This window comes from Thermostichus sp. MS-CIW-26 (assembly GCF_054059115.1).
On the sequence record NZ_JBSSBV010000021.1, the window covers coordinates 1 to 53,823 of the forward strand.

The window sequence follows — 53,823 nt, forward strand, 5'->3', positions numbered from 1 at the left end:
GTTGACTACTTTTTCTGGTGTGTTTTGGTTGACCCAGTTCAATGCCTGTACAAAGGCATCCATCGTCGCGTCCAATTTGGCGGCTTGCGACGGGGGCACCTTGAGCTTGCAGGATATGGTCAGGACTTGGCTCATGAGTTCATTGTACTTCATCAAAGCGCATTCCTCCCGACACTGACCCTACGGGTACAGTGCGGGGCTCCTGCGATTTCTAGCTGATCCCACTCCAAAGGGATCCGCAACAACGGGCTTATTGAGAGTTATTCACAAGAGCCATTTTCTGCACTATGCTAGACTTGGAGGCAAATACCCAGGGATCCCAGGCCCGCTATGGCGGGCGCTCTAGGATTCACAGCTCCTTTTAACTTGTGCTGGAGAATTTTATGTCCGAAACTTCAACCCTGCGCCAGTCTTTCAACAGCGTGCGCGACAATCCTGTCTTGCTTGGCACTGAGATAACCCAGCCGGTTTGCGAGGGGATGAACGCCCTGCTGGCCAGCTTCCAGGGGCTGTACTTGCAGTACCAGAAGCATCACTTCGTGGTAGAGGGCACTGAGTTCTATCCGCTGCACCAACTCTTCAAAGATCACTACGAGCAGGTGAGGGAGCATGTCCACAACCTGGGAGAACGCCTAGAAGGGCTGGGAGGTGTGCCGGTAGCCAGCTTTACCACCTTGGCCCAGCTTTGCTGCTTTACCCCTGAGCCGGATGGAGCTTTTGAGGCACGGCAAATGTTGATGAACGACCTGGCGGCAGAGCAGGCCATCATCGATCTGCTGCGGCGGCAGGCAGCCCAGGCGGAGAGCCTTGGGGATCGGGCCACCCGCTACCTCTACGAGCAGATCCTGTTGAAAACAGAGGATCGCGCTTTCCATCTCCATCACTTCCTGGCCAACGACAGCCTGGTGTTCGGCTTGATGAACGGCAGAGCCTAGCCAGAAGGTCCACAGGTGGGCTTGAGCCTGCCTGGTTTCCGACCTCTGGCTTTTTTTTGAAAAGCTATTGAGAATCTGTTTCATTTCTCTACCATTCTTTACCTCTGAGGTGCTGATCCCGGCCATGAACCCCGCCTTTCTGGACTCTGAGCGCGGCTATCTCTTGAACATTCCTCTGGGCGAGCGCTGGCGCGTTGGTCGGCGGCTGATGGAATTGGGGATCCCGGCGATTTGTACAGGAGATGGTCGTCTGCGGGTGGAGGTGAGTACTCCATTGGCTGTTCTACAGGTGCGCAGTGTGATCCGTCAGCACACAGCGCGGCGACAGGAGTTATTGGATGGCCTAGAGGTTTGTTGGCAGCTCAACACAGAGGCTGGGGGTCAAGATGAGCAAGTTCCCTAAGCAAGGAATCCCGTTTGAGTCGGAGGGCCAGTTTTTGGGATTTCTTCCCGATAAAGACGGCAAGCTCAAGTACCTGCGTTGGCAAGCCGGAGCGGACGTTTTTTCCGGCAAGATCCCCAAGTCTCTGCGCTCTGCCCTCTACCGCACCCTCAAACCTGGAGACACCGTGCAGATCTGTGGGGAGCGGGAGGTGGATCCGCACAAAGGGCGAGAGAAGTGGGTGCTTTACCGGGTGGTTCCCCTCGGAGAGAGGGCGGGGGGTTTGTCTTCGGCTTCTGGGGCTGAGGCAGCTTCCGAACCGGTTGCTCCAAACATCACAGATATCAAAGGAGATATCAAAGGTACAGACATCAAAGGTAAGGTGCTGGTCTGCCAGAAATCCGACTGTTATCGGCGTGGGGCCGGAGCGGTGATGCAAGCCCTGAACGCCCACTTGGCCGCCTACTCTGGTTCGATTTGCGTGCAGGGGGTGGGCTGCATGAAAGATTGCAAACGGGGCCCCCATGTGGTGTTTATGCCCGACAAAGCCCGTTATAGCGGCGTTTCCCCCCAAGGGATCCCGGATCTGTTGGAGCGGCATTTTGCCATTGCGTCGCGGGTACAGCAGGTTGAGACAGCGGCTTCTTCCCAATGCCCACGCTGACCCTCCATCGGCGAACGGCTCTGTGGGGCGGGCACGAGTGATTTTCCTTCTGCAGAGGAGCCGCTTTGGGTTGGTTTGAGACAGATTCCTTTCTTTTTCCCGGTGGTGGGCTGCAATTGACTGCCCTTGCCCCCCGGGAGAGGAGAGCCAACACAATCACACAGGTTGCTGCAATCGGAAATGAATGGTGCAAAGGGTGCAGCAGTAGACCTGGGGAGAGCGAGATCCCAATTGCCAGCTGGTGGAAGGGATCCCTCCTGTGTGATGCTACAGACAGAGGCAGGCTAGGGGAGGGAACAAACCTTGCGGGTGGGGATCATCGGCACCGGCTACGCAGCTCGCTCACGGGCCGAGGCCTTGCGCAAAGATGGGCAAGTGCAGATTGTCGCTGTTGCCGGTCGAGCTCCCGACCGGAGCGATGCTTTTGCCGCCGAGTTGGGGGCCGTCGCCTATTCGGACTGGTCTTCTCTGTTGGGCGAGCAGCGGCTGGATCTGGTTTTTGTCAGCACCATCAATCGGGATCATGCCGCCATTGCCCGTGCTGCTCTGGAGGCAGGGATCCACACCGTCGTGGAATATCCCCTCGCCCTCAGCGCTGCCGAAGCGCGTTCCTTGGTGCAATTGGCAGCCGAGCGGCAAGTGCTGCTGCACGTCGAACACATCGAGCTAATTAGCGGCGTTCACCGGTTGCTGAAACAAGAGCTGGAAGGGTTGGGCAAGCTGTTTGCCGTTCGCTACATCACTCTCACCGCCACCCACCCCGCCCCCGATCGCTGGACCTATCGGCCTGAGTTGTTTGGCTTCCCCCTCATGGGGGCCGTTTCTCGCATCCACCGCTTGGTGGACTTGTTGGGCAGGGTAGAACGGGTGAGCTGCCAACTGCGCTACGACGGGCCGGATCTGCCCCACCGCTACAGCAGTTGCTACTGCACAGCCCAGCTGAGTTTTGCCAGTGGGTTGCTGGCGGTGTTGACCTATGGCAAGGGGGATTCCCTGTGGTGCTCGCAGCGGCTACTGGAGTTCCACGGTCAACGGGGGGGCCTATTGATCAACGGCGAAGAGGCAACGTTGCTGCGGCCCGGCAGCGCCCACCCTCTAGAGACGGGATCCCGCCACGGCCTGTTCGAGCAAGACACCCGCATGGTGCTGGATCACCTGCGCCACGGCAGACCCCTCTATATCCATACTGAAAACATGCTCCACGCCCTGGCGGTGGCCGAGGCAGCCGAGCGATCTGCCCAAACCCAGCAGGTGGTTTGCGTTCAGGATTGGCCCTAAGGGAAGTCCCTCTCCCCTTGAGAGAGGGGAGCTACGCAATGGGGAGTTTCACTGGGATGTTATGGTCATTTCAGGTTAAGGTGAGACGCCTGGGCTGCTGATCGCGCCAGCGGGACGGAGTCCTTGAAAAGCCCTATAGCCTGCTGCACTCAGAGTTTTAGGTGTGGGTGCAGTGCCCTAGTTTAATTGAAATGACCATACTGGCAATACAGGGATCCCTGAAAATAGACAGGATGGCGGGGAGGGCTAGTCATGATTGAGGCGGGGGCAAGCGTCTTGAGGCGGATGTTGGGCGTCTACGGCAGCTCTAAGATGGGCGTTCTGCTGCTGTTGGGGTTTTCTTCGGGTTTGCCGCTGCTGCTGATCAACACCACCTTGAATGCTTGGCTGACCCAAGCGGGCTTGACCACCATTGCCATCGGCTTGTTTAACCTGCTCAATTTGCCCTACTCCTTTAAGTTCTTGTGGTCGCCTGTTCTGGATCGATTTCTGTTGCCGGCACCGGGATCCCTGCGGGGCAGTCGGCGGCGGGGGTGGATGGCCCTGACCCAGGTGCTGTTGCTGCTCAGCATAGGGCTACTGGGTTTTCAGGATCCGGCCCAAACCTGGCTGGAAGCCTTGGGATGGGAAGAGCTGGCCCAGACTTGGCCGGGCATCACAGTTTTCACCCGCCCGATCTTTCTGGTGGGGTTGCTGGTGGCTTTTTTGAGCGCCTCTCAGGACATCGCGGTGGACGCTTACCGTACCGATATCTTGGCGGAGCGGGAGATGGGGGCAGGGGTAGCCATTTTCGTATTTGGCTACCGCATCGCGCTGTTGGTCAGCAGTGGCGTGAGCTTGATCTTGGCGGACTATTTGCCCTGGTGGCAGGTGTACGGGATCATGGCGCTGCTGATGTTGATCGGGTTGATTACCTCGTTTTTGGCCCCTGAGCCGGAAAACAGCGCCCTCAAGCCTGCCTCTTTGCGGTCGGCCATCATCGAGCCGTTTCAATCTTTTTGGCGGCACCGCTTGGCCTGGGCGATCCTGCTGTTTGTGGTCTGCTTCAAGTTGCCGGATAGCTTGGCAGGGCAAATGACCCCCACATTTTTGTTGCAGACGGGGTTTAGCACCAGCGATCTGGGCATTATCCGCAGTTGGATAGGCTTGTTGGCCACCTTGGCTGGGGCTTTTGTGGGGGGGGAGTGGGTCAGCCGCATCGGCACCTACCGCTGCCTGTTCATCTTCGCGGCATTGCAAGGGATCGGCAATTTGGGCCTGGGAGCGATTGGGTTGGTGGGGCAAAACTATCCGCTGCTGCTGGGGGCAACCGTTTTCGACAACATGGCCGGGGGCATGGGCACGGCTGCTTTTCTGGCTTTTTTGATGAGCCTTTGCGATCGGCAATTTAGTGCCACTCAGTATGCTTTGCTCACCAGTGTATTTGCCGTGGGGGGAACCTTGGCCGGGGCCGTGTCGGGCTATTTGGCGGCTGCAGTCAATTGGCCTTTGTTTTATTTGATTACAGCGATGACAGCTGCTCCGGCGATGGTGATCCTGCTGTGGCTCGGCCCCCCTTCATCGACTGCAACCCCGGCCACAACCGCATCTGAACCGTAACTGCCCCACCGCAAATCCGGTTCTAATAGCCTTGCCTTGAACGCAACAAGGATGGCCGCCTACAGCGCAGCCCCGATTTTGGCCGCCAGATCCACCAGCCGCGCCGCATAGCCGTACTCGTTGTCATACCAGGAGAGCACCTTCACCGTGCGATCCCCTAAGGTCATGGTGGATCCCAAATCCACAATGGAAGAGTGGGGATCCCCGACGATATCCGCCGAGACGATCTCCGGTGGAGCAATGGCCAGGATGCCGCGCAGCGGGCCTTCTGCAGCCTCGACAAAGGCTTGGTTGACGGCTTCTCTGGTGATGGGCTGCTCGGTACGCACCACAAAGTCCACAATAGAGCCGGTCAAGGTGGGCACCCGCAGCGCCAGGCCATCCATCTTCCCTCTCAGGGCGGGCAAAACCTCGGCCACTGCCGTGGCGGCCCCGGTGGTGGAAGGCACGATCGACACTGCTGCTGAGCGGCCCCGCCGATAATCTTTGGGATCCGGGCGATCCACAATTGCCTGAGTGGCGGTATAGGCATGGCAAGTGGTGAGAAAGCCGGTCTCGATGCCGAAGCGATCCAACAAGACCTTAGCCAGCGGCGCCAAGCAATTGGTGGTGCAGGAAGCATTGGAGACGATGTGATGCCGCTCCGGGTCGTATTGGTCGTCGTTGACCCCCATCACCACCGTCAAGTCGGGGCCTTTGGCGGGAGCAGAGATGATCACCTTTTTGGCCCCGGCTTCCAGGTGTTTGGCCGCCCCCTCTCGTTTGGTGAACAAGCCGGTCGATTCCACCACCAGGTCAACCCCCAGATCTTTCCAGGGCAGTTGTGCCGGATCCCGCTCTGCCAAAACTCGGACTTTAAGGTGGCTGCCGATTTGCAGATGTCCGTTCACCGCGCTCACGGTTTGGGGCAGGCGCCCATAGGCCGAGTCGAACTGGAGCAGGTAGGCCAAGTTGTCGGGTTCGGTCAGGTCATTGACTGCCACCACCTCCAGCTCCCGAGCTGGCTGAGACAGCAGCACCCGCAGGAAGGCCCGCCCAATGCGACCAAATCCGTTAATGGCTACCCGTGTGGTCATCGCAATCCTCCGGTATCAGTTTATACGATGGATCAGGGGACGCGGCATGGGAGACGCTGCCCCCCTAGGGATAGGGTAAAAGAAGAACGGGATCCCCATCGCTTTTGCACCCAAGATCTCCAGATTTGCCACTGGGACTCACCCAAGAAGTTGCCGGCAGAAGGGAAAAGTAGGAATGAAGGTATTGCTGACCAACGATGACGGCATCGAGGCTGCCGGGCTGGCCAACCTCAAGTTGGCCCTCAGCGCCCTCATCCCGGAAGAACACTGTTGGATTGTGGCCCCCCACCAACCGATTTCCGGCTGCAGCCACCAGGTGACAACGGGGCGACCTTTTCGAGCCTTGGCCCGCGGCGAGCGCACCTTTGCCGTCGAGGGATCCCCTGCCGACTGTGTGCGGGTGGCCCTATTCAAGCTGGCCCCATCGGTGGATTGGGTGCTTTCCGGTATCAACGAAGGGGGAAACCTCGGATCGGATGTGTACCTGTCGGGAACGGTGGCAGCGGTACGGGAAGCGGCGATGCGGGGGATCCCGGGAATTGCCATTTCCCAATACCGAGCAGGGGGCCAACCCATCGACTGGGAGCAAGCCCAGCGGTGGACGCGGGAAATCTTGGCGGAGCTGATGGAACAACCCCTGCCCAGGGGGGCGTTTTGGAATGTGAACCTGCCTCACTTGCCCGCCGGATCCCCTCTGCCGGAGCGGGTTTATTGTCCCCTCTGCACCCAACCCCTGCCGCTCGATTATGCGGTGGAAGCCGAGGGAAATGGGGCAGAGTCGCTGTGGTTTCGCTACCAGGGCCGCTATGCGGAGCGCGCTCGGGATCCCCAAACCGATACCGACATCTGCTTCTCCGGTCGGGTGGCCATCACCCAAGTGCAACTGGCCAAGGACTCCGTCCCGCTAACGCGACCAGGCGTTTCCGCTGGGGGGGGTAGAAGCCAGGTTGCGGGCAATGGTTCTCAGCCGTTGCAGCCGTAGCGCCGTCAGGATGTCGGTGGGATCCAGCTTCAGAACCTGTTCTATGGCATCTGCCAGGTGTTGAGCGGCCTCCTGTCGGGTGTAGCCGCGAAACTGAGCACGGCGCAGGGCAAATTCATCGGCGTCGAAATGGGCGCTCTCCCGGTTCAGGTTTTGCCAGATCTGCCGGACGGAGAGAGCCGTAATGCCACCTGCCAACAGAGCGGAAAAGGGGTGCTGCAAAGAGAGCTCCGCCACGGTGGTGATGCCCCCGAACAAGGCCAGCGATTGGTAAAACCCCGGCTGCAGCCAGTTGCGATTGTCCAGCCAGCCCACCTCCCGCAGAAACAACAGATCCCGCTGCGGCTGAGGGATCCCTTGCCAACGGCGAAAATCGATGGCGATGGTGCCCTGGGGCTGCCAAGGGGCTTTGCGGCGGGAGATGAGCAGGGCTTCGCCCCCGAAGTGGGGAACAATGGTGATCAAGGGTCGGAAAGAAGCGGGGAGCAGATCCCGCAACCGTTCGGTTTCTTCTTTTTCGAAGGGTTGGAAATCTGGGCGGCTGGTCATGGCCTCACCTGTTGGGGGGGTTGGGGTGGGGAGCCCGCCTAAAAACAGGCCCTGTTCCGGCCCCCGACACCCCAGCCTGTGTAGAACCAATGCGAGGTTAGTCTATCGCATCTCCAGGCTGGCCGTAGAACTCCATGGGTTTCTGTTCGCGGTAGCGGGACGGAGTCCTTAGATCCCAATCCTAGGTTGCGTAGACTGGGAAGGCGAGCCTATCTGTCTCAAATCTGAGGCCATGACTTTCCCAGCTCAGCCAGAACCCCAAGTGCTCCGTACTGCTGACGGGAATGAGCAGAGTATCAACAGCCCCCTTTACACGTACGCCTTCTTCCTGCAGCCAGCGCCAGAGCTTTTGCCCTTCATCCGGCAAACCGAGGGGATCCATCGGTCGGTGCAGGTGTTCTCCCCGGCAGGCAGCCGAATTGCCGCTGCTGTGGAGCCGATGCCGGATCCGGAGTCGCTGCAAGTCTCGGATGAGGTGTTGGTGCGTTCTGCCCTGCGCCACGATCAGGTGATCTGCCGGCTGTTCGCCCAGATGCCGGTGCTGCCCCTGCGCTTTGGCACCTGCTTTCTCTCAGCAGAAAGGCTGGGATCCCATCTGCTGTCCCGGCAGACGGAGTACGAACAAGCCCTCGCAGCCATTGGGGGGCGGGCCGAGTACTGTCTCAAAGGAAGGGTTCAACCTCAGCCCCAACCGGAGCCACAGCCCTCCCTAAGCGGGACGGCCTATCTGTTGGCCCGCAAGCAAGCCTATCTCCAGCAACGACAGGCCCAAGAGCAGCAAGAGCAGGAGCAGCAAGCCCTACAGCAGCTTTGGCCTTCCACCTGGCCTGTGCAAAGGGGGGATCCCCAGCCAGGAGAAGCCTTGCGGCTTTACTTTTTGCTCACCCCTGCCGAGTGGGAAGCCGCCGCTCAGCTCACCCAAACCTGGCTGGATCAGCACCCCCATTGGCAACTGGATTGGAGCGCCCCTTTGCCCCCTTATCACTTTGTCCGTGCCCTGCGGGATCCCCTGGCCGACAGGTGATAGATCCCAACTTTGGAGTGGCCGACACCGTTCAAAGTGCTCCGCACGAGGATCGCGGTCGCGTTAGCAGAGCGTGGATCCAAGCGTGATAATGGTGAGGGGATCCCGTCCGCTTTCTGTTTGCATTGGCGAGGCGGAGCCCTCACAGGGCAAAGGACTCCGTCCCGCTAACGGGAACAGCAGGCAAAAGGAAGAGTTGTGGTCTAAAGCGCTATGCGCCGCTACCGCGAACGAGTTGGGCTATTGGGGCTGGGCACGGTTGGCACGGGCGTTGTGCAAATTCTGCAGCAACCCCGGCATCCTCTCTTGCAGTCGGTTGAGATTGCGGCGGTGGGGGTGCGCTCTTTGGACAAGCCACGGCAAGTGCGGATCCCGCCTGAGCGCCTGACCACCAATCTGGAGCAAATCGTGTCGGATCCGGAAATCGACGTGGTCATCGAGCTGATGGGGGGCTTGGAGCCGGCCCGCACCTTGATCTTAAAAGCCCTTGACCACGGCAAACCGGTGATCACAGCCAACAAAGCGGTGATCGCCCGCCACGGGGAGGAGATCTTTCAGGCGGCAGCCCAAGCCAAAGTCTCGGTGCTCTTGGAAGCGGCAGTTGGGGGCGGGATCCCGATTCTGCAGCCCTTGCAACAGTCCCTGCAGGCCAGCCACATCCAGGCGGTCTGGGGCATTGTGAACGGCACCACCAACTTCATCCTCAGCCAGATGACCCAGGTGGCCAGCTCATTTGAGGAAGCCCTGGCCCTGGCCCAGGCCCACGGCTACGCCGAAGCGGATCCCAGCGCCGATGTGGAAGGGTGGGATGCCGCCGACAAGATCGCCATTTTGGCCAGCCTTGCTTTCGGGGTGTCTGTGAAGCGGGAAGCCATCCCCTGCGAAGGGATCCGCGGCATCAGCCCCACCGACATTCGCTATGCCCGCGAGTGGGGCTACACCTTCAAGCTCTTGGCCATCGCCCAAAGGGCCAACTCTGGCGGGGAGGCAGCGAAGATGGCTTTGGATATCCGGGTCCACCCCACCCTTCTGCCCTCTACCCACCCCTTGGCCAACATCAACGGTGTGGACAATGCCGTCCTGGTGCAGGGGGATCCTTTGGGGCAGGTGGTGCTGTCGGGGCCGGGGGCGGGGCGGGGGCCGACTGCCAGTGCCGTTGTTGGCGATCTGCTGACCCTGATTGCCCACCGGCAAACGGGGGCTGATGCCCCCAATCCGCTGTGGGGATTCTCCTGCTTCCCCGCTGCCGCCTCTTTGATCCCTCTCTCGGAATTGGAGTCGGAGTTTTACGTGCGGGTGTTGGCTCAGGATCAGCCGGGGGTAATGGGGGCGATTGGCACCTGCTTCGGTCGCCACCGGGTTAGCCTGGAGAGCATTACCCAAAAGGAATGTCACCAAGAGCAGGCGGAGATTGTGATTCTCACCCACACCGTCCGGGAGGCCGACTGCCGGCAGGCGCTGGCCGAGATCCAACAACTGCCCCAAGTAGCCGGGATCCCCAGCCTATTTCGGGTGCTGCGCTAGCTGCTATAGATCCAAAATGCTCCGCACCGCTGACGCGAACGCGCTGGTGGGACGGGGAGCGGCTCAGAGCATAATTGTTTGACTCTTGAGGATTGAAAACCCCGTTGGAACCCAAAAGATGAACTCTTCTGTTGAGCACTTTAGCGGGACGCAGCCCTCGCAGGCCGAGGTGGTGGTGGTCGGGGCGGGCATCAGCGGCCTAACGTTAGCCTTGCGATTACAACAGGGCTTATCCCCCAAGGATGAATCCACCCAGCCGCTGCTCCTGGCCGAGGCCAGCTCCCGCGTGGGGGGCTGTATCTCCACCCAATCCAAAGACAGCTATCGCTGGGAAGAGGGCCCCAACAGCTTTACCCCCGTCCCCGCCCTGCTTAACCTCATTGCCGAGGTGGGCTTGGCGGAGCACCTGGTGCTGGCCGATGCCAAGCTGCCCCGCTACGTTTACTGGGAGAAAGCGCTGCTGCCGGTGCCCCTGAGCCCTTCTGCGGCAATTGGCTCGCGGCTGTTGAGCGTGGGCGGCAAGTTGCGGGCCTTACGTGGGTTGTTGGGGTTTGTCGCGCCACCGCCGGGCAAAGAGGAAACGGTGCGGCAATTCTTCCGGCGGCAACTGGGATCCGAGGTGGTAGAGCGGCTGGTCGAACCTTTCACCTCAGGGGTGTATGCCGGGGATCCGGATCAGCTCAGCGCCTTGGCAGCCTTCCCCCGCATTGCCGGCTTGGAAGAACGCTACGGCAGCCTCTTTGCCGGTGCTGTGCAGGCTTTGCGCAGCCGTTATCGCTACGCGACGCTCCCGCGAACCCGTCACCAGGACAGCGGCAACTCCCCTATCCAACCTCCTCCCAAGCGGGGCCAACTGGGTAACCTGCGGCAGGGGTTGCAGCAGCTACCTGAGGCGATTGCCCAGAAACTGGGCAGTGCGCTGCGGCTGGGCTGGCGGGCTGTGCATCTCAAGCGGGATGAGACGGGCTACCGGGTGGGCTTCGTCATACACGACAGCGGTGCAGAGCACAACGCCCCAGAAGAAATCCACTGGGTGGTGGCTCAACAGGTGGTGCTCACCCTCCCTGCCTACGCCGCTGCCACCCTCCTGCAGGATCTCAACCCCCAGGCCAGCCGGCTGCTGAGGGAAATCCCCTACCCGCCTGTGGCGGTGGTGGCTTTGGCCTATCCAGAAGAAGCCCTCCCCCAACCGCTGCGAGGGTTTGGCCATCTGATCCCTCGCTCTCAGGGCCTGCGCACCCTGGGCACCATCTGGGCCTCCTCCCTCTTCCCAGAGCGGGCTCCTCAGGGCTATCACTGCCTGGTCAGCTTCATCGGGGGAGCTACCGATGCGGCTTTTGCCCGCCAGAAAGGGATCCCGCCCATTACGGCGCTCTCCCCTGACGAGCGGGCCCAAATTGTGCATGCAGAACTCAGCCAGATCCTGCTCACCCGCCCTGTCGAACCCATCCGCCTGGGAGAGCGCCTGTGGCCCCAGGCTATCCCGCAATATACGCTTGGCCACCGGCAGCGGATTGCCCAATTGCAGGCCAGCCTGGCCGACCAAACCCCAGGGGTGTGGGTGTGTGCCAACTACCTGGATGGCGTGGCCTTGGGAGATTGTGTGCGGCGGGCCGAGGCCCTAGCCCAGCAGATCCTGTCCGTCCGGCGTTAGCGGTGCGGTTCCCGTTCGCGTGTAGCAGCATAGAGTGCTGTAGACATAGCAGCATGAGCCATCCCTACACCAGCCTCCTGCTCATCCCCACCGGCATTGGTGCCCGCATCGGTGGTTTTGCCGGGGATGCCCTGCCTGTTGCCCGCACTCTGGCAGCAGCCGCAGAGCGGGTCATTACCCATCCCAACGTGTTAAACGGAGCCAGTTTGTTTTGGCCGATGGGGAACGTGTTGTACGTGGAAGGGTACGGCCTGGATCAGTTCTGTGCGGGGGTGTGGAATTTGCGGCCAGTGCGCCAAAACTGTGTTGGGGTGGTGCTGGATGCCGGGATCCCCCCCGATCTGCAACAACGCCACCTGCAGGTGATGCAGGCTGCTCAGGCCACCTTGGGGCTCAACATCGGCCCCTGGCGCTTGACCCGCCAACCCTTGGGCGTTTCCGTCAGCTTCTCCCCCTCAGGAGCCAGCCAGGGATCCCTGGCCCGGCCCGATGCTCTCTTGGAGACTGCCCAGGAGCTGGTTCGCCTGGGGGCAGAGGCCATTGCCGTGGTGGCCCGCTTTCCGGATGACTTGGACTTCAGCCAGTACGAGCAGGGAAGGGGGGTGGATCCCCTGGCCGGCGTCGAAGCCCTGATCAGCCACCTGGTGGTGCGGGAGTTGCGGATCCCTTGTGCCCATGCCCCCGCTTTCTACCCTGAGACTTTCCCCAAGCCGGTTCACCCCCGCGCTGCTGCTGAAGAGGTGGGGTTTACCTTCCTGCCTTCGGTTTTGGTGGGCCTCAGCTACGCTCCCCAGTTCGTCAAGAGCGGGGATCCCGCCCAACCGGGCGACCTGACAGCAGAGCAGGTGGACAGCGTCATTGCCCCGGCCACTGCCTTTGGGGGGCCTGGCTTGCTGCACCTGGCCAGCCGTTATTGCGGCGCAACGCTGTCGCAACCCCACCACAATGCTCCGCCGCTGACGCGAACGGACGGAGTTCTTACTCGTCCTCCGCTTTTCATTGCCGTCGAGGAAAACACCACCGTGATGCAGGTGCACCCCCGCCAGTTGGGGATCCCTCATGTATCGGTAACCTCCTATCTAGAGGCGATTGGAGTGGTGGTGGCCCACCGAGCAGGAGTGGCCTGGTCGTCGCTACGGCTCTCCCCCTCCCCCCCGGAAAAGCTGGGATCCCACACTTGCGCCGTTATTGCTACGCGACGCTGTTGCGTTCGTGACAGCGGTGCAGAGCACAATAGTGGGACAGAGTCCTTTCGCGATAGCGGGACGGAGTCCCAGTAGGCTACCGGTCGCGTTAGCGGGACGGAGTCCATGAGCAGATGGGAGCCGGCAGGGGATCCGCTGGGTTTAGGCCGGCAAACCACTCGGATAGGGCAGCCGGCAAGCAGAGGCCGGGGTTTCCCTCGATGTGCAGCCGCTCCAGTCGGGGCAGTTCTGCCAAAAAGGTCGGCAGTTCTCCCGTGAATTGGTTACGTGCCAGGCGCAGATCCCGTAACTGATTCAGCTGAGCCAGCTCGGGGGGCAGGGATCCGCTGAGGCGATTGTCCGACAGGTAGAGGTTTTCCAGGTGGCGCAGTTGCCCCAGTTGGGGGGGAATAGGCCCAGAGAGCTGATTGCGATCCAAAAACAGGCCCTTGAGGGAGCTCATCTGGCCCAGTTGGCCGGGAAGGGTGCCGCTGAGGCGGTTGTTTTGCAGGATGAGGTTTTCCAGGTGGCGCAGTTGCCCCAGCTGGGGGGGAATAGGCCCAGAGAGCTGGTTGTGATCCAAAAACAGGCCGCGCAGGTTGCGCAGCTGCCCCAGCTCGGATGGGATGGAGCCGGAGAATTCGTTGTAGTCGAGAAACAGGTTTTCCAACTGGCTGAGTTGCCCCAGCTCGGGCGGCAGGGGGCCGGAAAGTTGGTTGTGGCTGAGGGACAAGGCTCGCAACCGGCGAAATTGGCCTATTTCGGGCGGCAAGGAGCCGCTCAACCCCTGGCGATCCAACACCAGTTGGACAAGACACTGATCCGGATCAAAAAGGGCCACCTCCTCTACCTTCACCTCCGGACGGCCCAGAGCTGCCAAGATCTGCCGCAGCAAGAGGGGATCCCGACAAAGGGGAGCAGACCAGGCCCCCATCCCCCAGCTCAGCCAAACCCAGATCGCCAACAGGCCCACCGCCCACCTCTCGTGCCGAGCCATTCCCCTCTGCTGCTTCATCCCTGCTCTCCAAAGGATCTTTGCCAAGGTAGCATCCTACTCCATCCCGCCTCCGCCGGGGTTGTTGCTATGGGCAGGGGAACCGCGACGTAGAAGAGTTCTGGCCCGGAACCGGCTAAGGACTCCGTCCCGCTAGCGCGAACAGCTACACTGAAAAGCCGATGACCTCCTCTTCGGCAAACCTCCATGGCCAGGATCAACGACCACTTCCTCAAGCTCAAGACCGGCTATCTCTTTCCCGAGATCGCCCGGCGGGTGCAGGCTTTTGCCACCGCCCATCCCGAAGCTCAAATTATCAAAATGGGCATTGGCGATGTCACCGAGCCGCTGCCGGAAGCCTGTCGAACGGCCATGATCCGGGCGGTGGAGGAAATGGGGGAACGGGCCACCTTTCGCGGCTATGGGCCAGAGCAGGGCTACGAGTGGCTGCGCCAGGCCATTGCCCGGCACGACTTCCAGGCCCGCAACTGCGATATCGACGCTTCCGAGATCTTCGTCTCCGATGGCTCCAAGTGCGATTGCGGCAACATCCTGGATATCCTCGGCCACGACAACACCATCGCCATCACGGATCCTGTCTATCCGGTTTATGTGGACACCAACGTGATGGCGGGCCATACGGGGCCGGCCAACGAACGCGGCGAATACGAGGGCCTGGTCTATCTGCCCATCACTGCCGAAAATCACTTCACCGCCAGCCTGCCCAGCCAAAAGGTGGATGTGATCTACCTCTGCTTCCCCAATAACCCCACAGGCGCAGTGGCCACACGGGAGCATCTGCAAAACTGGGTGGACTATGCCCGTGCCCACGGCTCCCTGATCCTGTTCGATGCCGCCTACGAAGCCTATATCACCGAGCCCGGGATCCCCCACTCCATTTACGAGATTCCAGGGGCGCGGGAATGTGCCATCGAGTTCCGCTCCTTTTCCAAAACCGCTGGGTTTACCGGCACCCGCTGTGCCTTTACGGTGGTGCCCAAGTCTTTGCGGGGGCAAGCTGCCGATGGATCCTGGGTGGATCTGTGGAGCTTGTGGTATCGCCGTCAATCCACCAAGTTCAACGGGGTGTCCTACATTGTGCAGCGGGGGGCGGAGGCGGTCTATTCCGAAGCGGGGCAAGCGCAGGTGCAAGGTCTGGTGCAGTTTTACCTGGAAAATGCCCGCATCATTCGCCAGCAGTTGGCCGAAGTGGGGATCCAAGTCTATGGCGGCGTGAATGCCCCCTACGTCTGGGTGAAAACACCCGATGGGCTGAGCAGTTGGGAGTTTTTTGACAAGCTGCTGCACACCTGCCATGTGGTGGGTACCCCTGGCTCTGGCTTCGGCAGCGCCGGAGAGGGCTATCTGCGCCTGTCCGCTTTCAACAGCCGCGCCAACGTGGAAGAGGCAATGCGCCGCATTGGCAGCGTGTTTGCGGGGGCTGGAGCCGTTGGTTAATTGAGTCTTGACCCAGAGGGCGAGGATTCTTTCAAGCGCTCCCCGCCGCCAGAGGCGAACAGCTTGGGCCCGACAGGAAAGATGACGAACCAGTCGGCGATACCGCCGCGAACCCTTTTGCCTGCAACGCAGCAACTGGGCCAGCTTCCCCTTCGGCTTTCCGGGTACTGCCGCTTCGACTGCAGCTCCTGACCGTTAGCGATGAAGATATCCATACCCTCATGGGCAGTGGCCAGGTGAACTTTGCCCAAATCCACCCCATTTCCACCAGAACGGGTGTGTTCTGGGGCCAAGGTATCACCCTTTCCCATTGGGCAGATAGAGTTTGCAGCAGCCCAGCAAAAAGCTGCCCTGATCGCGTCAGCAGGTCGTATCTTGGTCGGCCAGTTCTGGCGAAAGCCTTTCACAAAGCAGGCCGTAGGTCTTTTGCCTGGATCCCTAGACCAGCAGCGGGGCTTTGCGCCAAGCCTTGGGCTGCTGGAACCGGTGCAGATCTCGGATCAGCCGCACCCAGCCGTCAGACATGGACTCCACCAAAACTTTGCCTTTCTCCGGCGTGGCGGCGGTGGCATCGCCCAAAACTCCGCTCTGGGTGAGATCGCGAGTTGCCCAAGCGAAAGGGATCCGCCCTTCCATGCTGAGCAGGCTGTTTTCCGGCAGATCGTGGGGATATTCGCAGACCAATCGGTCGGTTCGCACCGTGTCCGGCAAAAGGTGCATCAGCATACTGGTCTCCCCATCGCCGGCGTGAATGCCCAATTCCCGTTCTTTCTCGGTAAACAGCTCTCGTCCTTCGTGGGGAACGCGCCAGACCGACACCGGAAACAGCATGAAATCTTCATACTTCTGGTGCAGATCGCGGGCAACAATCTCCAGGACCTGTGGCTGGCCACCGTGGGAATTGAGGAACACCAGCTTGCGAAACCCAGCTCGGTAGATGCTCTCTGCCACTTCTGTCAGCACCGCCATCAGGGTTTGAGCCGAGAGGGTAATGGTGCCGGGGAAATGCCAATGCTCGTTGGCTTTGCCGTAACATTGGGTGGGCAAAACATAGGCCGGGATCTCAGGCTCCAGCTTCTCCATGGCGCGCCCAATGATCGCCGTGCCGATGCAGGCATCCACCACCAGGGGCAGGTGGGGCCCATGTTGCTCGATTGAGGCAACCGGCTGAATGATCACCACGTTCTCTTTGTCGGGCATGGCCTGGATCTCCGTCCAGGTCAGGTAGGGGAAAAAGCGGTGGGGCGGGACAAAAGTGTGCATCATGGCGGGATCCGTTCAAGTTTGATCAGAAAGCTACCTAGCACCATGCCACAAAATCGGGTTCACGAAATGCCCGCAAAGACGGGATCCCCGGCCAACCCGCCTGCCAAAGAAAAGTAAGGAGGCCATCGATTAGGATCAGTACAGTCCATATCGTCTTCAGTTAACGATTGCATGACCCTGTTGCCTCGTTTGCCCGCCCGATGTGGCTCTGTGGAGAATATCCCTTTCAGAAGCCGCCCTTTGCCTGCCCCGGTGGAGGTGGGCAGCACTCCACCCTCACCCCGTCCCATCCTCGCCCTGCCAGGGCCGCAAGCCACCCTCTATGTGGAGCTGATTCAGGCTTCTCTCCACAATCTTGCGGCGGGATCCCCAGCATTGCTCTGGGTGCGGCCTCTCCTGCTCAGGCAGGGATCCCAAGTCTTCAACCTGCGGGCCACCTCGGATTTGCTCTGGCCTGCTGCCGGCTTTGTCCCGGCCTATGCGGAGGAGGTGTTGCCCCTTTTGGAGCAGGCAAGGGATCCCGCTCCCCACGAGCTCCCTGCCCGACAGCAGTTGCAGGCCTTTCTGCGGCAAGTCTGGCGAGGCTAGGCTGCCCCGGAATGGCCAAGGGAGGCGGCCAACCTTTGCAAAGCCGATGCCAACATCGCTAGAGCCGCGTCAATTTCTGCCGGGGTGACGATCAAGGGGGGCACAAAGCGCACCACCTGGGATCCTGCCGGCACCAACAACAGCCCGCAGTCCATGGCTGCCTTGACCACTTCAGCCGCCGGGATGCGCACCACCAAGCCCTGAATCAGGCCCCAGCCCCGCACTTGCTCAACGAGCTGCGGAAACTGCTCCGCCAAGCGGGACAGCCCCTGACGCAGATACACCCCTGTCTGCTGGGCATTCCAAACCAAACTCTCCGACATTAGCGTGCGGCAAACCGCCAGACCCACCGCACAAGCCAAGGGGTTGCCCCCAAAGGTGCTGGCGTGATCCCCCGGCTGAAACACGGCGCAAAAGTCTTTCGCCAACAAGGCCCCGATGGGGATCCCACCGGCCAGGCCCTTGGCCAAGGTGAACACATCCGGCTCCACCCCCAGGTTACAGTGGCCCCATAGCATGCCAGTACGGCCCATGCCCACCTGCACCTCATCCAAAATCAGCAGAATGCCCCGCTCGCTGCAGATCCGGCGCAACCATTGAAAATAGGCGGGATCCCCCGGCACAACCCCCCCTTCCCCCTGCAACGGCTCCAACAGCACGGCACACACCCGCTCGCCCCAGCGCTCCAACACCGCTGCTGTGCCCTCGATGTCGTTGTAGGGAACGTAATCAAAGCCGGGCACCAGAGGGGCAAAGTCTTTTTGGTATTTGGGCTGGCCGGTGGCGGTAATGGTGGCCAGGGTGCGGCCATGGAAGCTGGCATGGGCGGTGAGGATCATCGGATCTTGGATCCCGCGCACCGTGTGGGCATACTTGCGAGCCAGCTTAATGGCTCCCTCATTGGCTTCCGCCCCTGAGTTGCAGAAAAACACCTTGTCGGCACAGGAGTGCTGGGTCAGCCATTGAGCCAGTTGTGCCTGCGGCTGGTTGTAGTAAAGGTTGGAAACATGGTGCAACTGTTGTGCCTGCTCGGTGAGCGCCTGAATCCACAGCGGGTGGGCATGCCCCAGGGTACAGGTGGCAATGCCGGCCACAAAGTCCAGGTACTCGCGCCCCTGCTCATCCCAAACCCGACACCCCTGCCCGCGCACCAAGGTCAGGGGATAGCGCCCATAGGTGGCCATCACATGCTCGGCAAACAGCTCGGCAGTTGTCGGGGATCCCGAGGGGGCACTGGCAAGAGGCGAAGTTAGAGGAGACATGGCCGGTAAAAGATTGCTGTCGTGTTGGCGGCGCGGAGCGCTTTGGGGCTGGCGCAAGCCGTGTTTCGAGTGTACCACCCTGCTTTTGGAGATGATATTCTGGCAGGGCCCAAGATTCAGGGATCCCTACGAACCGATGTCGCGGCGGGGGGTAACGGTCTGGTTTACAGGGTTGAGCGGGGCGGGCAAAACCACCCTGAGCTGCGGCGTGGCCCAGCAGTTGCGCGCTTGGGGGCTGCCGGTGGAAGTGCTCGATGGGGACCTGGTGCGGCAACATCTCACCAAGGGTCTGGGCTTCAGCAAAGCGGATCGGGATGAGAACATTCGCCGCATCGGCTTTGTGGCGGAGATGCTGACTCGGCACGGGGTGATTGTGCTGGTGTCGGCCATTTCCCCCTATCGGGCAGCACGGCAGGAGGTACGGCAGTATATTGGCAGCTTTATCGAAGTCTTTGTGGATGCCCCCCTGGAGGTGTGCGAACGCCGGGATGTGAAGGGCCTCTATCGAAAGGCGCGGGCAGGCTTAATCCAGCACTTTACCGGTATTGACGATCCCTACGAGCCGCCGGAACAGCCGGAGGTGGTGTGCAAAACTGCCGAGCAAAGCATCTCCGAATGTATTGACCTGGTGATACAAAGCCTAAAAAGCAGAGGTTATGTCTAACAGGCCCCCTGCTCTTACGTTGCCCGTAGAGGGTGGGCTTCCCCCTGGAGTAGCTGCAAAGAACCTAGAATTAAGAAAGGCTTACAAGCAACTCCTATGGCTTCGACATCGGCATCGGCCACTCCCATTTCGGCGCAGTGGATCTGGCGGGGGCAGTCAGTTCATTACGTCAAACAGGGTGAGCAGGGGCAGCCTCTGCTTCTGGTGCACGGCTTTGGAGCCTCCACCGACCACTGGCGCAAGAACATTCCCGAATTGGCTCAACACTACCAGGTGTACGCCATCGATTTGCTGGGTTTCGGTCGCTCCGCCAAGCCCAACTGGGACTACCGCGCCGAAATCTGGCGGGATCAGCTGCGGGACTTTTGCCAACAGGTAATCCGTCGGCCTGTGGTGGGGATCGGCAACTCCCTGGGCGGCTATGTGGTGCTCAGTTTTGCGGCGGAGTGGCCGGAGTGGGTGCGGGGCGTGGTGCTTTTGAATGGGGCAGGTGGGTTTTCCACCCTCAAGGGATCCCCGACCGGATGGCGGCAATGGATAGGCGGATTGGTGGGCTGGGGCCTGCGCCAGCGCCTGGTGTCTTACCTGCTGTTTCAGTATTTGCGGCAGCCGCACGTGATCCGAGCCAAGCTGAAGCAGGTTTACTACGACCCGGCAGCCGTGACCGATCAGCTGGTCGAGGCCATCCATCGCCCCACCCAGGATCCGGGGGCTGCCGATGTGTTTGTGGCCTTGATGCGAGGTGGGCAGAAGGGACGGTATGTAGATGAGCTGCTGTGCAGCTTGGTGCGCCCGCTGTTGTTGATCTGGGGAGAACGGGATCCCTGGATGCGGGCGCGGGAACGCTCTAAGCTGTACCGGGCCCACTACCCTCAAGCGGTGGAATACTTCCTGGAGGCTGGCCACTGCCCCCACGATGAGCGCCCCGAAGAGGTCAATGCCCTGATTCACCGGTGGATCGAGACCGGGATCCCGGCCACCACTTCTCCCCCCATTTCCAAAGCTGCCCCTGTATCGGAAGTCCATCCCTAGGCGGCCCGTCTAGCTTGGGCTGTCCAACGATTCCCCCTGGGGATCCCCTTCTAGGCCGATGGTGTACTTAGACCATTCTCGATGGGAACCACTGCCGACGGCTTTGGAGATTTCAAAGTAAAGAGTGCTGTGGGGACGGCGGGGTTGGCGCAGCAGGGGCATACCGGCTTCGCGGGGGGTGCGGTTCCCTTTTTTCACGTTGCAGCGCACACAGGCACTGACCACATTTTCCCAAGTATCCCCGCCGCCACGAGACCGAGGGATCACGTGATCCAGGGTGAGATCTTCGCCGAAGCAGCCGCAGTACTGACAACGATGCCCATCCCGGTAGAGGACGTTGCGGCGCGTGAGCGGGATCTCCTTATGGGGAACGTGGACATAGTGGCGCAGACGAATGACAGTGGGCAAGGGAATGTTGCCGTACACCACTCGGCCATTGTGCTCGATTTGCTCGGCCTTGCCCTTGAGCAAAAGAACGACCGCCCTGCGCCAACTGGTGATGTTGAGCGGCTCGTAGGAGGCATTCAAAACCAAAACTTTGCCCATAGTGCCGCGCACCGCTGACGGGATCCCTAACCCAAGCCGGGAGGCACCAGCCCCCTGAAGTTATGCAAAATGTTAACACAGCTTCAGATTCGGGCAGTAGGAGCCCTGTGCTCCAGGAGATATTCCCGGCTGCTGCAAAACGCTACTCTGGAGAAGATCTGTTGGCAAGGGCGTGTTCAATCCTAGGGCATTACGTGGGGTTTCCCGAACAGGCTGAACTTTATTGAGGTGATGAAGCTGGAACTGAAATCTTCAACTCAACAGCAGGATCTGCCCCAAAAGAGAAATCCAGGCGAGGGATCCCGCTGGCTGATGGGTTTGGCCATTGTGCTGCTTTGTCTGGGATCCCCCAACCGCTGGTGGCACTGGTTTCCGGGAGCGCTGCTGGGCTTAGCCCTGCTGTTTGGCCTGTGCGAGCAACGGCAAGGGTGGGCGCGGTGGCGTTTGGCCTATGGCCTCTGGTTTTGGGTTTGCCTGTATGCCTTCTGGGTGGATCCCTTCTCGGTTAAGGTGTTGAGCGCCTGGGAGATCCTGGGGGGCGTGGTGGTGGCTCCCCTGATCCCCCTCTTTTTCACCACTGCTACGCTCCTCAGTTTGGAGCTGAGCCGCCCCCTGCCGGCTTGGGCACGTCCGCTGGGCTTGGCCACGGTCTGGACAGGCTTGGATGGGCTGTTGGGCTTGCTCTGGTGGCCCATCCCTTTCCACTGGGGATCCCTGTTGTTCGACTGGCCCCTCGGGATCCAAGTAGCCGATGTTACGGGGATCTGGGGGGTTACCTTCTATGCCGTGTTCGTCAATGGGGTTCTTTGGCAGATGGCCAGGCAGATTTCTAGCCGGTGGCAGGCGGCTGGGGGATCCCTGAGAAACGTTTTGGGTGAGATGCTCAGGAACAGGGATTTCTGGGGTACGCTCGCCTGCGGCCTGGGGTTGACGGGGCTGGTCTTGGCCTATGGAAGCGCACGCCTGGCCGACTTCGATGCCTTGGCCGTCGAAAACAGGGATCCTGACTTTCGGGTGGCGGCGGTGCAGCAGGTGGCTTGGCTGGAAGCCGATCGCAGTTGGAACTACCGCCTGGAGCGCTACCGGGAGCTGCATCAGCTTTCTGCCCAGGGGGTGGCTGCTGGGGCACAGTTGGTGGTTTGGCCGGAGGGGGCGCTGCGGGCACGGCTGCTGAATACTGGCCTGGAACCCTACGTGATCGAGCCAATGCAAGCGATTCTGCCGCCGGAAGGCGCTTTGATTACGGGGGCAACAGAGCCGGATCCCCGCACAGCCCATTTGCCGGAGCCAGAGCAGCGATTTTTTAACACGGCCCTATTGCTTGACGCCCGGGGCAACTTACTGGATTGGTTTGGCAAGCAGTGGATCTTTCCCTATTTCGAGTCGGGGCGCTACGTGCCTTCACCCGATGGCTATCGGCCTCTGGACGGAGGGGAGCTTTTCGGGCCTTTGGGGGTGATGATCTGCTTGGAGAGCGTCTTGCCTGCGCCCAGCCGAACTTTAACCCGTCGCGGCGCCGAGTCTTTGATCGTGATTTCGGATGATAGCTGGTTTGGTAATAGCCACTGGCCGATGTTGCATGGCCAGCTCTCGGTTTTCCGGGCTGTGGAAAATCGGCGGGGCGTGGTGTTTGTCAATAACACAGGCGGCAATCTGGTGGTGGATCCCTCAGGTCGGCTCCAGCAGGTTGGCCCCATCTTTCAGCGGGGGGTGATTACGGGAGAAGTGAAGCGGCGTTCTGAGACAACTTTCTACAATCGCGCGGGGGATTGGCTGGCGTGGCTGACGTTGGGGCTATCTTTGGGGCTATGGCGCTGGGGATCCCGAGCAAGGCAAGGATGAGTTAGAATCGATAGGCCCACCGGTGGGTCTGCGGATTCTCCTATCCAGTCCTCACTTCAAAGCCCTGCTGATGTAGCTCAGTTGGTAGAGCAGCTCACTCGTAATGAGCAGGTCGTCGGTTCGAGTCCGATCATCAGCTTTCTGGAGTTGAACACCTCAGAGTCCCTTTGGGAGAAGAGTTGGGGGTGGTCGCGGAAGCGGCGCGGAGCGTTTGGGCAGCAGCGATCATTCTTTCGAATTGCAGTGAAACCTTGGAACGGCTACAGTTGTGGAGGGCACCAGAAAAGATTTCGGGTAGAGACCCCCAAAGAATGGAGAATATCTCTCATTACCCCTGTGCAGTACTTCCAATGCTCAGGATCTGCACACATGCGGTCGGGATTTAACTCCATCTCATAATGGATAACATTGGGGATCCCGGCAAACTCATCAGAAGACTGAGGAGAAACAATCAGCAGCAGAAAAGGCTTGCCCCTGCGCTTAGCCGCCAGCTTATCCATTAAGTCAACAACGGCCTCTCGCCGGCAACCCCCTGTGCGCACAAACAAGACTTTATCGGCTTTTTCCAAAACATACATAAAACGCTTGGCGCGAGCAGTGTAGCGAGTTCGCATTCGCTCATGGATGGGGTGCATATTCTGAAGTGGATCCTCCCCCTCTTCCACCTCATGGCCAAAGGAGAGGCCCGTCCACTTGCTGTGGTAAATTCGCCGATCTTCAGGGCTGTAGTGTAAATATTGCGGATCCCACATGCCCTGAAACTCGTTGTGGATCATATCGGCCACATCAGCCAAATTGCTGGTGCGTGTCAAATCAAAAGGAAAGGCAGGCCCGTCATATTCCAACTTGTAGAGCAGCATTCGCACCGCGCAGCGATCCCCTAACGGCACAATGGCAACACGATGAATATCCGATAATTTGCAGGTGTATTCCAGCAGCATGACCGATTCGGGAGCAGCCTTTACCCGGCTTTCGAGGCCGCCTTCCCCGATCATCAAGGTGCGGAAGAGAGCTTCCCGGTGGCTCGGATCTTCATAAACACCCGCTGGCATGGCTTTGAGAGCGGCCCGCACTTCCTTCCACATGGGGTGGATGTTGTACTCGTGATTGCTCTGGTTGATCACGCACAGGCGAGGCATGGGATCAGAAGAGCCTTCTGAGGATCCACTGAGCTTGAGAAGGATCAACGATCCATCCTCGAAGATCGTTTCTACTGATTCCGAGGAAAAGAACTGGGCTACTGGGGAGAAGACAAGATCGGCATCCGCAGGAATGGAGAGGGTGGTTTGCACCGAACCATCTTCTTGTACGGAAAGGGAATATAAGGTAGCATCCCCTAGCCTTTCATCGCTTTTGCCAATATACAGACCCGGCTGTAGACCTGCTTTTTGGAAAGCGGCTTGCAAAGGTTGCCAAGTGGGCGTGATGGTATAAGGGTAGGGAGTTATATTCACGATGCGAAATTGGTTTTTGCCTGTTTCTGCAGTCACCCAAAAACCATGCTCCTCTTCAAAAATGACCTGCTCCCCAACGGGTTGAGCAAGCTTGCCACGAGCTGAACTAACTTGGCCGGGATCCAGAAGAGAGAGATCGATGGCCTCAAACATGACCTGATGACCCTTGGAATTGGGGTGAGCTGGGTCAAAAGCAAGGTCTGGTTTCCAGCGGCCCTGTCCATCTTCCAAATGAGGCAGCCAATTGAACACAGGGCATCCCCAGCTGAGCATTCTTTGCTGAGTTTCTTGCAAAAGAAGATGCTGTTCTGGGCCGTAGTTTGCATGGGGATAAACCCCTCCCAGAACTGGCAAGGCTCCAATGTCTTGAATTCGCTGAATTAGCCGCTGCAGGCCGTTTTCAAACCGTCTCTGCAGGGCGCGGCGATGCTGGGGCAAGGCCGATGCCAAGCCTTCATTTCCCAAAGACAAAGCAACAATAACGACATCGGGATGTTCAGGGATCACCGCCTGCTCAAACCGCAACAGAGTTCGGCTGACATTGGCCCCCAATTGGGAGAGATTTCGCACTTGATGGCCATAGCGCTCTTGTAGAGCTTTCTGCAACAGCCAAGCCCAACCTCGCAACAGCCAGGCGCTGCACCCCAGGGCAACGGAGCTGCCCAAAATGACGACTTTTAGCCCTTGCGGATTTTCCGGTTCGACCTCAGGAATGGGATCGGCAAAATAGCCGTAAGGATAGGCAGGGATCTGGCCAAACTCCCCATCCTCGACAATCAAAACTGCCGGTAAAGGTTCTGGCTCAAGTGGCACCCAGCGATTGACAGCGGTGGATTCCCAAATCACTTCGCCACCGGCTTGCACGCGCAGATACCGGTACTCTACTCGAGGGATTTCTTTTGAACACCCGCTATAGGGCAACAACGGGCCGGGCGTGCCGTCTGCTGGGCTCAACGGCAACTCTACCCACCACAGCGGATAATGAGCGGGATCCGTCTGCAGCCAAATGCAATGGCAGGGATCCCAGGAGCCCAATTTTGCGCTGGATCCCACCAAGGCAATTCTCTCGCCCGGCTGGGTGATGGCACGAACCTGGAAGCGATACATAACGTTTTCCTGGCACAGGATTCAATGGGAAATTGTGGGGCTGCGCGGGCGGACTGCACTCACTCATCACCCAATCAACAGCTCAGCAGCCGGCTGAGAAGGGCAAGAGCCTGGGATCCGATCCCATCTCTGCCGTTTTATCGGGGAAAAAGAGAAGTTCTTAAATCTGGAAAGGAAAGATCTCTAGTACCCAAAAATCCAGTTCAACTGGGCCAATACGGTTCTTAATACAGTTCTGAATAAAGACTCAGTCAATCTTGGCTTAAAGCTAGCATATTGACCGAGGGCTGTCTGTTTTCCAGAGCACTTTTAGACTCTCTCTGGGGTACAGATTTCCAACTGCCGCTGGGGCAAAATAACTTCAAAGCTGGATCCCTGGCCCAGCTCGCTCTCCACCTGCACCTGACCTTGATGCTGTTGGGCAATGCTTTTGACGATCGCCAGCCCCAAACCTGACCCCGAGAGGCGACCGGGATCCCCGCTGCGAGCCGGATCTGCTCGATAAAAGCGATCGAACACATGGGGCAGAGCCTGAGGCGGGATCCCTGGCCCGGTATCTTGTACCCGTACCACCAGCTCTGGGGATCCGGAGCGCAGCCGTTGTTCCAGCCTCACCTGCACCTCTCCTTGCGGGGGAGTGTGGAGAAGGGCGTTTTCAATCAGGTTGGTGAACAGGCGGGCCAATTGATCTTCATCTCCCCAAAAACCGAAGGGATCCACCTGGGCGGGAGAAGGTTCCGTCCCGCTCTCAGGGGCAGCAATCTCCAGCTGCAAGCGGATCTGTTTTTGGTTGGCCAGGCCCTGCAGCTCTTCCACCACCTGCAGCAGCAGAGCATCCAGCGCACAGCAACGGGGTTGGAAAGGCACCATACCGCTGTCGTGGCGGGCCAGAAACAGCAGGTCATCCACCAGGCGACCCAGCCGCAAACACAGCCGCTCCACCATCTGCCAGCGCTGCCGGGTGTCGGCATCCAATTGGGAATCTGCCAAAGCCACCTGTACCGCGGTTTGGATGCTGGCCAAGGGACTGCGCAGCTCGTGGGAGGCATCGGCGGTAAATTGCTTGAGCTGCTGATAAGACTGCCGGATGGGCTGCATGGCCAAACCGGAGAGCATCCAGCCAATGGCCCCCACACTCGTCAAGCCGGCCACCACCCAGAGGGAAAGATCCCGGATCAACTGTCGCGTTGGCTTGCTCACCTCAAACCAAGGATGGCTGACCCGCAGATAGCCCAGCAGCTTCCCATGGGCCACGATCGGCTCGGTGAACTGACGCAGCCAATACCCAGGAGCGATGCGGGCAGTGTGCAGGGATCCCTCGGTCAATAGGGGGGCAGGGATCCCGCCGGGTACCGTGGACCAGATGAGCGTTCCCTGAGGGCCGAACCACTCCAAGTCGATGTGATCGTCCTCTAGGGTGCTGGGATCATCCCGAAAGCTGGCCTCCAAGCTGCGGCGGGCTTGCTGCGGATCCAAGAGGCTCTCATCCACCACCAAAGACCGCTCGACAATTTCCACCACATGGCCAAGGGTATCGTCCACCCGCTCGATCAGGGTTGACTGCACGTACCAATAGAAGCTGCCGGCAAACAACAGCAGCAACACTGCCGTAACCGTTGTATACCAGAAGGCCAACCACTGCCGCGTCGCTTGAAACATGGGAGCTGCACCGCGGGGGGAAACGGAGTGGGGCTAGCTGTGAACACGGGGTTCGGGGTGAAGGGAAGACAAGATCTCGGCCTCCACCTGGAGTAGAGTATCGAGCCGCTCCTGCACCTGATCGGCAGGGAACTGATCCAAGGCCAAATCCAAATAAAGCTGCCAATGGCGCTCCTCCGCAGCCGCCAGCCAGAGATAAAACTGCCGCAGCTCTGGGTCGGGCGCGTGGATCCCCAACAGGCCCAAGCGTTCGTGGCTGCGGGCCTCGATAATGGCTGCCACCAGCAGGGTATCCAACAGATGCTCCGGCTCGGAGCGGCGCAGGTGTTGGTTCAGACGACCGGCATAGGGCGCAGCCGACAAGGGCTTGATGGGGATCCCCAACCGTTGCAGGTGGCGATGCACCCGCTCAAAATGCTGCAGCTCCTCCCGCGCCAGCGGCGAGAGGGTTTCCACCAAACGCCCGTTAGCCGGGTAGCGAAACAGCAAGCTGAGGGCGTTGCCCGCTGCTTTTTTCTCACAATTGGCGTGGTCTAGCAAGACCAGATCGATGTGCCGGGTAGCCTGTTCGATCCAGTCCTCAGAGGTACGAGAAGCAAGTTCTAGAGCAAGCACAGGGTCGGTAGGAAAGGGTTAAGAGAAGTTCTAGGGACGAACAATCTCCACAGTAACCCGCCCCGTCAGCTCCGGGATCGGGGGATGACACTTGGTCAATCGGATCTTAGCTTTGCTGGCCCCTGTCTCCCGCAGCACCATTTCGGCAATCGCCTCCGCCAAGCTCTCGATCAGCACAAACTGATTGCTTTTCACCAGTTCCGCAATCCCGGCCACTGCAGAACGGTAGTCGAGGCTATCACACAGTTGGCCGCTGAGAGCAGCCGGGCGCAGATCCGCCCACAACTCGAAATCCACCTCAAACCATTGCCCCAAAGCCCGTTCCGCCTCATCAAAACCGGTATAACCGTAGTAGCGCAGGCCGGAGACGATCAGCCGATCTCGCAACTGCTCAGGGGGTTGCCGAGGGATCCGATCGGGATCCGGATAGGGCTGCTGACCGTCGCTGCTGACACTGGTGGGGATCTGTAGCTCCATCACAACCTCCCAGCTCGACCTGGAGACCCTATCCCGCAGGGCCTGGCGAAACAACGAAACCTTGGCTCGACCCTAGGAGCAGGCTGCCCCTTGTCCCCATTTCCTTTTTGATTCTTTAACAAACTCCGGGATCCCCATCCCTCAATGGCTGAGGGCCAACGCTCTCCCCTCTACGGTCGCTGCCATCTCCCACAACAGATCTTCCGTCTCTTCCCAGCCGATGCAGCCATCGGTGATGGAAACCCCGTACTGGAGCGACGCCCCTTCCTGCCAGGTTTGCTTGCCCGGGTAGAGGTTGCTCTCCAGCATCAGCCCCATCAGAGCCCGCTGCCCCGCCTGGTACTGCTGTAGCACCGCTCGACAGACGGATCCCTGGTTGCGGTAATTTTTGTGGGAGTTGTCATGGGAGCAGTCCACCATCACCGAGCGAGGGATCCCTTGATCCTTCATCAGCAGTGCCGCCCGCGCCACATCTTCCGGGCCGTAGTTGGTCTTGCCCCCTCCCCCCCGCAACACAATGTGCCGATCCGGGTTGCCGGTGGTTTTCACCAGAGCCGTCATGCCATCTTGGCCGATGCCCAGGAAACTGTGGGGATGGCTGGCGGAGAGAATGGCATTGAGCGCAATTTCCAGCCGCCCGTCGGTGCCGTTTTTGAAGCCCACAGGCATGGAGAGACCGCTGGCCATTTCCCGGTGAGTTTGGCTTTCGATGGTTCTGGCGCCAATGGCCGCCCAGCTCACCAGATCCGCCGTGTATTGAGGGGTCACCGGATCCAGCATCTCGGTGGCACAGGCCAGGCCCAGCTCGTTGATCTGCAAGAGAATGGAACGGGCCAGTTGCAGGCCGGTGGCAATGTCGCAGGAGCCATCCAGGTGGGGATCGTTGATCAGGCCCTTCCAGCCCACCGTGGTGCGGGGTTTCTCAAAATACGTACGCATGACAACCACTAGGTGCTCCCGAGTTTGGTCGGCCACCCGCTTGAGGCGATGGGCATACTCCAGAGCCGCTGCGGGATCGTGGATGGAACAGGGGCCGACGATCACCACCAAGCGATGGAGATCCCGTCCGTGGATGATGTCGCGGATGGCTTGCCGAGTGGAGAGCACCACCTGGGCTGCCGTTTCCGTAAGGGGCAGCTTGGCCTTGACAGCAGCAGGGGCAATCAAGGGAGTCACCTCTTGGATATTGCAATTGTCGGTTTGAGGGGGCATGGAACTGTCCTCAGCGTGCAAGTGGGTAGATGGGGTCGTCGAGCCATCAAAAAAGCCCTGGCGCTGGGCTCAGGGCTTCAGGACTGACTCGGGTAAACTGTAGGTCTTTGTTTACGCGCCACCCTTCTGCCCTGGTCGTTGCCAGGGAAAGCTAAAGTAGCCAAAAAAGGAAGCGCGCCAGACCATGCGGAGAGCAAACTTAAAACCTGTACGAGATAACTATACCCGAAAAAACCTCGTTTGACACCTCAGGGATCCGGTTTCCTGGGGAAGTCTTAAGTCGACCGAGCCGCCGGCTTGGCAATCCAGTAGCCGCAGGGGTGTTCTCCCTGCACCTGCCAGGTGATGCGCTCTACTCGGCAATCGGGCAAGGCGGCAGCAAACATCTCCAGTTCGTGGCCGCAGACGCTGGGAAAGGTGTGGGCAATCTGGGCAATGGCGCAATTGTGCTCAACCAACACATACTGCTCGACGTAATACTCGGATCCCTCTGCTGCTAGCGGCACAGTCAGGTCGGCAGGATAGGGGTAGTACTCCGCCATGTAACCCTCCGCCTGGCGCAACTGCACCAAGCGCTCCAGCCGCTCCCGTAGGGATCCAGATCCCAGTTGGGCCTGATACTCCCGGGCTTTGCGCTGCCACTGGTGGTGGAGAAGGGATCCCATCTGTTCGGATCCCAGGGTTTCGGCCAGGGTGTTGAGCAGGCCAAGGGCAAACTCATCGTAGCTGGCGGGGAACTGCTCTTCTCCCAAGGGGCTGAGCTGATAGAGATGCTGGGGTCGCCCTAGACCATTGGGTTGAGCGATATGTTGGATCAACCCCTCTGCCTCCAGATCCTTGAGGTGGCGGCGGATGGCCTGGGGAGAAATGCGCAGGTGCTCTGCCAGAGTTTGGGCGTTGGCCTGCCCCGCCTTGCGCAGATAGACCAAGATGGCCTGCTTACTCGAAGCGGGTTGAGCGACCTGCCCGGTGATCTTGCGCGCGCTGTCCACCCTCGCCCTCCTGGTTAGACTGGGATCCATCGGCTGCCGCTGCCAGCACAGCTCTCTGCTATTTTGACAACGGGATCATTGCTAAAGTAACCTGAGGATCAGTTAAACAACAACTCTGTTGTTTTATTTGGCCATCTGTCTTAGTCGCGTTTCTACCCTGTCACTACCCGAGAGCCATCCATGTCTACGAGCGTCCGCGCCCTGGTCAACCAGCCCTACAAGTACGGCTTTGTAACCGACATCCCCTCTGAGTCGATTGGCAAAGGCTTGAACGAAGAGGTGATTCGGCAGATCTGGGCCAAGAAAGGGGAGCCAGACTTTATGCTAGAGTTCCGGCTGCGGGCCTACCGCCAGTGGCTGAAGATGAGCGAGCCCACCTGGCCCAACGTCAGCTACCCGCCCATCGACTACCAAAACATTGTCTACTACTCGGCCCCCAAGGTGCAGCCCAAGAAAAAGAGCCTGGACGAAGTGGATCCGGTGCTGTTGGAGACCTTCGAGAAATTGGGGATCCCCTTGTCTGAACAGAAGCGGCTGGCCAATGTGGCGGTGGATGCCATCTTCGACAGCGTTTCGGTGGCCACCACCTTCCGGGAAAAGCTGGCCAAGGAAGGCGTGATCTTCTGCTCCATGTCGGAGGCACTGCGGGAGTATCCGGAGCTGGTGCGCAAGTACTTGGGCAGTGTGGTTCCCATTGCTGATAACTACTACGCGGCGCTGAACTCGGCAGTGTTCAGTGATGGATCCTTTGTCTATGTGCCCAAAGGGGTGCGCTGTCCCATGGAGCTTTCCACCTATTTCCGCATCAACAACGGCGAATCGGGCCAGTTTGAGCGCACCTTGATCATTGCCGACGAGGGATCCTACGTCAGCTACTTGGAAGGGTGTACTGCCCCCATGTTCGACACCAACCAACTGCATGCGGCGGTGGTGGAGCTGATCGCCCTAGACAATGCCGAGATCAAGTACTCGACGGTGCAGAACTGGTATGCCGGCGACGAAAACGGCAAAGGGGGCATTTATAACTTTGTAACCAAGCGCGGCCTGTGTCAGGGGGCAAACTCCAAGATCTCCTGGACGCAAGTGGAGACCGGCTCCGCCATCACCTGGAAGTACCCCAGCTGTGTGCTGGTGGGGGAAAACTCGGTGGGCGAATTTTACTCGGTTGCCCTAACCAACAACTACCAGCAGGCCGATACCGGCACCAAGATGATTCACGTGGGCCGCAACACCCGCAGCAAAATTATCTCCAAAGGGATCTCGGCTGGGCATTCCAAAAACAGCTACCGCGGCCTGGTCAAAATCGGGCCGAAAGCGGAAGGTGCCCGCAATTTTTCCCAGTGCGATTCCATGTTGATCGGGGATCAGTGCAGCGCCAACACCTTCCCCTATATCGAGGTGCAAAACAACACCGCCAAAGTGGAGCACGAAGCTTCCACCTCTAAGATTGGAGAAGAGCAATTGTTCTACTTCCAGTCCCGCGGCATCTCTGCGGAAGATGCTGTGTCCATGATCATCAGCGGCTTCTGCCGAGAAGTGTTCAACCAACTGCCGATGGAGTTTGCTGTAGAAGCCGATCGATTGCTGAGCCTGAAGTTAGAGGGATCCGTCGGCTAGGGGATTGCTCCCAATGCGAAGCTGAGCAAGTGGGCGATGCCGCTGACACGCTGTGGGAGCAGGCGCTGCCATTTTCAGGAGAAGGGTAAGGGGTTAGGTAACTCCCAAGGCAGAGGGCTGTGATCCCCTGAAGCCAGAGGCGGCCCAAGGGCTTGGCGACGTTGCAAACAGCGCATGGATGCAGGGGGGGAGAGGGGATAATCAAGGAGTTTTGAACCGTAAGGCTAGGCAGGAGAAGTTCCCCATGAGGGCATTTCTGGAGGAGTTCAAAAAGTTCATCAGCCGGGGCAATGCCTTAGATTTGGCTGTTGGCGTTGTTATTGGAGGTGCTTTTGGGAAGATTGTGACTTCTTTTGTAGCAGATCTATTTACTCCGGTTTTAGGCTTGATGATTGGTGGAGTGAGCTTCCAGAACTTGGTCTGGAAAATCGGTGGAAGTCCTGAAGACCCAGTTACGATTAACTACGGTAGCTTTCTGCAAGCTGTGTTTGATTTTGTGATTATCGCTTTTGCCATCTTCTTACTGGTGAAGGCGATCAACACCCTACAGCGAAAGGAGGAAGAATCTCCTCCCACATTGCCCCCACCAGAAGTGGTTTTGCTGACAGAGATCCGGGATATCCTCAATCGCCACTCCCAATAGAGCTATAGGGGATCCTTAGGCCCAAAATCCAAACCTGGTTTAGGGATCCCTTAACCTTCCAATCCCTGCCCTTCAGTGGCAACTCTAGAGTCTAGCTATGATCTGCGAAAACAGCCCTGTCATCTTATCCGTTCGAGATCTCAGCGCCGAGATCGATGGCACCCCCATTCTCAAGGGGTTGAGCCTGGAAATTCGCGCCGGAGAAATCCACGCCATCATGGGCCCCAATGGTTCTGGAAAAAGCACTTTTTCCAAGATCTTAGCCGGCCACCCTGACTACAGGGTGACGGGGGGCGAGATCCTCTACCTGGGAAAAAATCTCTTGGAGATGGAGCCAGAAGAGAGGGCTTGGGCAGGGATCTTTTTGGCATTTCAATACCCCATCGAAATCCCAGGGGTGAGCAACTTGGATTTCCTGCGCGCCGCCTACAACGCTCGCCAGAAATATCGGGATCAGCCGGAACTGGATGCTCTGGATTTTGACGACCTGGTACGGGAAAAGTTGGATATTGTCAAAATGGATCCCGTTTTTTTGGAGCGCTCTGTGAATGAGGGCTTTTCCGGCGGTGAGAAAAAGCGCAACGAGATCCTGCAAATGGCGGTGTTGGAGCCCACGCTGGCCATTTTGGACGAGACGGATTCCGGCCTGGATATCGACGCGCTGCGCATTGTGGCCCAGGGCATCAACCGACTGGCCGGCTCTGAGAATGCCATGCTCTTGATCACCCACTACCAACGCTTGCTGGACTATGTTACCCCCGACTACGTGCACGTGATGGAGGGGGGTCGTATCGTCATCAGTGGGGACAAGACCTTGGCGCTGGAGCTGGAGGAACGGGGCTACGACTGGATCAAAACTCAGTCGGGTCAAGAACCGGCAGCTGCGACATCTCGGCAGGAGAAAGAGGGATGAGCGCCACCTTGCCCAAACCTTTTGCCCCAGAGAGCCGCCTATTCCTGGAGCACATCCTCGGCCAAATCCCGGAAAGGCAGGATCCCTACACCACCCTTAGGCAGCAGGCCCGCGCCCAATTGGCCGAACTGGGGATCCCGACCCCACGGGAAGAGGATTGGAAATACAGCGATCTCTCGCCACTGCTGGCCCACGAGTTTCGCCTGGCTGCCGCGGCGGATCCGGCTCTGGATGCAGCAACCCTAGAGCCCTGGCTTTGGCCGGAAGCCAGCTATAGCCGCGCCGTGTTCGTCAACGGCTACTTTGCCCCCCAGCTTTCTGATTTGAGCGGCCTGCCCACCGCTTTGCAGGTGATCCCTTTAGCCCAAGCCCCAGGGGAGTTGCTGCAAACCCTGGCCAAGACGGATGTGTTTACGGCCCTCAACACCGCTCATCTGGGAGATGGGATCCAGATTGGCCTACAGCCCGGCCAGGAAGTTCCGTCACCGCTGCACCTGCTGTTCATAACGGTGGCTCCTGAGGGAGAGGCCGTTTTGGCCCAGCCCCGCTGCCTGCTGTCTTTGCAAGCCCACAGCTCCCTCACGCTGATCGAAGATCATGTATCCCTGGGATCCGGGATCCCCTTTGGCAACGCGGTTACGGAGATCGCCCTGGCAGAGGGATCTCGTTTGCACCATGTGATTTTGCAAAGGCAGGGATCCCCAGCCTTCCACATCAACCAGACCGCCGTGCGCCAAAGCCGCAACAGCCACTACCGCCTCCAGGCGATTCAGTGGGGATCCCAGTTTTCTCGCCACAACCTGGAGATCACCCAAGCCGGAGCCCAGGCCCACACCCAACTGCAGGGGCTAACGCTGCTGAAGGGATCCCAGCACAGCGACACCCACTCCCGCTTGGTGCATCAGGCCCCCCACGGCAGCAGCCGCCAATTGCACAAGTGCATCGTGGACGAGACGGCCCATGCGGTCTTCAGCGGACGGATTCTGGTGAGCCGAGAGGCCCAACTGACAGATGCCGCCCAGACCAACCGCAACCTGCTCCTAGGCCCCAAAGCACGGGTCAACACCCAGCCGCAACTGGAAATCTTTGCTGACAACGTCAAATGTGCCCACGGGGCCACCGTTAGCCAACTGGAGATGGAAGAGATCTTCTATCTGCAAAGCCGGGGTATTCCCCAAGCTCAGGCCCGCCAATTGCTCACCTGTGCTTTTGCGACAGAAGTCCTGGAAGGGATCCCGTTGGCTCAACTTCCCGCCCTGGTGGCCCGCCAGTTGGGATCCCATGGATTCAACCAATAGGTTGTTGCTCCCCCATGACCCTCAAGAGTGGCCAGGCTGGGGCGTAATGGATAGGCAGCACTGACGCGACAGAGATTTAGGGGTTTCCTTATCAATCTTCTGCAGTTGCGTTTTGCTGCAAATCTTAGGTTAGAAACGCTCAAATTACCTCAGAGTAAGGGTTTTAGCCATTGTCATCACTGAGGAAATAGCCAGAATAAGAGTAGCCATTGACCCAGCGATGGGCGCTACGACAACTCGGTGAACGAACGATGTTTCCCTCTCTTTTAACTCCACGTGCAGCAGGCATACTCCTATCGGGAGCTGTCTTGGGTATCCACTGCCAGGTGGCCATGGCCGCCCCTTTCCGCGACACCTTTGGTCACTGGGCCCAAGCCTACATTGAGACCCTCTCCGCTCAGGGAGTGTTGAACGGCTTCCCCGATGGCACCTTCCGCCCCAATGAGCCGGTTACCCGCGCTCAGTTTGCCACCATTGTCAATACCGCTTTCCGCCTCCGCAATACCTCCGGTACTTTCATCGGCTTCCGGGATGTGCCCCCCACCCACTGGGCAGCCAGCGCCATCTCGACGGCAGCAGCCAACAACCTGGTGGCAGGCTTTCCCGATGGCACCTTCCGTCCTGAACAGCCCGTTACCCGCACCGAAGCGCTGGTGGTTTTGACCAACGCCATTGGCAACACGGGAGCGATCCCAGCCGCTCAGCCCGGAGATCTCTTCAGCCGCTACCGAGATGCGGCAGCCATCCCCAATTGGGCCCTGGCACAAATTGCGGCGGCCAACCGCGCCGGGTTGATCGTCAATTATCCAGACCCGATGCTCTTGGAACCCAACCGTCCCGCCACTCGCGCCGAGGTAGCAGCCTTCACCCACCAGGCCATGCTCAGCCGGGGATCCTTGGTGGCACAAAACCCAGGGGGCTTGCCCTCCGGTTCCCAGCCAGGCTTTGACCTGCGCCTTTCCACGCTGGCGGCGGGCACCTTGATGCAAACCACCACCCCCTTCAACGAGCGCCTCTTCATTGCCCCCAACGAAACCCGGCCCATGTCTTTGATCGTCCGCAACCCGATTCGCAACGCCCAGGGGGATATTCTGGTGCCTTTTGGCTCGCGGGTGGATGGCCGCTTTGAGCCAGCCCCAGGGGGCACCCGTTTTGTGGCGGAAAGCATCATTGTCAACAACCAACTGTTCCCCTTGGCTGCCCAGTCAGACATCATCCACGATGTCAAGGATCCCCGCTACACCACCACAGGCAAAATCATTCAGGATGCAGCCATCGGCGCGGCAGCGGGCGCCATTCTCGGCTTGGTAACCGGAGACAATGCCATTGCCACAGAAGAAGTGCTGGGGGCGGGGGTGGCCGGAGCGGTAATTGGCAATGTAACGGCACCACAGGTGGTGGTGCTGGATCCCAATCAGGTGATCGAGTTGCGCCTCACTCAGGATCTGGCGCTGGCCCCGACATCCCGATAACCGGTGCAAGGCCGGAATCATAAGTGGTGTCGGCACGGCTATCTCCCCAGCCAATCCAAGAGGGTTGTTCCCCCCCACCACAGGCCGATCAAAATGGAAGTGGTCAGCAGTCCTCCTGCCACACAGATCAGGGATCCCAAGCTGCACAGGATCCCGTCTTCTTCCAAAAGCCCAAAGGCGGTGACGAAAACCCCCATCGCCGGCAGAGTGTTGGTGCCTGGAACGGGGATGATCATGGAAATCCCCATCAAGCCAATCCAGGTGCCCAGCCAGACTTGGCCAAGCCGTGTGGTGCAGAGCTGCCGCCAGCGGGGACGGGCAATCTTTTCAATCCGCTGCAGCCACGGGATCCCGGCCTGCGCCCACTTTTGAAATTGCTTCCGTTCAACAGAGGTCTGCAACACCCATTTCGGCAGCCAAGGGGTGGTTCGCCCTGCCACCAGTTGAAGGGCCAGCAACACAATGAACACACCAAAGGGAGTGGAATAGCCGGGAGCTGGCAGCGGCAGAGCAGAAGGGAAAGAGAGCACTGCCAAAAACAAGCCAAAACTGCGCTCGCCCGCCAGTTTTAGAATGTCTTCGATGCGGATCAACCCTTCCAGGGAGGGTTCGGGTTGCTCTGGGCTCTCAGGAAGGCGGGAAAACCGGGCTAGCTCTTGAGACAGACGGGCCATAGAGGGGGCAGGGCTGGAGCGGGCAAAGTTTGGCAACGGGTGGGCACTACCTGGAGGGCCAACGATAGCCTACTGCAAATTCAAGTTGTGTTGGATATCTTGAGCAAAGGGGTGGTTTTGGAGAGGTGACATGCTCGGCAACAGGCTCAACAGGGCCGAGAACATCAGCGGTCTGGAGCAATGGCAGAAGTATCCAACTCAGTTCGGCAGAGGGGGTCGTAGGCTAGGATGGCCCCTGCTGCTGGGATCCCTACTGATAGTGGGGCACGGTGTGGCCCTGGCAGAAGCGCAGTTGGAGGTGGGCACTTCCACCACCCTATCCCCGCAGGCAGCTCCGCCGGTGTTACCACCCCCCCCTGTGAGAGTCCGACAAATTTCCGTGGATACCGATCCCGAGCAAACCGCCGATATGCCCCTTTCCTTGATGGCTGAGCAGGTACTGGAGGCAGTGTGCGAAGCGCAAATTGATGCTCAGCGGGCCTTGGCTCTCATGCCCGACCTGAGCGAATCCCATATCCGTGCTGCCTGTCCGAAGCGACTGATCCCCAAAAGCTGAAGGGGCGGCCCCAAGTTGGCGCTGAAAAGTAGCCGGAAATACGTTCACTGCCAAGGAAAGGTGGTACTCAACCTGTGTACCTCTTTCTTCAGAGAGCCTTCCATTTATGATCAGCCTTTTTATGAGAGAGCCTGTCTGGTAGGGATCCTGGCGGGGGAACTCAACCGAACAGGCAAGCTGGGGGCGCTCTAGCGTGGACTTTGAACTACGGGCCGGGGAGATTTACGCTCTCCGGGGGGAGAATGGCGCCGGGAAAACCACCCTGATGAACATGCTGGCGGGCCTCTACCAGCCGGATGCTGGCGAGATTCGCCTGCGGGGCCGCCCAGTGCGGATCTGCTCCCCACACCAAGCCATCCAACTGGGCATCGGTATGGCGAAGCTTATGTGGTGCAAAGCTTTACAGGTACCGGCAACATTGTTACACTGACCTAAGATTGTCTGCATCATTGTGCAAATAAATTCACAGACAGCCTATAAGTTTTGTGCGGATCTACACTTGGCATCACTGACTTGAGGGGAAGCCATGCCCAAAAAAGCCGCCAGCACAAAACCAAAAACAACTAGGGCAACCTCAAGAGAAGAGACCAAGCCCGATCCGCAAGGGGCGATTGCTGCAGAAATCCAGCGCCTTTCCGATACCTACGGCATCTCTAAGGAACTCCTGGAGAATTTTGCGCGGTTTGTGGTCAGGCAGCTACAGCCACCGCCTCGGTTGTCTGTCAAAGAGCTGCAGAAAGCGATTTACAACCACTTTGGCGTTAAAAACGCAGCCGAGCTGAGAAAGTCAGCCAGCTTCAAACTGGCAACCAGCGGCATGGGCAAGCTGAGCTTATCCAACATAGACGATTTGGAGCGCATTTATCGTCAGCACATCGGGATCCTTCCCAACGAAGAGGGGGAAGAGGGGTATGGCTGCATCAACGGGATCAACATCTTCAAGTACGACTTGCCATGGCGGGTTTTTGGACTTGACCCCGATCGAGCTACCAATGAGGACATCAAAGCTGCCTTTTATCGCCTGAGCAAGATCTACCATCCCGATTCTCCAACCGGGGATGACAAAATTTTCCAGCGATTGACTCTCTTCTACAAAAGCCTTACGGAGAAATTTGAGCAATGGCTATAGTCTATGTTTCTTCAAACAAGCTCGCCGAATTTTTGGGTATCAGCCTTGAGGAACTCAGGGAGATTGAAGCCTACTTTGACAGTATCCCTGATGATGAGTGGGAACTGGTGGAAGGTAAAGACTATCGCGTTATCAACAAAAGTTCGGGGCTGAGAGAATACACGCAGTCTGGTGCTTACGCCATTTTATCCTTTTTAAGGTCTAGGTCAGAGCAAGGTCGTAAGTACTCTACAGACACAAGCATTAGCACAAGCATTAGGAATTGGTTCAAGGAAGAGTATCGCAAGAGGCAGAAGGCTCTGGTGGATCATAGGATCCTCGAAAACAGCTCCTCTCTGGTCAGAAGACAAGATCAGTTTTGGCTATCTCTTCAAGATGTTGTGACGATCTTTGGAACTCGAACTGATTACCTTAAGAAAGCGCTTGAGATTGCATCAAAACAAAGTAAACTCATCAAAGACGTTCATTACACACGCTTTGGCAACGACGACACTGTCTACCTCTCTTTGCGAGGCATCTATGAGCTTGCCAAGATTATGGTAGAAGTCCTCAAGCAAAACCACAGAAAAGACTGGTGTCGAGATGTTGGCGAACGCATTGAACCCCAGATTCAGGCAATCGTCAAGACAATCCAGGATAGACAAAGGCAGATAGAAAGAGCAAAAGAGCTTGCAAGAAGAAGGGATAAAAATCTCTGTAGAGTTACTCGAAAAACAGCCAGTAGCCTAACGGTTCACCATCTCTACTCTGAAGCGCACTATCCAAAGATTGCAGCAAATCTTTCCAACCTGATTACTATAGCCAGCGAAGTGCATAGCCACTTTCATCAGTGGATGGGAGGTTTCAACGAGCCATGTACAATTGATGACTTCATCAAGTATGTTTTGGAATACTATCCTGAGAACAAAAACCTGATCATCTGGTTGGGACAACAGAAGGCCAGTCTTGGGCCGCAGTTGCCCATTGGCAAGGGGAGAGAGCATGTGCTCTACATTCCTCTCCAGCGTGTAACTTGAAATAACCCATTGGTTATCGGTTGTTTTCAGGTCATTCCAACCACCTTAGTCAGGTTTGTCCGTCCTTGAGGATCCTTGATCTCTTTTTGGGGATCCCTCTTTCTGCGAGCAATCCGCGTCTGTCTCACTGGAAACGACAGAGGCCATAGTACAGCCAGGGATCCCTAAACCAAGCCCTGATTCAAGATCTCGCGGGAACGGGCGATGGCTGCTCTCAAGTTGGCCCGCTGGGTGTAGCGCATCGTCATGGCGGCAGTTGTGTGGCCCAGCAAGTGCTGAATGTGTTCGGGGGCAACGCCGCGATCCAGCAACAAGGTGGCAAAGCTGTGGCGAAACTGGTGAGGGGTTTGATGTCCCGGCTCAGGCTCGGTTAGCTTGAGCACAATATGCCGTAGACCATCGTAGGTGAGGGGACGGCCTCGGTAGGCCAAGCAGCGAGATTGGGAAACAAACAAGGGATCCGTCGGCGCGCACGGGCCCCGTTCTTGGCTCAGATACTGCTGCAACAGCTCGGAGAGGGGATCCCCTACTGCCACAGCGCGGGGTTTGCTCCCCTTGCCACAGCGCACTTCCAACAGGGATCCCTCGGGGCTGATTTGAAAATCTTGAACGGTTAAGTCCAACAGCTCCTGGGCCCGCAGCCCGCACTCCAGCATCAGGCGAATCAAAGCCGCGTAGCGCAGAGAATGGTTTTGGGCCCGCTGCAACACCCGCTGCAACAACAACCGATCCAGATCGCGAGGCAAACGAGCGGGTAGGCGGGCAGGTCGAATGGCTTGGGTGGGCAGGGGATCCTGAAGGTAGCCCCGTTGGCTGGCCCATTCAAAAAATTGCTGCAAGGCCAACCGCTTCAGGTTGTAGGTGGCCGGAGAGGCGGGCGGGTGGATCCGCTGGCCGGAGCGGTTGCGAAACGGACGGCCCTTCAAGCTGTTCAAAAAGGACTGGACGTGGGCAGGCTGCACCTGGGGCAGCGGCACGGGGCAAGTTTTGGCAAACTGCTCCAGAGCAATGCGGTAGGTACGGCGGCTGGCAGGGGCCAGATCCCGCTCCCGCTCCTGCAAAAATTGCGCCGCCAGATGGCTGAGACTGGGAGCAGGGCCGCTCGGTTGAGTCTGTCGAACCTGACCAGGTCGGGGATCCCTCATCTTTAGCCCACTGGCAACCCTCAACCAACTCTATCCTTCCCCTGCGAGCAAGCTCCAGCTTGGACTCGGCCCCTACCCCGGCATCAAATGCTGAGCGATGAAGTCCGTGTACACTTCGCCCCTCAAAAAAGCTTCATGGCGCAGGATCTGCTGGTGGAAAGGGATCGTGGTGGGCACCCCGGTGATGGCGCATTCCCCCAGCGCCCGCTGCATGCGGCGGATGGCTGCCGCCCGGTTAGGCCCCCAGACGATCAGCTTGCCCAGCAGCGAATCGTAATAGGGGGGAATGGTGTAGTCGGTGTAGATGTGGGAGTCCATGCGCACCCCCGGCCCCCCAGGAGGCAAATAGGCGCTGATGGTGCCGGCGCAAGGGCGAAACTGCTGCTTGGGATCCTCGGCGTTGATGCGGCATTCGATGGCATGGCCCCGCAGTTCCACATCTTTCTGGCGAAAGGTCAGGGGTTGACCTTGGGCAATGCGAATCTGCTCGGCAATCAGATCCAGCCCCGTCACCATCTCGGTAACCGGGTGCTCCACCTGGATGCGGGTGTTCATCTCGATGAAGTAAAACTGGCCGTTTTTGTCCAGCAAGAACTCCACCGTGCCCGCCCCCACATAGTTCACCACCTTGGCCGCTTTCACCGCCGCCGCTCCCATGCGGCTGCGCAGAGCCGTCGTCAAAGCCGGGCTGGGGGCCTCTTCCAACAGCTTTTGGTGTCGCCGTTGAATGGAGCAATCCCGCTCGTACAGATGCACCACATTCCCCTGACTATCCGCCAAGATCTGAAACTCGACATGGCGGGGGCGCTCGATGAACTTCTCCAAGTAAACCCCGCCGTTGCCGAAGGCCGCCTGGGCTTCCCCCTGGGCGGTGCGCAGCATCTTCAGCAGCTCCTGGGCATCTCTGGCCACCCGCATGCCCCGCCCCCCGCCACCGGCGGTGGCTTTGATGATCACGGGGTAGCCGATTTTCTCTGCCAGCTTCACCGCTTCCTCGTCAGAGGTGATCAGCCCGCGGCTGCCGGGCACCGTCGGCACCCCCACCGCTTGCATGGTCTCGCGGGCCGTGGCTTTGTCGGCCATTTTGCGCATTGCCTCTGGCGAGGGGCCGATGAAAATTAGGTTGTGGTCGGCACACATCTCGGCAAATTTGGCATTCTCCGCCAAGAACCCGTAGCCCGGATGAATGGCGGTGGCGCCGCGGGTGAGGGCTGCCGAGATGATGTTGGGGATGTTGAGGTAGCTTTTGGCCACCGGGGCATCTCCCACACAAACGGCCTCGTCTGCCAGTTGGACGTGCAGCGAGTTTTGATCCGCGGTGGAGTAGACGGCCACGGTGCGGATCCCCATTTCCTGACAGGTACGGATGATGCGCAGGGCGATCTCACCCCGGTTGGCAATCAGGATCTTGGTGATGGGCGGCATGAGGAAGGTTCAAAGCTGAAGAGGTAGCTAGACCGCTAAGGCCAGCGGTCTGTAAACGCAAGGTTAAGTTCAGGTGCTCATCCTACTATTTGACATACTCCCCGTCTTAAAGGACGGGGATGCTTTCTCAGCCAGCAGAATTGCTCCTACCGACTGAGCTACACAGGGCATGAGGCTGAAACCTCAACCCTATGGGGGATGCCATGGCCCCAACTACTGGGCCGGAGCCCAGATACTTCCTGCGGATGTTAATTGCCCCCACCCCGTCCCGATGGAACTCAAACCCACACCCACACCTGTACACACGACCTTTGGGCTTGTTTCTCTGTCCACAAACAGGACACTCCTGAGAGCTGTACCGCTCATCTTGCAGTACCACTCTCATCCCCAACCGCTCAGCTTTGTAGGTGATGAGATGCCGGACTTGACCATGCAACATCTGGTGGATCTTCTGATTCGCCTTTTTGTTGTAGTTGGCAGACATCCTGATATCCCGAAGGTCGCCAATCACAACTGTCTGCACGCCTCGCTCGTGGAGCGTGGAGACCAGTCTGGTCGTCTGCTTGTGCAGAATGTCTTGGATTTGGTGGTGTAGCTTCTTGAGCTGCAAACGTTGAGAGCGAACTAGCCGCTTCCACCGCCGAGACCCCCGCTTTTTGCGCGCTAGGAGTCGAGCCAGCTTGCCCTGCAGCTTGTTCTGGTAGCGCCTTTTGGAGCGCAGCAGCCTGCCATTGGCAAGGTAGGTTTGTCCCCCCTCATGAGCGACTGCGGGGTGCATCTCACCCAAATCCACAGCGGCAACGTTGCTCTCTTCCCCCTCTTCTTCCGGCAGCGTATCCCCCACCTTGTAGCAAGCCCTCAGCTCATACTGCTGGCCATCCCAGCCCATCTCTACCCAAACAGGCGTATCCCAAGCCCAGTTAACAATCAGGGACTCCTTGCCTTTCCCGTTCGACAATCGCAGCTTCCCATTGACGACTTGGATGGCTGAAGATTTCCACTGGACTTTGTAGAAGTACCGACGGCGTCGAGGTGGACGGGCGTTGGGGTCGGTTTTGCGGCGTTCCCGCCAGGACTTCAAAGAGGCAAAGAAGCTTTGCACTACTGCGTCTGCACTGTGGGCATGAAGTGTATTCTCAGGGTCGTTGGGAAACCAACGCATGAATGTGGAAGGCTTTAACCACAATCCCTTCTTGCGGACGACCCGCCAAAAGTGAACGAGCACTTTTGAGTACAGCTCGCCTGCTGCCCTGCTCAACAGCTGCAGTTGCTCTGAGACGCCTAGCTTGAGCTTACGGACAAGGTACATGCAAAGTTGCCTTTCCTGTCTAATAGCATCTTACAAAAGCCGCCCTAGAAGGGCGGGGCTTGTAACCCAGTTTTTTTGGTCAACTGGAGGGGAGGATAGAGAAGGTCAGGTGGGGATCCCATATCCGGCCAATCCAGCCAACACCCTAGGTGGGGCTGAGGCTACAGGGATCCGGCTGCAGCAGAATCCCGGTGGGGGCAAACTGCGTAACCCAAAACTCCGCATCCTGAAACTGGCGACGCAAGGTGTCGCGCGCTTGGGCGGCCAGCTCTAGGCTGGGCATGATCCCGAAGACCGTTGGCCCCGACCCCGACATCAGGGATCCCAGGGCTCCTGCCGAGAGCAGGGATTGGCGCAATTCGCCCACAATGGCATACTCTGGCAAAACCACCTGTTCCAGGTCATTGCGCAAACTCCTGGCCAATGCCGGTGGATCCTGACGGCTGAGAGCCGCCAACGCCTGCGGCAAGGTGGGCAGTGTGGGTTTGGGTAGGGCATCCCCTCCCAAGCTCCCCTGACGAGAACGAAAGGCTTGATAGGCCCAGGCAGTCGAAACCCCCAGGTGCTTGGGCTTGGCCAGTAGCACAGGGATCCCTTCCCAATCGGCCAGCGGCTCCAAAACTTCCCCGCGCCCGGTGGCCAGTTGCGTTCCCCCCTGGATACAGAAGGGAATGTCGGATCCCAAGCGGGCTGCCAAACTCTGCAACTCTCCCACCGTCAGGCCCAGCCCCCACAGTTGGTTCAACCCCACCAAAACCGCTGCCGCATCAGCCGAGCCCCCCGCCAAGCCTGCTGCCACCGGAATGTGCTTTTCGATGTGGATCTCCACCCCGGCGGCAGAGTGACACTCTTTTTGCAGCAGCTCAGCGGCTTGATAGGCCAGGTTGCGGGCATCTGCAGGCACTTCTGGACGATCGCAGGTGAGGTGGATCCCGTGAGGACGGCTCTTCAACTGCAGGCGATCCGCCAAATGAATGCTCTGCAACACCATCGCCACCTCTGAATACCCGTCAGGACGGGATCCGAGGATTTCCAGGTAGAGGTTGATCTTGGCGCGGGCAATCAGGGTACAGGCTTGCATGGGGCAAAAATCTGGGTCAGCAACAAGTCTCAACTCCCCTTAGCCTGTACAGACCTGATCAAAACACAGACTTATCCGGGGAGGTCTCCCAGCCCGATTCTAACGGCAATGGATCCCCTTTCTAGCTGCCGGAGCGCGGCCATGGCCCCAGCCACTCTCCACCGCGAAAGCGCCAGCGGGGAAACAAAATGCGCATTACCACCCAAGCGCTGAGGTAAAGGCAAACCCAGACCACACTGTAGTGGAGAATAAAATCTCCCAAGTCAAACCGTTGGGTTGGAAGATGGGGAAGGCCCGCCACCCTCAGCACTGTACCCAAAAAAAGCCCTTCCCAAATACCGGCCAAAAGCTGAAGGATCCCAGGCCAATCGTGATCCCACATCCATCCCATCAGATAGTTATACACAACGTCCCAAACACAGCCAAACAGACCTACGTAGAACAGCACCCAAAAATAGGTGAGGCTGCCGCCATGTCCAGTGATCCCAAAATAAAAGGGTAAACTTGCCAAAACACCAACGGTGGCCAATAAGAAAATGCGAGTTTGCCAGCGGCCAATCAGGGTCGGAGTCATCTTTTCCTCCCGCAGTTTTGCCTATCGAGATCATCAGGATCTATTTCGCTCCCGGTCTGTTTGAGAGAATCTTCTGGCCTTCACCCCCATCCGTTCTCCCTTTGGTAGAGAAGAGTTAGGGCTCAGCGCAACGCCACTTTCATGAGGCTAGCGCGATGGGGAATGGCCATGGTGTGCCGCCAATGTTTTACGTGTGGGACAGCGTTGATAACCAAAAACATCTCACAAAATCCAGAAGCGTTGCCCAATGTCGGCAAGCTAGGGGCTGATGTTTAGGGCCCACTTGCACCATTGCCACAGGGATCGGATCCCTTCTAGACCTTTGACCCCCGGTGCCCGCAGTCGAGCCAGGTGTTCCACCGAGCGATGGGCACAGTACTGTAAACCCAAAAACGTATCCACCGGTGCATAGGGCCCACCCAAGGTGATGATCCCGGCAGCGTACATCCGTCCATCCCGGTTGCGCATCTCCGCCAGCTCAAAATCGTTGGAAACATGTAAGCGTCCGTGAGGATTGAGGGGCAGATTGTAGTGGGTAATCAGATCGTTGAGGAGGGGATTGGTCATGGGATCCGAAACCAAGCCCGTACAGTCGATAACGAAATCGGCCTCCACCTTTAATTGCGTGTTGTTGTGGGTACCTCGAATGTAGGTTACCGGCTTGCCCTTGTCGCCGGGAACCACCGATTCCACCTTGCCAAACACGATCGAGTACCATCCCTCCTGCAGCCCTTGCCGCACGATCCGCCGCCACTTGCGCCGACTTGCCGTTGTGGTGCCGCCCCAAGCTTCCAGCAGTTCGCGCCGTTCCAAGGGGGTCGCCGCTTCCAATTTGGCGCGTAGAACCCCGCCCCAAGTGCCTTTGGGCCAGTTGAAGGGCTGAAACTCCCAATGGTTGTCCACCGCCCGTTTGGCCCGTCCGAAGCGATTGCCACTTTTGGGCGCACGGCTCAGATGCACCACCGAGATGCGGGGGTTGACTTTGCGGGCTTCGTAGAGGCGCTCCATCACCTGAGAGGCGACGATCCCAAATCCCCGAATTAGGACGGTGCCGCCTTGTTTTTCCAACTGCTCATAAACGTGATCATGGGGCTCGTAGCCGTGTACCACCGACTTTAGATCGCCGGTTTTTTCTCGAAACTCTTGCAGGTCGCTAAGCAGTTTGATGGCCGGATATCCAGTTGCCAAATGGAGGTACTTGGCCACCATAAAACGGTGATCCGTGTGGCCGGGCCGCGTTGCCGAATAAGCCACCACATATCGCCCATCTTCCGTTTTGCGAATGGCGCGAATATGGCCGTAACACAGCATTTGATCCCAACCGATTCGGGCTGCCTCCCGATCCATCGAGGCAAATACATCCCCTGCCCGCGGCGTGTAGGTGTCTGCCAACAAAGGCTCGCTAAACACCTGCCACAAAAAGCCGAATGCTTCCAACAATCGACCAGAGAAAAAGGAACGCCAAGCATCTCGCAAGGCATAGCCGGGCCAGCCCCAAATGTTGTCCGGGCAAGAATCGGAGCCAGAGCGAATTCGCTTCCAGCGGGGGATCTGGCAGTTGGTCAAAAGCCGTTCATACCGTTCGTAGGGTTTACGGGCAATGCTGATGACGCGGATGTGTTCGGGTCTAACCCCGTAGATACGCAGGGTATCCACCCACACAAAGCTGCCGATACCGCCGCCCAAGGCCAAATAGAGGGTCTCTTCCACGGGTAGTCCGGTGGCTTTGAGGGCGCTCAGGGCAATTTGCTCGGCTCGAAACAAATCCGGCGGGGGAAAATCCGAGCCGGCCCGCACTTCGGGAAGCTGCTCTGGGGCGAAAACCACCGTGGAAGCCGGGGGAACCTCAAATGCAGTGTCGGGTTGGGTGGCCGGGCGGATCAGTTCGGTGCGAGGCTCTAGCAAAAGAGTGGGGGTGCCGCGATGGGCGCCGGTCAAAAGGGTGGCATTGGGATCCCTGGGGGACACCAAACCCACGGTGATGCTGTAGGGGCCAAGCTCCACCACTTCTCCCCCCTGGAGCACCCGGCGTGCCTGACGGATTTTTTCCCCATTGATGCGGCTGCCGTTGGCACTGCGATCTTCATAGATGACCTGGCCATTCTCACCGAGATAAACGAGGGCGTGATAACGGGAGATCTCCTGGCTGGCAAACACAGCCCGCGCCACTTCTCGACCTTGCCATTCCTGTGGCAATTGGGCCAGCTCCCTGCCCAAGGCAAGAGGCAATGGAAAAATCAGCTCCTGCTGTTCTTCGGTGATGGGATCTTCCCAGCTCAGTTGAATTTGCATAGCTTCTGCTTACCTTTACAAAGATCATGAAGAGGCCATTGAGAAAACACAGAACAGCGCGACCTCACAGGTCACTTTTGGTTTGCCCGGGATCCCTTTTTTCTATCCCCCACGGACTTGGATCAGCCACTGGGATCTGTAAGAAGAATTAAGAAGAATAGAAAGGGTTGGTCCTCTAGAGAGGAGGTTGTGGGGCTTTGCCAGCTTCTGGAGGAGGGATCACCAAGGTAGCGCTCAAGACCAAATGTCCACAGTAGGGACAATTCTGACCCTGATATTCTGGGGGCAGGTAGTGAGGGTTTTCCAGGCGGCTGCACTTAACCTTGAGGGCGTCCAAAGTGCCGCGGCTGAGGAGATCCCCCTGATCCTTCCTGGCAACTTCTATGGACTTCACGCTCAGCACAACGCGCCCCAATTGAATTTGGCTATTCGCCTCAAGCGCAGGCTCCTCCTGAATCATTTTTCGGCCATTCACCCAGACAGGGTTGGGCTGCTTAGGAGGCAAACGATCCCGAGTTAAGTTGCGAATGTGAAAGTTTAAGGTTTTGGGATCAAAATAAAGCCCGGCGTGAACTCCTGAGACCGAGCGAGTTGGGTCATTGAGCACCACATCACAGCTGGGATCCCGTCCAATGGTAACCAGCTTGGAGGGAACAGGCGAAACCGTTTGCGATCGGCGCCGGTCGGCCTCGGTCCATTCTAAAGTGAGTTGACACACGATCCCATTCTCCACAGTTCAGCGCCTCCATTCCCTAGATCGGCTTCAGCATATCCAAAGGTCAGCTTGGGGAAAGCAGAAGATGTCTTTTTCGTCAAAATTGTTATCTTTTTGGATAACTGTAGCCTATTCCCCCGACCAAAAGCTTGTGCTGATCGAGATCACCTCAGTTGGGATCTCCGAGTTACATTCCTGCTGGAGACCGTGCCCAAACGCTCCGCGCCGCTTCCGCGACCACCCTCAGCTCCTCTTCCAGAGGGAGAGGGGAGCCAGACGGAAAGGTTTCATTCATGATGTTTAGACCATGATGTTTAGAGTGACTACATACTCAACTTTATCCCCACCCGATTTGAAGCAACAAAACTCGATCTCCTCAGGAACGGCGAGGCCGTTCAAGTTTGACCGAGGTGGCCTGATCCCTTGGCCGGAAGCCTCAGAAATCCACCTGAGAGATAGGGCCTAGAGTGAGTTTTGAGTTTCTGGGGATCCTGCAAGACTAGTATCCTCTGTGTCTTTATCCAAACCGTTTTCAAAGCACTCCGGTAAATGGGAAACTGCCGCTGCCCAGCCGCTCCTGCCGATCGAACACACTGATGGTGAGCTGATGGGATCCCGTTTGAGTGAGGGTAAAGCGATTCTGGGTCAGGGTCAGCCCTGTAACGGTGCAGGTGGTCGCCCCAACGAAGCAGCCGGGCAACTGAGCAGCATCAAAAGCTCCCAGGGTTACGAAATTGCCGAGTGGGGTGGTGACGGAAGCCAAAAAGGCGTTGGAACCCCGGATCCCGGCAGGGGCCTCTACCCGGAAAGACACCACAAAGGTTGGAGTTTGCCCCACCAAGACGGTGCGCGGAGAGAGATCAGTAATGGTGAGGGACGGAGCAGGTATGGGAGGTGGCAGGGGCGGAAGATTGCTGCTGCCGGTTGTACCCCCACACCCCACCAGAACACTGCTCAGCAGCACCAGCAATGGGATCCGTTCATGCCTTCGCTGCATCATCTCTTTCTTCTCCATCCCCAAAAGATCCCAAAGGAGTCTCAAAAGACCTTCTTTCTTGAGCTTATTGTCCGAGGTTGATCTTCACCAAGCCAGTGGGCAGAAAGGAGAGAACCTGGCAAGCAGCGGCCTGGGATCCTTCGCTTATTCCCCTTGCAAAAGGTTTTGGCAAGCTGTGGCAATGGCCCAGTCCTCTTGGGCTGAGATCACCAGAACCCGCACCGGAGCATCCGAAGTGCTGATATCGCAGTTGCGGGGGGATCCGGCATTCAAAACCGGGTCGATCTGGATCCCTAAAAAACCTAGGTCTGCACAGGCTGCCGCCCGCACCGGCGCCGAGTTTTCCCCAATCCCCCCAGAAAACACCAGCGCATCCAGCCGATCCAAGCTCATGAGCATCGCCCCAATCTGGCTGCGCAGACGGTGGACAAACAGCTCAAAAGCCAGCTCCGCCCGGGCATGGCCTGCCTCCATTGCCTCCAACACAACCCGCATATCGCTGCTTAGGCCGGAAACGCCCTTCAGCCCCGATTCTCGGTTCAAGATCCGATCCAGTTCATCCACGCTCATGCCCTGGCGCAACTGATGGATCAAAATGCCCGGATCCACTGACCCCGACCGGGATCCCATCATCAAGCCCTCCAGGGGGGTGTAGCCCATGGTGGTGTCCACACTTCTGCCCCCGCGAATGGCCGCCAACGAGCAGCCGTTGCCCAGGTGACAAGTGATCAGCCGCAACTCCTCCAGGGGTCGGTTCAAGATCTCGGCAGCGCGACGGGCGCAATGCTCGTGGTTGATGCCATGAAACCCGTAGCGGCGGATCCCTTGTTCAGCCCAAGCGTAGGGAAGGGGGTAAAGGGCTGCGGCCAGAGGCATTTGCTGGTGGAAGGCGGTGTCGAAAACGGCCACCTGAGGGATCCCCGGCAACAGTTGCCTTAGCAGACGGATGCCAGCCAGCGCAGCAGGGTTGTGGGCCGGAGCCAAGGGGATCAATTGCTCAATCGCCCTCTCCACCTCTGGCGTGATTAAGGTGGGCTGCCGGTACAGGGATCCCCCATGCACCACCCGATGGCCGACGCCGCCGATCTCAGCCGCCTGCGGGAGCAGGGATCCCTCCCCTTGCCAGAGGCTTTGAAACAGCGGGGCCAGTTGGCCGATCCCTCCCTCAGGTGAAGCGGAGGGAAAAGATTCCCACCCACCGCCTCGCCGACGAGTCTGGATGAGGGCCTCCCCCGGCTTGTAGGTGAAATCCACCTGGGCTTGCCAGATGGGCGTGGCCTCCACCCTTCCCTCAACCGTCAGAAATAGGGAGGATTTGAGGCTGCTGGAACCGGCATTGACGACCAGAATATTCACAGCGTGTCTTCGTTGGCCTTCGCACTGCTGGGCTTAAGGCCTATAGCCCGCTTGCTTGAACAGAGCGGTTGACTACCCTGCCGCTAAGGATGACCATAGCATTAAAGCCCTCCTGCAGCTTCCTGAGGCCAAGGCGAGCTGCGTAGCGGTAGGACGGAGCTTTAGACCCAATTTTTTGGGTAATCTGTTCCCCTACTTCTGTTGCCCTCCATCCCACTGGACTAACGCTGCTTATGCCCAGAGTCATCGTCACAGATCCCATCGATCAGGCGGGGATCGACATTCTCTCCCAAGTCGCTCAGGTGGATGTGCAAACCCAGCTCACCCCAGAGCAGTTGATCGCGGTCATCCCCAACTACGATGCCATCATGGTGCGCTCTGGTACACGGGTTACCCGAGAGGTAATCGAGGCGGGGACGAACTTAAAAATCATCGGGCGGGCGGGCGTTGGCGTTGACAACATCGATGTGCCCGCCGCAACCAAAGCCGGGATCCTGGTGGTCAACTCCCCAGAGGGCAACACCATTGCCGCTGCCGAGCACGCCATTGCCTTGATGATGGCCCTCTCCCGCCACATACCCGATGCCAATGCCTCTCTGAAGTCGGGCCTGTGGAATCGGCAAGAGTTTGTCGGCGTAGAAGTCTACAAAAAAACGCTGGGGATTGTCGGATTGGGTCGGATTGGATCCCATGTGGCCCAGATTGCCAAGGCGATGGGGATGAAGCTGCTGGCCTATGACCCCTATCTATCCGTGGAGCGGGCCGAGCAACTGGGGGTGCGCCTGGTGGACTTCACAACTTTGGTGCAGGAATCGGACTACATCACCTTGCACGTTCCCAAAACCCCTGAAACCACCAACCTGTTCAACGCCGAAACCTTCCGCATGATGAAGCCGACCGCCCGCCTGATCAACTGCGCCCGTGGCGGTTTGGTGGATGAACAAGCCCTGTACGAAGCCCTGAAATCCGGTCAAATTGCCGGAGCGGCTTTGGATGTATTTGCCAACGAGCCCCTGAAGGACTCTCCGCTGTTTTCTCTGGGCAAGGAAGTCCTGCTCACTCCCCACTTGGGGGCCTCCACCGAAGAAGCCCAAGTGAACGTGGCCATCGATGTGGCCGAGCAGATCCGCGATGTGTTGCTGGGGCTGCCGGCCCGCTCTGCCGTGAACATCCCCGGCCTACAGGCAGAGGTGCTGCAAAACCTCAGACCCTACCTGGACTTGGCCGAAACCCTAGGCAACTTGGTTGGCCAATTGGCGGGGGATCGCGTCAACCAGTTGGAGATCCGCCTGCAGGGAGATCTGGCGGAAAAAGATGGGCAGCCGATCGTCATTGCCGCCCTCAAAGGGCTTTTGACGCTGGCGCTGCGGGAGCGGGTCAACTACGTCAACGCCTCCATTGAGGCCAAAGAACGGGGCATCCGGGTGGTGGAAACCCGAGATCCCTCCTTGAAAGATTATTCCGGATCCCTGACGTTGATTGCCCACGGCCCCAATGGGATCCGCTCGGTTTCGGGGGCGTTGATTGGGGAGCGAGAGGTGCGGATTACCCAGATCGACGAGTTCCCGGTGAATGTGCCCCCTTCCGCCAACATGCTGATGACCCTGCACCGGGATATGCCGGGAATCATCGGACGGATTGGCACCCTGCTGGGAGCCTACAATGTCAACATCGCCAGCATGCAGGTGGGGCGCAAGATCATCCGCGGCGATGCAGTCATGGTGCTCAGCTTGGACGATCCCCTGCCGGATGGGATCCTGGAAGAGGTGCTCAAGCAGCCGGGCATCCGTGACGCTTTTGTAGTGAACCTCTAGAATTGTTGATCCCTAGAAAAAATCCCAAATCTCACCTACCCTGGCAAGACGGAGTCTTTGCTTGAACCAGAGCAACTTGTCCCTAACCCTGTCCCAGATCCCAGACTGGGATTGGCCGGCCTTTCTGGAGTCCCTGGGCCATTTTGGTGTGGATCTCAGTCTGGAACGCATGCAAGTCTTGCTGCAGCGTCTAGGACAGCCCCAAGCTGGGATCCCGGCCATCCACGTAGCCGGCACCAACGGCAAAGGATCTGTCTGTGCCTGGGTCAGCCACGTGTTGTGGGCGGCAGGCTATCGTGTGGGCCGCTACACCTCTCCCCATTTGGTGGACTGGCGGGAACGGATTTGGCTGAACGGGGAATACATTTCCGCCAACGACTGGAGCCAAGCGCTGGCCCAGGTGCGAGACTGCCTACAAACCTATGCCCCTGACGAGGCTTCTCCCACCCAGTTTGAGGTTATCACCGCTGCCGCTTGGCTGTACTTCCGCCGGCAAAAGGTGGATGTGGCAGTGATAGAAGTGGGCCTGGGGGGGCGGCTGGATGCTACCAATGCTGGGATCGAGCCAGTGGTAACGGCTATCACCTCCATCGGCTGGGATCATTGGCAGCGCTTGGGCAACAGCCTTCCCCAAATTGCCTCTGAAAAGGCGGGTATTCTCAAGCCAGGGATCCCGGCAGTGTGCGCACCCCAAACCCCAGAGGTCACAGCAGTTATCCAAGCCAAGGCAGAGCAGTTGCAAAGCCCCCTGAAGATGGTCGACCCTCTACAATGGTCAGAGCCTCAAACCGCCCAATGGCGAGGGCAGCTCCTCACCCTGCCCCTCAGCGGCGATGTACAACTCACCAATGCGGCAGTAGCTCTTGCCGTTGTAGAAACCCTACAGCAAGAGGGCTGGCGGATCCCTGATGCCGCTGTCGAAAAAGGATTTGCCATCACCCGTTGGCCGGGGCGCTTACAGCGGGTGCAGATTGGATCTCGCCAGTTGCTGATGGATGGAGCCCACAACTTACCCGCTGCCCAGGCTCTCCGTCGCTATCTGGATAAGTATCAACCTGGCCCCCTCACCTGGTATATGGGCATCCTCACCACCAAGGATGTCCAGGGCATTCTCAGTACCCTGCTGCGGCCGGGAGATTGCTTTTTTGCCCTGCCAATTGCCGGCCACTCTGGGACGGATCCCGAGCAACTTGCTCAGCTAGCCCAGACTCTGCAGCCTCATCTCGCCTCGGCACGGGCACTGCCCAATCTCTCCGCTCTTCGGGCTCAGTTGCTCAAGCCGAAAAACCTCACTGAGCCACCAGCTGTAATCTGCGGATCCCTGTACCTATTGGGCCAGGTGATGCAGGAATGTTTGGGATGGGATCTAGCCTGTTGAACTGACAGGTGAAACCTTATGCAAAACCTGAACTCCTCTCTTATAAAGAGAGAGGAGCTATGAACAAAAACTAGCTCTCAACCACTATCACTTGATCAAGATACTCCCCTACTGATTGGGTTAGGGTGGTGGGCCTGGCACCGAGCTAGGTTGCCAGCAGGTCGCCCTGCCAGTAGGTTCGCCGCTGATGCGTTTCACGTCCGAGTTCGGGATGGGTCGGCGTGGTTCCACATCGCCATAGGCACCAGGACAATACTAGCCACCCTGAAAGCTGCATAGCCAGAAAGGTAGAACAACCGGTGAACCAGGTCAAGCGGACGGTCTATTAGGACCCCTCGGCTGCATGCATTGCTGCACTTCCACCTAGAGCCTATTGCCGGGTCGTCTTCCCGGGACCTTC

Annotated in this window: 48 protein-coding genes, 1 tRNA gene, 2 rRNA genes and 2 pseudogenes; 27 read left to right on the top strand and 26 right to left on the bottom strand. The window is 58.6% G+C overall.

The window, feature by feature from the left end; genetic code table 11:
* A pseudogene (locus tag ACVWZU_RS08410) lies at positions 1-135 on the bottom strand (RNA-guided endonuclease TnpB family protein); the annotation flags it as partial.
* 248 nt (positions 136-383) lie between these two features.
* Between ACVWZU_RS08410 and dpsA the strand changes: the two are divergent.
* The 5 genes from dpsA to ACVWZU_RS08435 all read left to right on the top strand — a co-directional run bounded on the left by dpsA (position 384) and on the right by ACVWZU_RS08435 (position 4,858).
* Entirely contained in the window at positions 384-935 is a 552-nt protein-coding gene (dpsA, locus tag ACVWZU_RS08415; RefSeq protein WP_457441926.1) for a DNA starvation/stress protection protein DpsA, read from the top strand.
* Between the two features lie 124 nt (positions 936-1,059).
* Complete coding sequence (locus tag ACVWZU_RS08420; RefSeq protein WP_414399291.1) at positions 1,060-1,338, top strand: Asr1405/Asl0597 family protein; 279 nt, start codon at positions 1,060-1,062, stop codon at positions 1,336-1,338.
* Positions 1,322-1,981 (top strand): (2Fe-2S) ferredoxin domain-containing protein, encoded by a 660-nt coding sequence (locus ACVWZU_RS08425; protein WP_457444339.1) that lies wholly within the window; start codon positions 1,322-1,324, stop codon positions 1,979-1,981. Before ACVWZU_RS08420 ends, ACVWZU_RS08425 begins: the two co-directional genes overlap by 17 nt.
* A gap of 303 nt (positions 1,982-2,284) precedes the next feature.
* Complete coding sequence (locus tag ACVWZU_RS08430) at positions 2,285-3,259, top strand: Gfo/Idh/MocA family protein (protein WP_011433046.1); 975 nt, start codon at positions 2,285-2,287, stop codon at positions 3,257-3,259.
* Between the two features lie 312 nt (positions 3,260-3,571).
* Entirely contained in the window at positions 3,572-4,858 is a 1,287-nt protein-coding gene (locus ACVWZU_RS08435) for an AmpG family muropeptide MFS transporter (RefSeq protein WP_457444341.1), read from the top strand.
* A gap of 59 nt (positions 4,859-4,917) precedes the next feature.
* On the opposite strand, the gene gap is transcribed toward ACVWZU_RS08435, so the two are convergent.
* Positions 4,918-5,934, bottom strand: a complete 1,017-nt coding sequence (gap, locus tag ACVWZU_RS08440; RefSeq protein ID WP_457444343.1) for a type I glyceraldehyde-3-phosphate dehydrogenase — start codon at positions 5,932-5,934, stop codon at positions 4,918-4,920.
* Positions 5,935-6,109: 175 nt separating this feature from the next.
* On the opposite strand from gap, the gene surE reads away from it, so the two are divergent.
* Complete coding sequence (surE, locus tag ACVWZU_RS08445; RefSeq protein ID WP_457444345.1) at positions 6,110-6,916, top strand: 5'/3'-nucleotidase SurE; 807 nt, start codon at positions 6,110-6,112, stop codon at positions 6,914-6,916.
* On the opposite strand, the gene ACVWZU_RS08450 is transcribed toward surE, so the two are convergent.
* A complete protein-coding gene (locus ACVWZU_RS08450; protein WP_457444347.1) occupies positions 6,839-7,465 on the bottom strand; it encodes a DUF3318 domain-containing protein in 627 nt (208 codons plus the stop codon). The two genes, surE and ACVWZU_RS08450, sit on opposite strands and share 78 nt — an antisense overlap.
* Before the next feature lie 232 nt (positions 7,466-7,697).
* Between ACVWZU_RS08450 and ACVWZU_RS08455 the strand changes: the two genes are divergently transcribed.
* The 4 genes from ACVWZU_RS08455 (at position 7,698) to ACVWZU_RS08470 (ending at position 12,947) form a co-directional block, all read left to right on the top strand.
* The gene (locus ACVWZU_RS08455; protein ID WP_457444349.1) at positions 7,698-8,489 is read left to right on the top strand and encodes a GvpL/GvpF family gas vesicle protein; all 792 of its coding nucleotides are present in this window, start codon (positions 7,698-7,700) and stop codon (positions 8,487-8,489) included.
* 213 nt (positions 8,490-8,702) lie between these two features.
* Positions 8,703-10,013 carry a homoserine dehydrogenase gene (locus ACVWZU_RS08460; RefSeq protein ID WP_457444352.1) on the top strand — a complete coding sequence of 437 codons (1,311 nt, stop codon included), beginning with the start codon at positions 8,703-8,705 and terminating at the stop codon, positions 10,011-10,013.
* Between the two features lie 118 nt (positions 10,014-10,131).
* Positions 10,132-11,667 carry a protoporphyrinogen oxidase gene (gene hemG, locus ACVWZU_RS08465; protein WP_457444354.1) on the top strand — a complete coding sequence of 512 codons (1,536 nt, stop codon included), beginning with the start codon at positions 10,132-10,134 and terminating at the stop codon, positions 11,665-11,667.
* Between the two features lie 53 nt (positions 11,668-11,720).
* Positions 11,721-12,947, top strand: a complete 1,227-nt coding sequence (locus ACVWZU_RS08470) for a DUF3326 domain-containing protein (protein ID WP_457444356.1) — start codon at positions 11,721-11,723, stop codon at positions 12,945-12,947.
* A gap of 13 nt (positions 12,948-12,960) precedes the next feature.
* Here the strand turns inward: ACVWZU_RS08470 and ACVWZU_RS08475 are convergent, their stop codons facing one another.
* Positions 12,961-13,848: a leucine-rich repeat domain-containing protein gene (locus ACVWZU_RS08475; RefSeq protein WP_457411290.1), complete on the bottom strand. Its 888-nt coding sequence runs from the start codon at positions 13,846-13,848 to the stop codon at positions 12,961-12,963.
* Between the two features lie 204 nt (positions 13,849-14,052).
* Here ACVWZU_RS08475 and ACVWZU_RS08480 point away from each other — a divergent pair, with 204 nt between their 5' ends.
* Positions 14,053-15,303 carry an LL-diaminopimelate aminotransferase gene (locus tag ACVWZU_RS08480; RefSeq protein WP_011433036.1) on the top strand — a complete coding sequence of 417 codons (1,251 nt, stop codon included), beginning with the start codon at positions 14,053-14,055 and terminating at the stop codon, positions 15,301-15,303.
* Here ACVWZU_RS08480 and ACVWZU_RS08485 read toward each other — a convergent pair.
* Both ACVWZU_RS08485 and ACVWZU_RS08490 read right to left on the bottom strand, forming a co-directional pair.
* A complete protein-coding gene (locus ACVWZU_RS08485) occupies positions 15,300-15,596 on the bottom strand; it encodes a hypothetical protein (protein ID WP_148202718.1) in 297 nt (98 codons plus the stop codon). The genes ACVWZU_RS08480 and ACVWZU_RS08485 overlap by 4 nt on opposite strands.
* Positions 15,597-15,741: 145 nt before the next feature.
* Positions 15,742-16,566 (bottom strand): creatininase family protein, encoded by an 825-nt coding sequence (locus tag ACVWZU_RS08490; RefSeq protein ID WP_011433035.1) that lies wholly within the window; start codon positions 16,564-16,566, stop codon positions 15,742-15,744.
* A gap of 243 nt (positions 16,567-16,809) precedes the next feature.
* On the opposite strand from ACVWZU_RS08490, the gene ACVWZU_RS08495 reads away from it, so the two are divergent.
* The gene (locus tag ACVWZU_RS08495; protein WP_457444358.1) at positions 16,810-17,157 is read left to right on the top strand and encodes a hypothetical protein; all 348 of its coding nucleotides are present in this window, start codon (positions 16,810-16,812) and stop codon (positions 17,155-17,157) included.
* On the opposite strand, the gene ACVWZU_RS08500 is transcribed toward ACVWZU_RS08495, so the two are convergent.
* Positions 17,154-18,419 carry an aspartate aminotransferase family protein gene (locus tag ACVWZU_RS08500; RefSeq protein WP_011433033.1) on the bottom strand — a complete coding sequence of 422 codons (1,266 nt, stop codon included), beginning with the start codon at positions 18,417-18,419 and terminating at the stop codon, positions 17,154-17,156. The two genes, ACVWZU_RS08495 and ACVWZU_RS08500, sit on opposite strands and share 4 nt — an antisense overlap.
* Before the next feature lie 136 nt (positions 18,420-18,555).
* On the opposite strand from ACVWZU_RS08500, the gene cysC reads away from it, so the two are divergent.
* Positions 18,556-19,083, top strand: a complete 528-nt coding sequence (gene cysC / locus ACVWZU_RS08505) for an adenylyl-sulfate kinase (protein ID WP_457444360.1) — start codon at positions 18,556-18,558, stop codon at positions 19,081-19,083.
* A 96-nt stretch (positions 19,084-19,179) separates the two neighbouring features.
* Positions 19,180-20,115, top strand: coding sequence for an alpha/beta fold hydrolase (locus tag ACVWZU_RS08510; RefSeq protein ID WP_011433031.1), 936 nt, complete (start codon positions 19,180-19,182; stop codon positions 20,113-20,115).
* 9 nt (positions 20,116-20,124) lie between these two features.
* Here ACVWZU_RS08510 and ACVWZU_RS08515 read toward each other — a convergent pair whose 3' ends face one another.
* Positions 20,125-20,661 carry an HNH endonuclease gene (locus tag ACVWZU_RS08515; protein WP_457444362.1) on the bottom strand — a complete coding sequence of 179 codons (537 nt, stop codon included), beginning with the start codon at positions 20,659-20,661 and terminating at the stop codon, positions 20,125-20,127.
* 231 nt (positions 20,662-20,892) lie between these two features.
* On the opposite strand from ACVWZU_RS08515, the gene lnt reads away from it, so the two are divergent.
* Positions 20,893-22,503, top strand: coding sequence for an apolipoprotein N-acyltransferase (gene lnt, locus ACVWZU_RS08520; RefSeq protein WP_457444364.1), 1,611 nt, complete (start codon positions 20,893-20,895; stop codon positions 22,501-22,503).
* Between the two features lie 66 nt (positions 22,504-22,569).
* A tRNA-Thr gene (locus ACVWZU_RS08525) sits at positions 22,570-22,642 on the top strand.
* A gap of 121 nt (positions 22,643-22,763) precedes the next feature.
* Here the strand turns inward: ACVWZU_RS08525 and ACVWZU_RS08530 are convergent.
* The 6 genes from ACVWZU_RS08530 to sufR all read right to left on the bottom strand — a co-directional run bounded on the left by ACVWZU_RS08530 (position 22,764) and on the right by sufR (position 30,019).
* A complete protein-coding gene (locus tag ACVWZU_RS08530) occupies positions 22,764-25,064 on the bottom strand; it encodes a DUF1796 family putative cysteine peptidase (protein ID WP_457444366.1) in 2,301 nt (766 codons plus the stop codon).
* Between the two features lie 309 nt (positions 25,065-25,373).
* Positions 25,374-26,723, bottom strand: coding sequence for a sensor histidine kinase (locus ACVWZU_RS08535; RefSeq protein ID WP_457406074.1), 1,350 nt, complete (start codon positions 26,721-26,723; stop codon positions 25,374-25,376).
* A gap of 33 nt (positions 26,724-26,756) precedes the next feature.
* Positions 26,757-27,338 (bottom strand): tRNA-(ms[2]io[6]A)-hydroxylase, encoded by a 582-nt coding sequence (gene miaE / locus ACVWZU_RS08540; RefSeq protein ID WP_414407103.1) that lies wholly within the window; start codon positions 27,336-27,338, stop codon positions 26,757-26,759.
* A gap of 30 nt (positions 27,339-27,368) precedes the next feature.
* Complete coding sequence (gene folB / locus ACVWZU_RS08545) at positions 27,369-27,815, bottom strand: dihydroneopterin aldolase (protein WP_457444369.1); 447 nt, start codon at positions 27,813-27,815, stop codon at positions 27,369-27,371.
* 141 nt (positions 27,816-27,956) lie between these two features.
* Positions 27,957-29,027 (bottom strand): 3-deoxy-7-phosphoheptulonate synthase, encoded by a 1,071-nt coding sequence (locus ACVWZU_RS08550; RefSeq protein ID WP_457444371.1) that lies wholly within the window; start codon positions 29,025-29,027, stop codon positions 27,957-27,959.
* Positions 29,028-29,302: 275 nt separating this feature from the next.
* On the bottom strand, positions 29,303-30,019 hold the full coding sequence (gene sufR, locus ACVWZU_RS08555; RefSeq protein ID WP_457444373.1) for an iron-sulfur cluster biosynthesis transcriptional regulator SufR: 717 nt from the start codon (positions 30,017-30,019) through the stop codon (positions 29,303-29,305).
* A gap of 180 nt (positions 30,020-30,199) precedes the next feature.
* Here sufR and sufB point away from each other — a divergent pair, with 180 nt between their 5' ends.
* From sufB to ACVWZU_RS08580, 5 genes are all read left to right on the top strand, one after another.
* Positions 30,200-31,636, top strand: coding sequence for a Fe-S cluster assembly protein SufB (sufB, locus tag ACVWZU_RS08560; protein WP_414349663.1), 1,437 nt, complete (start codon positions 30,200-30,202; stop codon positions 31,634-31,636).
* Between the two features lie 244 nt (positions 31,637-31,880).
* Complete coding sequence (gene mscL, locus ACVWZU_RS08565; protein ID WP_011431004.1) at positions 31,881-32,279, top strand: large-conductance mechanosensitive channel protein MscL; 399 nt, start codon at positions 31,881-31,883, stop codon at positions 32,277-32,279.
* A gap of 97 nt (positions 32,280-32,376) precedes the next feature.
* A complete protein-coding gene (sufC, locus tag ACVWZU_RS08570; RefSeq protein WP_457444376.1) occupies positions 32,377-33,192 on the top strand; it encodes a Fe-S cluster assembly ATPase SufC in 816 nt (271 codons plus the stop codon).
* The gene (gene sufD, locus ACVWZU_RS08575) at positions 33,189-34,490 is read left to right on the top strand and encodes a Fe-S cluster assembly protein SufD (protein ID WP_457444378.1); all 1,302 of its coding nucleotides are present in this window, start codon (positions 33,189-33,191) and stop codon (positions 34,488-34,490) included. The genes sufC and sufD overlap by 4 nt, the downstream gene beginning before the upstream one ends.
* Before the next feature lie 308 nt (positions 34,491-34,798).
* Complete coding sequence (locus ACVWZU_RS08580; RefSeq protein ID WP_457444380.1) at positions 34,799-35,962, top strand: S-layer homology domain-containing protein; 1,164 nt, start codon at positions 34,799-34,801, stop codon at positions 35,960-35,962.
* A gap of 38 nt (positions 35,963-36,000) precedes the next feature.
* On the opposite strand, the gene ACVWZU_RS08585 is transcribed toward ACVWZU_RS08580, so the two are convergent.
* Complete coding sequence (locus ACVWZU_RS08585) at positions 36,001-36,636, bottom strand: exopolysaccharide biosynthesis protein (RefSeq protein ID WP_457444399.1); 636 nt, start codon at positions 36,634-36,636, stop codon at positions 36,001-36,003.
* A 130-nt stretch (positions 36,637-36,766) separates the two neighbouring features.
* On the opposite strand from ACVWZU_RS08585, the gene ACVWZU_RS08590 reads away from it, so the two are divergent.
* From ACVWZU_RS08590 to ACVWZU_RS08605, 4 genes and pseudogenes are all read left to right on the top strand, one after another.
* Entirely contained in the window at positions 36,767-37,192 is a 426-nt protein-coding gene (locus tag ACVWZU_RS08590) for a hypothetical protein (RefSeq protein WP_414522542.1), read from the top strand.
* 193 nt (positions 37,193-37,385) lie between these two features.
* Positions 37,386-37,568: pseudogene (locus tag ACVWZU_RS08595) on the top strand (ATP-binding cassette domain-containing protein); the annotation flags it as partial.
* Positions 37,569-37,718: 150 nt separating this feature from the next.
* Complete coding sequence (locus tag ACVWZU_RS08600) at positions 37,719-38,321, top strand: J domain-containing protein (RefSeq protein ID WP_083757641.1); 603 nt, start codon at positions 37,719-37,721, stop codon at positions 38,319-38,321.
* Positions 38,312-39,337, top strand: a complete 1,026-nt coding sequence (locus ACVWZU_RS08605; protein ID WP_011433009.1) for a hypothetical protein — start codon at positions 38,312-38,314, stop codon at positions 39,335-39,337. Before ACVWZU_RS08600 ends, ACVWZU_RS08605 begins: the two co-directional genes overlap by 10 nt.
* Positions 39,338-39,501: 164 nt before the next feature.
* Here the strand turns inward: ACVWZU_RS08605 and ACVWZU_RS08610 are convergent, their stop codons facing one another.
* The 9 genes from ACVWZU_RS08610 to ACVWZU_RS08650 form a co-directional block, all read right to left on the bottom strand.
* Positions 39,502-40,506, bottom strand: a complete 1,005-nt coding sequence (locus tag ACVWZU_RS08610; RefSeq protein ID WP_457444382.1) for a tyrosine-type recombinase/integrase — start codon at positions 40,504-40,506, stop codon at positions 39,502-39,504.
* Between the two features lie 48 nt (positions 40,507-40,554).
* On the bottom strand, positions 40,555-41,907 hold the full coding sequence (gene accC, locus ACVWZU_RS08615; RefSeq protein WP_457444384.1) for an acetyl-CoA carboxylase biotin carboxylase subunit: 1,353 nt from the start codon (positions 41,905-41,907) through the stop codon (positions 40,555-40,557).
* Between the two features lie 127 nt (positions 41,908-42,034).
* Complete coding sequence (locus ACVWZU_RS08620) at positions 42,035-43,216, bottom strand: RNA-guided endonuclease InsQ/TnpB family protein (RefSeq protein WP_457444386.1); 1,182 nt, start codon at positions 43,214-43,216, stop codon at positions 42,035-42,037.
* A gap of 145 nt (positions 43,217-43,361) precedes the next feature.
* The gene (gene ispE / locus ACVWZU_RS08625) at positions 43,362-44,297 is read right to left on the bottom strand and encodes a 4-(cytidine 5'-diphospho)-2-C-methyl-D-erythritol kinase (protein ID WP_457444388.1); all 936 of its coding nucleotides are present in this window, start codon (positions 44,295-44,297) and stop codon (positions 43,362-43,364) included.
* A gap of 121 nt (positions 44,298-44,418) precedes the next feature.
* Positions 44,419-44,871, bottom strand: a complete 453-nt coding sequence (locus ACVWZU_RS08630) for a hypothetical protein (protein WP_457444390.1) — start codon at positions 44,869-44,871, stop codon at positions 44,419-44,421.
* 258 nt (positions 44,872-45,129) lie between these two features.
* Positions 45,130-47,163 (bottom strand): FHA domain-containing protein, encoded by a 2,034-nt coding sequence (locus ACVWZU_RS08635; RefSeq protein ID WP_457444392.1) that lies wholly within the window; start codon positions 47,161-47,163, stop codon positions 45,130-45,132.
* A gap of 175 nt (positions 47,164-47,338) precedes the next feature.
* Positions 47,339-47,881, bottom strand: coding sequence for an FHA domain-containing protein (locus ACVWZU_RS08640; RefSeq protein ID WP_457444394.1), 543 nt, complete (start codon positions 47,879-47,881; stop codon positions 47,339-47,341).
* A gap of 529 nt (positions 47,882-48,410) precedes the next feature.
* On the bottom strand, positions 48,411-48,878 hold the full coding sequence (locus ACVWZU_RS08645) for a hypothetical protein (protein ID WP_457444396.1): 468 nt from the start codon (positions 48,876-48,878) through the stop codon (positions 48,411-48,413).
* Between the two features lie 141 nt (positions 48,879-49,019).
* Positions 49,020-50,231, bottom strand: a complete 1,212-nt coding sequence (locus ACVWZU_RS08650) for an acetate kinase (protein ID WP_414413710.1) — start codon at positions 50,229-50,231, stop codon at positions 49,020-49,022.
* 233 nt (positions 50,232-50,464) lie between these two features.
* On the opposite strand from ACVWZU_RS08650, the gene serA reads away from it, so the two are divergent.
* Positions 50,465-52,045 (top strand): phosphoglycerate dehydrogenase, encoded by a 1,581-nt coding sequence (gene serA, locus ACVWZU_RS08655; protein ID WP_414332254.1) that lies wholly within the window; start codon positions 50,465-50,467, stop codon positions 52,043-52,045.
* A 76-nt stretch (positions 52,046-52,121) separates the two neighbouring features.
* Positions 52,122-53,423: a bifunctional folylpolyglutamate synthase/dihydrofolate synthase gene (locus tag ACVWZU_RS08660; RefSeq protein WP_457444401.1), complete on the top strand. Its 1,302-nt coding sequence runs from the start codon at positions 52,122-52,124 to the stop codon at positions 53,421-53,423.
* A gap of 132 nt (positions 53,424-53,555) precedes the next feature.
* Here ACVWZU_RS08660 and rrf read toward each other — a convergent pair.
* Both rrf and ACVWZU_RS08670 read right to left on the bottom strand, forming a co-directional pair.
* A 5S ribosomal RNA gene (gene rrf / locus ACVWZU_RS08665) occupies positions 53,556-53,672 on the bottom strand.
* 56 nt (positions 53,673-53,728) lie between these two features.
* Positions 53,729-53,823: ribosomal RNA gene (locus ACVWZU_RS08670) — 23S ribosomal RNA — on the bottom strand; the annotation flags it as partial.

Coding starts and splice junctions, on each gene's coding strand:
- ACVWZU_RS08585 (WP_457444399.1), bottom strand. CDS start 36,636: ATGGCCCGTCTGTCTCAAGAGCTAGCCCGGTTTTCCCGCCTTCCTGAG.
- folB (WP_457444369.1), bottom strand. CDS start 27,815: ATGGAGCTACAGATCCCCACCAGTGTCAGCAGCGACGGTCAGCAGCCC.
- ACVWZU_RS08630 (WP_457444390.1), bottom strand. CDS start 44,871: ATGACTCCGACCCTGATTGGCCGCTGGCAAACTCGCATTTTCTTATTG.
- sufD (WP_457444378.1), top strand. CDS start 33,189: ATGAGCGCCACCTTGCCCAAACCTTTTGCCCCAGAGAGCCGCCTATTC.
- ACVWZU_RS08475 (WP_457411290.1), bottom strand. CDS start 13,848: ATGGCTCGGCACGAGAGGTGGGCGGTGGGCCTGTTGGCGATCTGGGTT.
- mscL (WP_011431004.1), top strand. CDS start 31,881: ATGAGGGCATTTCTGGAGGAGTTCAAAAAGTTCATCAGCCGGGGCAAT.
- gap (WP_457444343.1), bottom strand. CDS start 5,934: ATGACCACACGGGTAGCCATTAACGGATTTGGTCGCATTGGGCGGGCC.
- ACVWZU_RS08470 (WP_457444356.1), top strand. CDS start 11,721: ATGAGCCATCCCTACACCAGCCTCCTGCTCATCCCCACCGGCATTGGT.
- cysC (WP_457444360.1), top strand. CDS start 18,556: ATGTCGCGGCGGGGGGTAACGGTCTGGTTTACAGGGTTGAGCGGGGCG.
- sufC (WP_457444376.1), top strand. CDS start 32,377: ATGATCTGCGAAAACAGCCCTGTCATCTTATCCGTTCGAGATCTCAGC.
- ACVWZU_RS08510 (WP_011433031.1), top strand. CDS start 19,180: ATGGCTTCGACATCGGCATCGGCCACTCCCATTTCGGCGCAGTGGATC.
- sufB (WP_414349663.1), top strand. CDS start 30,200: ATGTCTACGAGCGTCCGCGCCCTGGTCAACCAGCCCTACAAGTACGGC.
- ACVWZU_RS08535 (WP_457406074.1), bottom strand. CDS start 26,723: ATGTTTCAAGCGACGCGGCAGTGGTTGGCCTTCTGGTATACAACGGTT.
- accC (WP_457444384.1), bottom strand. CDS start 41,907: ATGCCGCCCATCACCAAGATCCTGATTGCCAACCGGGGTGAGATCGCC.
- ACVWZU_RS08480 (WP_011433036.1), top strand. CDS start 14,053: ATGGCCAGGATCAACGACCACTTCCTCAAGCTCAAGACCGGCTATCTC.
- ACVWZU_RS08605 (WP_011433009.1), top strand. CDS start 38,312: ATGGCTATAGTCTATGTTTCTTCAAACAAGCTCGCCGAATTTTTGGGT.
- ACVWZU_RS08635 (WP_457444392.1), bottom strand. CDS start 47,163: ATGCAAATTCAACTGAGCTGGGAAGATCCCATCACCGAAGAACAGCAG.
- ACVWZU_RS08550 (WP_457444371.1), bottom strand. CDS start 29,027: ATGCCCCCTCAAACCGACAATTGCAATATCCAAGAGGTGACTCCCTTG.
- dpsA (WP_457441926.1), top strand. CDS start 384: ATGTCCGAAACTTCAACCCTGCGCCAGTCTTTCAACAGCGTGCGCGAC.
- ispE (WP_457444388.1), bottom strand. CDS start 44,297: ATGCAAGCCTGTACCCTGATTGCCCGCGCCAAGATCAACCTCTACCTG.
- ACVWZU_RS08500 (WP_011433033.1), bottom strand. CDS start 18,419: ATGTCTCCTCTAACTTCGCCTCTTGCCAGTGCCCCCTCGGGATCCCCG.
- ACVWZU_RS08645 (WP_457444396.1), bottom strand. CDS start 48,878: ATGATGCAGCGAAGGCATGAACGGATCCCATTGCTGGTGCTGCTGAGC.
- ACVWZU_RS08420 (WP_414399291.1), top strand. CDS start 1,060: ATGAACCCCGCCTTTCTGGACTCTGAGCGCGGCTATCTCTTGAACATT.
- ACVWZU_RS08590 (WP_414522542.1), top strand. CDS start 36,767: ATGCTCGGCAACAGGCTCAACAGGGCCGAGAACATCAGCGGTCTGGAG.
- hemG (WP_457444354.1), top strand. CDS start 10,132: ATGAACTCTTCTGTTGAGCACTTTAGCGGGACGCAGCCCTCGCAGGCC.
- ACVWZU_RS08620 (WP_457444386.1), bottom strand. CDS start 43,216: ATGTACCTTGTCCGTAAGCTCAAGCTAGGCGTCTCAGAGCAACTGCAG.
- ACVWZU_RS08515 (WP_457444362.1), bottom strand. CDS start 20,661: ATGGGCAAAGTTTTGGTTTTGAATGCCTCCTACGAGCCGCTCAACATC.
- lnt (WP_457444364.1), top strand. CDS start 20,893: ATGAAGCTGGAACTGAAATCTTCAACTCAACAGCAGGATCTGCCCCAA.
- ACVWZU_RS08460 (WP_457444352.1), top strand. CDS start 8,703: ATGCGCCGCTACCGCGAACGAGTTGGGCTATTGGGGCTGGGCACGGTT.
- ACVWZU_RS08450 (WP_457444347.1), bottom strand. CDS start 7,465: ATGACCAGCCGCCCAGATTTCCAACCCTTCGAAAAAGAAGAAACCGAA.
- ACVWZU_RS08425 (WP_457444339.1), top strand. CDS start 1,322: ATGAGCAAGTTCCCTAAGCAAGGAATCCCGTTTGAGTCGGAGGGCCAG.
- ACVWZU_RS08455 (WP_457444349.1), top strand. CDS start 7,698: ATGACTTTCCCAGCTCAGCCAGAACCCCAAGTGCTCCGTACTGCTGAC.
- surE (WP_457444345.1), top strand. CDS start 6,110: ATGAAGGTATTGCTGACCAACGATGACGGCATCGAGGCTGCCGGGCTG.
- serA (WP_414332254.1), top strand. CDS start 50,465: ATGCCCAGAGTCATCGTCACAGATCCCATCGATCAGGCGGGGATCGAC.
- ACVWZU_RS08600 (WP_083757641.1), top strand. CDS start 37,719: ATGCCCAAAAAAGCCGCCAGCACAAAACCAAAAACAACTAGGGCAACC.
- ACVWZU_RS08530 (WP_457444366.1), bottom strand. CDS start 25,064: ATGTATCGCTTCCAGGTTCGTGCCATCACCCAGCCGGGCGAGAGAATT.
- ACVWZU_RS08435 (WP_457444341.1), top strand. CDS start 3,572: ATGGGCGTTCTGCTGCTGTTGGGGTTTTCTTCGGGTTTGCCGCTGCTG.
- ACVWZU_RS08490 (WP_011433035.1), bottom strand. CDS start 16,566: ATGCACACTTTTGTCCCGCCCCACCGCTTTTTCCCCTACCTGACCTGG.